Annotated in this window: 57 protein-coding genes (2 of these 57 running past the window's edge); 30 read left to right on the top strand and 27 right to left on the bottom strand. The window is 35.9% G+C overall.

Annotated elements, in window-relative coordinates; translation table 11 throughout:
- Positions 1-125, top strand: the 3' end of a protein-coding gene (gene prs / locus DK858_RS12000; RefSeq protein WP_036912921.1) for a ribose-phosphate diphosphokinase. The gene continues 823 nt to the left of window position 1, outside the view; only the last 125 of its 948 coding nucleotides appear in the window; the start codon falls outside the window, past its left edge; the stop codon is at positions 123-125.
- A 236-nt stretch (positions 126-361) separates the two neighbouring features.
- Here prs and ychH read toward each other — a convergent pair whose 3' ends face one another.
- Positions 362-640: a stress-induced protein YchH gene (ychH, locus tag DK858_RS12005; protein WP_109397611.1), complete on the bottom strand. Its 279-nt coding sequence runs from the start codon at positions 638-640 to the stop codon at positions 362-364.
- 345 nt (positions 641-985) lie between these two features.
- Between ychH and pth the strand changes: the two genes are divergently transcribed.
- The 4 genes from pth (at position 986) to alsS (ending at position 5,941) form a co-directional block, all read left to right on the top strand.
- Entirely contained in the window at positions 986-1,570 is a 585-nt protein-coding gene (gene pth / locus DK858_RS12010) for an aminoacyl-tRNA hydrolase (RefSeq protein ID WP_109397612.1), read from the top strand.
- A 182-nt stretch (positions 1,571-1,752) separates the two neighbouring features.
- Positions 1,753-2,844 carry a redox-regulated ATPase YchF gene (gene ychF / locus DK858_RS12015; protein WP_109397613.1) on the top strand — a complete coding sequence of 364 codons (1,092 nt, stop codon included), beginning with the start codon at positions 1,753-1,755 and terminating at the stop codon, positions 2,842-2,844.
- Positions 2,845-3,366: 522 nt separating this feature from the next.
- On the top strand, positions 3,367-4,194 hold the full coding sequence (gene budA, locus DK858_RS12020) for an acetolactate decarboxylase (RefSeq protein ID WP_109397614.1): 828 nt from the start codon (positions 3,367-3,369) through the stop codon (positions 4,192-4,194).
- A gap of 67 nt (positions 4,195-4,261) precedes the next feature.
- Positions 4,262-5,941, top strand: a complete 1,680-nt coding sequence (gene alsS, locus DK858_RS12025) for an acetolactate synthase AlsS (protein WP_109397615.1) — start codon at positions 4,262-4,264, stop codon at positions 5,939-5,941.
- A 237-nt stretch (positions 5,942-6,178) separates the two neighbouring features.
- Here alsS and DK858_RS12030 read toward each other — a convergent pair whose 3' ends face one another.
- A complete protein-coding gene (locus tag DK858_RS12030; RefSeq protein ID WP_109397616.1) occupies positions 6,179-7,243 on the bottom strand; it encodes a hypothetical protein in 1,065 nt (354 codons plus the stop codon).
- Between the two features lie 547 nt (positions 7,244-7,790).
- Between DK858_RS12030 and DK858_RS12035 the strand changes: the two genes are divergently transcribed.
- From DK858_RS12035 to lhgO, 10 genes are all read left to right on the top strand, one after another.
- The gene (locus DK858_RS12035; RefSeq protein ID WP_109397617.1) at positions 7,791-8,216 is read left to right on the top strand and encodes a PPC domain-containing DNA-binding protein; all 426 of its coding nucleotides are present in this window, start codon (positions 7,791-7,793) and stop codon (positions 8,214-8,216) included.
- Positions 8,217-8,295: 79 nt separating this feature from the next.
- Positions 8,296-8,877 carry an ECF transporter S component gene (locus tag DK858_RS12040; protein WP_099075517.1) on the top strand — a complete coding sequence of 194 codons (582 nt, stop codon included), beginning with the start codon at positions 8,296-8,298 and terminating at the stop codon, positions 8,875-8,877.
- 2 nt (positions 8,878-8,879) lie between these two features.
- Complete coding sequence (locus DK858_RS12045; RefSeq protein WP_194294843.1) at positions 8,880-9,584, top strand: energy-coupling factor transporter transmembrane component T; 705 nt, start codon at positions 8,880-8,882, stop codon at positions 9,582-9,584.
- Positions 9,575-10,417, top strand: coding sequence for an energy-coupling factor ABC transporter ATP-binding protein (locus DK858_RS12050; RefSeq protein ID WP_109397618.1), 843 nt, complete (start codon positions 9,575-9,577; stop codon positions 10,415-10,417). Before DK858_RS12045 ends, DK858_RS12050 begins: the two co-directional genes overlap by 10 nt.
- Entirely contained in the window at positions 10,404-11,225 is an 822-nt protein-coding gene (locus DK858_RS12055; RefSeq protein WP_109397619.1) for an energy-coupling factor ABC transporter ATP-binding protein, read from the top strand. Before DK858_RS12050 ends, DK858_RS12055 begins: the two co-directional genes overlap by 14 nt.
- 68 nt (positions 11,226-11,293) lie before the next feature.
- Positions 11,294-11,806 carry a DedA family protein gene (locus tag DK858_RS12060; protein WP_109397620.1) on the top strand — a complete coding sequence of 171 codons (513 nt, stop codon included), beginning with the start codon at positions 11,294-11,296 and terminating at the stop codon, positions 11,804-11,806.
- A 389-nt stretch (positions 11,807-12,195) separates the two neighbouring features.
- Positions 12,196-13,230: a TAXI family TRAP transporter solute-binding subunit gene (locus DK858_RS12065; protein ID WP_109397621.1), complete on the top strand. Its 1,035-nt coding sequence runs from the start codon at positions 12,196-12,198 to the stop codon at positions 13,228-13,230.
- A gap of 12 nt (positions 13,231-13,242) precedes the next feature.
- Positions 13,243-15,210, top strand: coding sequence for a TRAP transporter permease (locus DK858_RS12070; protein ID WP_109397622.1), 1,968 nt, complete (start codon positions 13,243-13,245; stop codon positions 15,208-15,210).
- Positions 15,211-15,924: a FadR/GntR family transcriptional regulator gene (locus DK858_RS12075; protein WP_109397623.1), complete on the top strand. Its 714-nt coding sequence runs from the start codon at positions 15,211-15,213 to the stop codon at positions 15,922-15,924. It abuts the gene before it with no gap.
- Positions 15,925-15,939: 15 nt separating this feature from the next.
- Positions 15,940-17,142 (top strand): L-2-hydroxyglutarate oxidase, encoded by a 1,203-nt coding sequence (gene lhgO, locus DK858_RS12080; RefSeq protein ID WP_109397624.1) that lies wholly within the window; start codon positions 15,940-15,942, stop codon positions 17,140-17,142.
- 63 nt (positions 17,143-17,205) lie between these two features.
- Here lhgO and DK858_RS12085 read toward each other — a convergent pair whose 3' ends face one another.
- Positions 17,206-18,084: a LysR substrate-binding domain-containing protein gene (locus tag DK858_RS12085; RefSeq protein ID WP_109397704.1), complete on the bottom strand. Its 879-nt coding sequence runs from the start codon at positions 18,082-18,084 to the stop codon at positions 17,206-17,208.
- A 171-nt stretch (positions 18,085-18,255) separates the two neighbouring features.
- Here DK858_RS12085 and bla point away from each other — a divergent pair, with 171 nt between their 5' ends.
- Positions 18,256-19,152 carry a class A beta-lactamase gene (bla, locus tag DK858_RS12090; RefSeq protein WP_109397625.1) on the top strand — a complete coding sequence of 299 codons (897 nt, stop codon included), beginning with the start codon at positions 18,256-18,258 and terminating at the stop codon, positions 19,150-19,152.
- A gap of 200 nt (positions 19,153-19,352) precedes the next feature.
- Here the strand turns inward: bla and DK858_RS12095 are convergent, their stop codons facing one another.
- Complete coding sequence (locus tag DK858_RS12095; RefSeq protein WP_023582027.1) at positions 19,353-19,817, bottom strand: Lrp/AsnC family transcriptional regulator; 465 nt, start codon at positions 19,815-19,817, stop codon at positions 19,353-19,355.
- Positions 19,818-19,978: 161 nt separating this feature from the next.
- Here DK858_RS12095 and DK858_RS12100 point away from each other — a divergent pair, with 161 nt between their 5' ends.
- Positions 19,979-20,590 (top strand): LysE family translocator, encoded by a 612-nt coding sequence (locus tag DK858_RS12100; RefSeq protein WP_072064053.1) that lies wholly within the window; start codon positions 19,979-19,981, stop codon positions 20,588-20,590.
- Positions 20,591-20,646: 56 nt separating this feature from the next.
- Here DK858_RS12100 and DK858_RS12105 read toward each other — a convergent pair whose 3' ends face one another.
- Together DK858_RS12105 and DK858_RS12110 are read right to left on the bottom strand one after the other, a co-directional pair.
- Positions 20,647-21,216 (bottom strand): HutD/Ves family protein, encoded by a 570-nt coding sequence (locus DK858_RS12105; RefSeq protein ID WP_109397626.1) that lies wholly within the window; start codon positions 21,214-21,216, stop codon positions 20,647-20,649.
- A 114-nt stretch (positions 21,217-21,330) separates the two neighbouring features.
- Positions 21,331-22,746 (bottom strand): aminotransferase-like domain-containing protein, encoded by a 1,416-nt coding sequence (locus DK858_RS12110; RefSeq protein ID WP_109397627.1) that lies wholly within the window; start codon positions 22,744-22,746, stop codon positions 21,331-21,333.
- Between the two features lie 137 nt (positions 22,747-22,883).
- On the opposite strand from DK858_RS12110, the gene DK858_RS12115 reads away from it, so the two are divergent.
- From DK858_RS12115 to DK858_RS12135, 5 genes are all read left to right on the top strand, one after another.
- Positions 22,884-24,218: a cytochrome ubiquinol oxidase subunit I gene (locus tag DK858_RS12115; protein ID WP_109397628.1), complete on the top strand. Its 1,335-nt coding sequence runs from the start codon at positions 22,884-22,886 to the stop codon at positions 24,216-24,218.
- Positions 24,208-25,215, top strand: coding sequence for a cytochrome d ubiquinol oxidase subunit II (cydB, locus tag DK858_RS12120; protein WP_109397629.1), 1,008 nt, complete (start codon positions 24,208-24,210; stop codon positions 25,213-25,215). The genes DK858_RS12115 and cydB overlap by 11 nt, the downstream gene beginning before the upstream one ends.
- The gene (locus tag DK858_RS12125) at positions 25,196-25,357 is read left to right on the top strand and encodes a DUF2474 domain-containing protein (RefSeq protein ID WP_109397630.1); all 162 of its coding nucleotides are present in this window, start codon (positions 25,196-25,198) and stop codon (positions 25,355-25,357) included. Before cydB ends, DK858_RS12125 begins: the two co-directional genes overlap by 20 nt.
- 664 nt (positions 25,358-26,021) lie before the next feature.
- A complete protein-coding gene (locus DK858_RS12130; protein ID WP_006536506.1) occupies positions 26,022-26,405 on the top strand; it encodes a DUF805 domain-containing protein in 384 nt (127 codons plus the stop codon).
- A gap of 368 nt (positions 26,406-26,773) precedes the next feature.
- A complete protein-coding gene (locus DK858_RS12135; protein ID WP_109397631.1) occupies positions 26,774-27,637 on the top strand; it encodes a siderophore-interacting protein in 864 nt (287 codons plus the stop codon).
- Between the two features lie 88 nt (positions 27,638-27,725).
- Here the strand turns inward: DK858_RS12135 and DK858_RS12140 are convergent, their stop codons facing one another.
- The 6 genes from DK858_RS12140 to phoH form a co-directional block, all read right to left on the bottom strand.
- Entirely contained in the window at positions 27,726-28,433 is a 708-nt protein-coding gene (locus DK858_RS12140; RefSeq protein ID WP_109397632.1) for a fimbrial biogenesis chaperone, read from the bottom strand.
- A gap of 12 nt (positions 28,434-28,445) precedes the next feature.
- Complete coding sequence (locus tag DK858_RS12145; protein WP_109397633.1) at positions 28,446-29,525, bottom strand: fimbrial protein; 1,080 nt, start codon at positions 29,523-29,525, stop codon at positions 28,446-28,448.
- A gap of 11 nt (positions 29,526-29,536) precedes the next feature.
- The gene (locus tag DK858_RS12150) at positions 29,537-32,047 is read right to left on the bottom strand and encodes a fimbria/pilus outer membrane usher protein (RefSeq protein WP_228407303.1); all 2,511 of its coding nucleotides are present in this window, start codon (positions 32,045-32,047) and stop codon (positions 29,537-29,539) included.
- A gap of 13 nt (positions 32,048-32,060) precedes the next feature.
- Positions 32,061-32,753: a fimbrial biogenesis chaperone gene (locus DK858_RS12155; protein ID WP_109397635.1), complete on the bottom strand. Its 693-nt coding sequence runs from the start codon at positions 32,751-32,753 to the stop codon at positions 32,061-32,063.
- 45 nt (positions 32,754-32,798) lie between these two features.
- On the bottom strand, positions 32,799-33,389 hold the full coding sequence (locus DK858_RS12160) for a fimbrial protein (RefSeq protein WP_072064062.1): 591 nt from the start codon (positions 33,387-33,389) through the stop codon (positions 32,799-32,801).
- A gap of 455 nt (positions 33,390-33,844) precedes the next feature.
- Positions 33,845-34,630: a phosphate starvation-inducible protein PhoH gene (gene phoH, locus DK858_RS12165; RefSeq protein ID WP_109397636.1), complete on the bottom strand. Its 786-nt coding sequence runs from the start codon at positions 34,628-34,630 to the stop codon at positions 33,845-33,847.
- 344 nt (positions 34,631-34,974) lie between these two features.
- On the opposite strand from phoH, the gene DK858_RS12170 reads away from it, so the two are divergent.
- On the top strand, positions 34,975-35,418 hold the full coding sequence (locus tag DK858_RS12170; protein ID WP_109397637.1) for a methyltransferase family protein: 444 nt from the start codon (positions 34,975-34,977) through the stop codon (positions 35,416-35,418).
- A gap of 5 nt (positions 35,419-35,423) precedes the next feature.
- Here the strand turns inward: DK858_RS12170 and DK858_RS12175 are convergent, their stop codons facing one another.
- Positions 35,424-36,407 carry an endonuclease gene (locus tag DK858_RS12175; protein WP_109397638.1) on the bottom strand — a complete coding sequence of 328 codons (984 nt, stop codon included), beginning with the start codon at positions 36,405-36,407 and terminating at the stop codon, positions 35,424-35,426.
- Positions 36,408-36,660: 253 nt separating this feature from the next.
- On the opposite strand from DK858_RS12175, the gene DK858_RS12180 reads away from it, so the two are divergent.
- A complete protein-coding gene (locus tag DK858_RS12180) occupies positions 36,661-36,843 on the top strand; it encodes a hypothetical protein (protein WP_036912881.1) in 183 nt (60 codons plus the stop codon).
- 4 nt (positions 36,844-36,847) lie between these two features.
- On the opposite strand, the gene DK858_RS12185 is transcribed toward DK858_RS12180, so the two are convergent.
- From DK858_RS12185 to DK858_RS12210, 6 genes are all read right to left on the bottom strand, one after another.
- Complete coding sequence (locus DK858_RS12185; protein ID WP_109397639.1) at positions 36,848-37,321, bottom strand: threonine/serine exporter; 474 nt, start codon at positions 37,319-37,321, stop codon at positions 36,848-36,850.
- The gene (locus DK858_RS12190) at positions 37,312-38,115 is read right to left on the bottom strand and encodes a threonine/serine exporter family protein (protein WP_109397640.1); all 804 of its coding nucleotides are present in this window, start codon (positions 38,113-38,115) and stop codon (positions 37,312-37,314) included. The genes DK858_RS12185 and DK858_RS12190 overlap by 10 nt, the downstream gene beginning before the upstream one ends.
- A gap of 384 nt (positions 38,116-38,499) precedes the next feature.
- Positions 38,500-38,937 (bottom strand): universal stress protein, encoded by a 438-nt coding sequence (locus tag DK858_RS12195; protein ID WP_109397641.1) that lies wholly within the window; start codon positions 38,935-38,937, stop codon positions 38,500-38,502.
- A 66-nt stretch (positions 38,938-39,003) separates the two neighbouring features.
- Complete coding sequence (locus tag DK858_RS12200; protein ID WP_072064066.1) at positions 39,004-39,342, bottom strand: hypothetical protein; 339 nt, start codon at positions 39,340-39,342, stop codon at positions 39,004-39,006.
- 119 nt (positions 39,343-39,461) lie between these two features.
- The gene (locus tag DK858_RS12205; protein ID WP_036912874.1) at positions 39,462-39,890 is read right to left on the bottom strand and encodes a universal stress protein; all 429 of its coding nucleotides are present in this window, start codon (positions 39,888-39,890) and stop codon (positions 39,462-39,464) included.
- Positions 39,891-40,032: 142 nt separating this feature from the next.
- A complete protein-coding gene (locus DK858_RS12210; RefSeq protein WP_109397642.1) occupies positions 40,033-40,917 on the bottom strand; it encodes an NAD(P)H-hydrate dehydratase in 885 nt (294 codons plus the stop codon).
- Between the two features lie 261 nt (positions 40,918-41,178).
- Between DK858_RS12210 and DK858_RS12215 the strand changes: the two genes are divergently transcribed.
- From DK858_RS12215 to DK858_RS12230, 4 genes are all read left to right on the top strand, one after another.
- On the top strand, positions 41,179-41,400 hold the full coding sequence (locus DK858_RS12215; protein WP_006536484.1) for a DUF2594 family protein: 222 nt from the start codon (positions 41,179-41,181) through the stop codon (positions 41,398-41,400).
- A 737-nt stretch (positions 41,401-42,137) separates the two neighbouring features.
- Positions 42,138-42,500 carry a hypothetical protein gene (locus DK858_RS12220; RefSeq protein ID WP_109397643.1) on the top strand — a complete coding sequence of 121 codons (363 nt, stop codon included), beginning with the start codon at positions 42,138-42,140 and terminating at the stop codon, positions 42,498-42,500.
- A 406-nt stretch (positions 42,501-42,906) separates the two neighbouring features.
- Complete coding sequence (gene hemB, locus DK858_RS12225; RefSeq protein ID WP_036912871.1) at positions 42,907-43,884, top strand: porphobilinogen synthase; 978 nt, start codon at positions 42,907-42,909, stop codon at positions 43,882-43,884.
- A gap of 205 nt (positions 43,885-44,089) precedes the next feature.
- On the top strand, positions 44,090-44,554 hold the full coding sequence (locus DK858_RS12230) for an HIT family protein (RefSeq protein WP_036912868.1): 465 nt from the start codon (positions 44,090-44,092) through the stop codon (positions 44,552-44,554).
- A 145-nt stretch (positions 44,555-44,699) separates the two neighbouring features.
- On the opposite strand, the gene DK858_RS12235 is transcribed toward DK858_RS12230, so the two are convergent.
- The 5 genes from DK858_RS12235 to betI form a co-directional block, all read right to left on the bottom strand.
- The gene (locus DK858_RS12235) at positions 44,700-45,977 is read right to left on the bottom strand and encodes a cytosine deaminase (RefSeq protein ID WP_109397644.1); all 1,278 of its coding nucleotides are present in this window, start codon (positions 45,975-45,977) and stop codon (positions 44,700-44,702) included.
- Positions 45,967-47,217: a cytosine permease gene (gene codB, locus DK858_RS12240; RefSeq protein WP_109397645.1), complete on the bottom strand. Its 1,251-nt coding sequence runs from the start codon at positions 47,215-47,217 to the stop codon at positions 45,967-45,969. The genes DK858_RS12235 and codB overlap by 11 nt, the downstream gene beginning before the upstream one ends.
- Positions 47,218-47,590: 373 nt before the next feature.
- Positions 47,591-49,261 carry a choline dehydrogenase gene (gene betA / locus DK858_RS12245; RefSeq protein WP_109397646.1) on the bottom strand — a complete coding sequence of 557 codons (1,671 nt, stop codon included), beginning with the start codon at positions 49,259-49,261 and terminating at the stop codon, positions 47,591-47,593.
- Between the two features lie 39 nt (positions 49,262-49,300).
- On the bottom strand, positions 49,301-50,776 hold the full coding sequence (gene betB / locus DK858_RS12250; protein WP_109397647.1) for a betaine-aldehyde dehydrogenase: 1,476 nt from the start codon (positions 50,774-50,776) through the stop codon (positions 49,301-49,303).
- A 35-nt stretch (positions 50,777-50,811) separates the two neighbouring features.
- Positions 50,812-51,402 carry a transcriptional regulator BetI gene (betI, locus tag DK858_RS12255; protein WP_109397648.1) on the bottom strand — a complete coding sequence of 197 codons (591 nt, stop codon included), beginning with the start codon at positions 51,400-51,402 and terminating at the stop codon, positions 50,812-50,814.
- A 208-nt stretch (positions 51,403-51,610) separates the two neighbouring features.
- On the opposite strand from betI, the gene DK858_RS12260 reads away from it, so the two are divergent.
- Both DK858_RS12260 and DK858_RS12265 read left to right on the top strand, forming a co-directional pair.
- Entirely contained in the window at positions 51,611-53,647 is a 2,037-nt protein-coding gene (locus tag DK858_RS12260; RefSeq protein WP_109397649.1) for a choline transporter, read from the top strand.
- A 215-nt stretch (positions 53,648-53,862) separates the two neighbouring features.
- Positions 53,863-55,020 (top strand): pyridoxal phosphate-dependent aminotransferase, encoded by a 1,158-nt coding sequence (locus tag DK858_RS12265; protein ID WP_109397650.1) that lies wholly within the window; start codon positions 53,863-53,865, stop codon positions 55,018-55,020.
- Positions 55,021-55,083: 63 nt separating this feature from the next.
- Here DK858_RS12265 and DK858_RS12270 read toward each other — a convergent pair whose 3' ends face one another.
- The 3 genes in view from DK858_RS12270 to DK858_RS12280 are tightly spaced (at most 19 nt apart) and all read right to left on the bottom strand, a layout consistent with a single transcriptional unit that may run on beyond the window.
- The gene (locus DK858_RS12270; protein WP_109397651.1) at positions 55,084-55,641 is read right to left on the bottom strand and encodes a fimbrial protein; all 558 of its coding nucleotides are present in this window, start codon (positions 55,639-55,641) and stop codon (positions 55,084-55,086) included.
- Positions 55,642-55,660: 19 nt separating this feature from the next.
- Positions 55,661-56,656 (bottom strand): fimbrial protein, encoded by a 996-nt coding sequence (locus DK858_RS12275; RefSeq protein WP_109397652.1) that lies wholly within the window; start codon positions 56,654-56,656, stop codon positions 55,661-55,663.
- Between the two features lie 17 nt (positions 56,657-56,673).
- A protein-coding gene (locus DK858_RS12280; protein WP_109397653.1) for a fimbrial biogenesis usher protein crosses the window boundary here: on the bottom strand, positions 56,674-57,671 show its final stretch. The gene runs 1,594 nt beyond the window's last position; only the last 998 of its 2,592 coding nucleotides appear in the window; the start codon falls outside the window, past its right edge; it ends in the stop codon at positions 56,674-56,676.

Genomic DNA, 57,671 nt, shown 5'->3' on the forward strand with positions numbered 1-57,671 from the left:
TTCCGTTATCAGCAGAAATCAAAGCATTAAATAAAGTCCGCTCATTGACTCTTTCTGGCATGTTGGCTGAAGCAATTCGCCGTATTAGCAATGAAGAGTCAATCTCTGCAATGTTTGAACATTAATTTGTTATAACATTCATTGTAATTTGAGATAACTAAACCCGCTATAGCATTTGTTATGGCGGGTTTTTTTGTTGTTTTTTCTAAATTAAAAATTTTAGGCAACAAAAAACCCGTTATCATTAAACGGGTCTATAGATGTGTATTACAATGCGTAATGACAACTATTATTCACTCAACATCAGTTTTAGCTTCATTGTTTTTTTTATCTATTCTGATATTTATTTGTGATAATAACATTATGGATAACGATGATTGTCATGACGACGATAACGCTCATCATGGTTACGTAACCACCAATATCTTTCTGCTATTGTTTCTCTACCACCGATACGGGCACCTGCTAACCAAACTAAAGCACCAATAAAGATCCCCATCAAAGAGATATCTGATAAAAATTCAGGCAATCCTAATGGGAAAATATGAGTAAGAAGTGTATAACCTAGACTACCGAGCATAACAATCATCCCAATAGCCATACATAAATTACCAACTGCAAATGCATGTTTATATTTCATGTTGCACCTCCAAGCGCATCGTCAGACGATTCAACAACAAAATACATCGAATAACCTTTTGTTCTTTGTAGTTATTATAGCCATAAATACTAAGAAGTTATTGTCGAAGGGATCACATCGCCTCGAAATTTATTGATAATTCTTAACAAAAAATGTGTTTTTTTATTTCAAAAGAAGAAAATAGAACCAAATTTGTCAATTTCGCTCTTTTTGTTAAATCAAAGAAGTGACATTCCCTTTGATTATCATTTCAAAAAAACATTCTATGTAATCTATTTTGTGCTTCTGAGCTTAGACAGGTAAACTATGACCTTTCTTTTAAGACGATAACAGTGAAAGGCTATTGTGAGTAAAATTAAACTTATCGTCGGGTTAGCAAACCCCGGTGCAGATTATGCCCAGACTCGCCATAATGCGGGAGCTTGGTATGTTGATTTATTGGCTCAACGTCATCAACAATCTCTAAAAGAAGAGAGTAAATTCTTTGGTTATACCGCGCGCATTAATTTGAATGGTAATGATGTTCGATTATTAGTGCCTACAACTTTTATGAACTTAAGTGGTAAAGCGGTACAAGCAATGGCAAATTTCTATCGTATTGAGCTTGATGAAATTTTAGTTGCACATGATGAACTCGATTTACCACCCGGTGTTGTCAAAATGAAGTTAGGTGGTGGCAATGGCGGCCATAATGGATTAAAAGATATTCAAAATAAGTTTGCTAATAATCCTAACTTCTATCGTTTGCGCATTGGTATTGGTCACCCTGGTGATAAAAATAAAGTAGTGGGTTTTGTATTAGGCAAACCGCCGATAAGTGAACAAAAATTAATTGATGACGCTATTGATGAAGCACTTTCATGCACAGATATTTTAATGCGTGATGGTTATGAGAAAGCAATAAACCGATTACATAGCTTTAAAGCGTAATCATTATATTGATAGATTGAGTAATTTTACTTTTCAGAGGGTAAAACCTCTCTTCTTTTGTGCGAATACTCCCTGATGATTTAATCAATCGGGGATTTGCTCTATAATAGCGCCAAATTTTTTTAACAGCACACAACAGGAATACTCCCTTCTGTTGTGTTTATGTGACAAGGTGAACGTTTATGGGATTTAAATGTGGTATCGTCGGTCTGCCTAACGTAGGAAAATCTACACTGTTTAATGCCTTAACTAAGGCAGGTATTGAGGCAGCCAACTTCCCATTCTGTACTATCGAACCAAACACAGGTGTTGTTCCAATGCCTGATCCTCGCTTAGATAAACTGGCTGAAATCGTTAAACCACAGCGTATTTTACCTACCACAATGGAATTTGTTGATATTGCAGGTTTAGTAAAAGGTGCTTCTAAAGGCGAAGGTTTAGGCAACCAATTCCTAACTAATATTCGTGAAACTGAAGCCATTGGCCATGTGGTTCGTTGTTTTGAAAACGACAATATCATTCACGTTGCGGGCAAAGTTGATCCTGCTGAAGATATCGAAACTATCAATACTGAACTTGCCCTTTCTGACTTAGATACCTGTGAACGCGCAATGCATCGTAACCAGAAAAAAGCCAAAGGTGGCGATAAAGTTGCTAAAGCAGAAATGGAAGTGTTAGAAAAATGCTTACCGCATTTAGAAAATGCGGGTATGTTACGTGCTTTAGATTTAACGGAAGAAGAAAAAGCGACTATTCGTTATTTAAGCTTCTTAACGTTAAAACCAACAATGTATATTGCAAACGTTAATGAAGATGGTTTTGAAAACAATCCCTATCTTGAAACTGTTCGCAAAATTGCCGAAGCAGAAGGCTCTGTGGTTGTTCCTGTTTGTGCCGCAATTGAAGCTGATATTGCTGAGTTAGAAGATGCTGAACGTGAAGAGTTTATGCAAGATTTAGGCATTGAAGAGCCTGGCTTAAACCGTGTTATTCGCGCGGGTTACTCATTACTGAACTTACAAACTTACTTCACTGCTGGCGTTAAAGAAGTACGTGCATGGACAATCCCTGTAGGTGCAACAGCGCCGCAAGCCGCAGGTAAAATCCACACTGACTTTGAAAAAGGCTTTATCCGTGCCCAAACCATCGCCTATAACGATTTTATCACTTACGGTGGTGAACAAGGGGCGAAAGAAGCAGGAAAAATGCGTGCAGAAGGTAAAGAGTATATCGTTCAAGACGGCGATGTAATGAACTTCTTATTTAATGTGTAATAGCTATTTATACTAAACATCATATCTAAACCCACGAATAATTCGTGGGTTTTTTATCGATATTTCAATTTAATTTAAATGTTATCATTAAAAACTTTCCTTCCATTAACTAATAATTACAAATAGAAACTACAATATACTCACTATTACATTCACGTCTTTTCCTGAACCTATTCGCATACACTTTCATCACCCAAAGCGAATATTTTAGATATCAAAAGATAATTTATCTTATCTTTCTAGTAACCCACCTATAAAACTATTAATCTAACTCTTTTTAGCTAGAACTTTCACCTATCATATTTCTAACTCTATCTTATTAATAAAACCCCACTGATTAATATCTTTAAAAAATAATTAATTATAAAAATTAAGTTATATTTAATTTACGGAATCATAACTATCACTTCTTATTTAATTACAATAAAAAACATTTGAAATATTTATGAATAAGGCTAATACTTAATTCATAATCAGTTAATGATTATTGTTTATTAAATAAAGGAAAGGAATGGCTTTACCATGAATAATAATTTTCAATCTAATGTGCGAGATAATAGTGATATAAAAAATAATAAAAATAATTATTGTCAATGTGGACAAGAAATAATTACAAACTTAAATAATTATATTAATAAACATCCTGAATGTACTGTTTATCAAAACTCATTAATGAGCAGTTTGATTGCAGGTGTTTATGATAGTGATATCACAATTGCTGAATTATTAAAGCATGGTGATTTTGGTTTAGGCACATTTGAACAACTTGATGGCGAACTCGTTGCATTCGACAATAATGTTTTTCAATTACGCTCTGATGGTAGTGCTCGTGAAGCTTTGCATTCTCAAAAATCTCCTTTCGCTGTAATGACATTTTTTAATTGTGATATTGAACATCACTTTTCTTATGGCGCATCACAAAAAGAGATACACAATATCATTAATCAGTATGTTCCTTCTGATAATTTATTTTGTGCGATCAAAATTGAAGGCGAATTTGAGCTAGTCAAAACACGTACCGTTCCCCGTCAAGCCCCCCCCTATCTTCCAATGTTAGAGGCTATTGAAAATCAACCTATTTTTACATTTCACAATGAGACTGGAATTATTGCTGGATTTCGCTCACCACAATTTACTCAAGGAATAAATGTTGCAGGATTTCATGAACATTATATTAATCAACAACGCCAAGGTGGTGGTCACGTCCTTGATTATTATTTAAAACAAGGCATCTTACAAATCGGTGTTATTTCCCGCCTTACTATTGATTTACCCAGTCATTCAACTTTCCTCCAAGCGAACTTAATGCCAGATAATCTTCGCCAGGCAATAGAGCAAGCCGAAAATTAATTTAAAAGCCGCTTCATTTTATTCTCAATCTAATTTTTTATTCACTTGCAAAATTAAAGAAGGTTATATGAATACTCCTCATTGGAAATGTGGTGCAGATTTAGTTGTCAAACAATTAGAACAACATGGCATTAAACAAGTATTTGGTATTCCGGGCGCAAAAATAGATCGTGTATTTGATTCTCTTGTTGATTCAACTATTGAAACAGTGGTGGTTCGTCATGAAGCTAACGCTGCCTTTATGGCAGCCGCAGTTGGACGTTTAACAGGCAAAGCGGGAGTCGCTATCGCAACATCAGGACCAGGATGTTCTAATCTTGCGACAGGCATCGCCACTGCCACATCAGAAGGCGATCCATTAGTTGCATTGGGAGGAGCAGTAAAGTCCTCAGATAGATTAAAACTAGTTCATCAAAGCATGGATACCGTTACCATGTTTAATCCTATCACTAAATTCTGTGCAGAAATTGATTCTTCAAAATCTATTTCTGAAACCATGGCTAATGCCTTTCGCCATGCAGAATCAGGAAGACCCGGTTCAGCTTTTTTAACATTTCCAATGGATATTTTAAATAATGAAGTTGATAGCCCAATATTAGTACCAAAATCAAAATCTAATATGGGAGGCGCTAATAATGATGCTATCCAAGAAGCCGTTAAATTACTGCTGAATGCGAAAAGTCCCGTTATTTTATTAGGACTACAAGTTAGTTACCCTGAAAATGCATTAGCATTACAAGCACTACTCGATATTTGCCCGCTCCCGATTGTAGGCACTTATCAATCAGCAGGTGCGATCGCTCAACGCCATTTTCCTTTATTTGCTGGCCGTATTGGCTTATTTAATAATCAACCGGGTGATGAGTTATTATCTCATGCCGATTTAGTGATTACTTTAGGTTATAGCCCTATAGAATATGAACCGTCATTATGGAATCACAATAATGCCAATATTATTCATATAGACGAGATCCCTGCTGAAATTGATTTAGCTTACTGTCCTGATTTAGAATTAACAGGTAATATCAAATTAACAATAAATAATTTAACTCAGTATTTTGCTAAACAATCTACATCACAAATTACACTCTCAAATAATACTCGTCAGATTTTAGAGAAAATTCGTCACCAAAGAGAAATTTTGCAACAAAATAGTTATTTTCGACATGGTTCCCCTATTCATCCTTTAACCATCATCCATGAGATGCAAAATATTATTGATAACGATGTAACACTCTGTATTGATATGGGAAGTTTTCATATATGGCTTGCACGCTATCTTTATAGCTTTAGAGCAAGACAAATGTTAATTTCTAATGGACAACAAACTATGGGAGTTGCATTACCTTGGGGAATTGGTGCTTCTTTTGTTCGGCCTTCTGATAAAATTATTTCTGTTTCTGGTGATGGTGGCTTTATGCAATCGTCCATGGAATTAGAAACGGCGGTTCGTTTAAATACAAATATCTTACATATTATCTGGGTAGATAACGCTTATAATATGGTAGAAATGCAAGAGCAAGAAAAATATGGTCGTTGTTCTGGCGTAAAATTTGGTGCAATTGATTTTAAACGTTATGCTGAATCCTTTGGAGCTAAAGGGTTTTCTGTTGAATGTGCCTCTCAATTACGTACCGTCTTACATGAAGCAATAACTGTTAATGGTCCTGCTGTTCTTGCTATTCCCGTCGATTACTGTGATAACGCTAAATTAATGAAACATATAGATTATAATTTGATTATTTAGCATGATACGGAATTAATCACTAAGAAGCCCCCAATAAGAATTAAATAAAAAATCAAAACACAAAGCCACTACAAATGAGCTTTGTGTTTTTTTAACGAAAACTTCTCATATTTGGCTTCCTGCCATATTCTAAATTTAAAAATATTTCTTATTTAAATCGTGTCCAATATATTGTTATATGTCGATTAAACATTATATCTACCTCTAAGTTTAATAACAGTAATAACTTATCTAACTTTACTTTGTGTGAAGTGCATTATAACTATCTTTAAACATCTCAAAGTCTTTATTAAATAAGTTATAATAATTAGTTTGTTCAATAAGTTTTCTTTCACCTTTGATATAAAGAGAAAATTTATTCCAACTTGTATGCATCAATCTCTCATCAGAAAATAACATATTTACTAGGTCTTCATGGCTAATAACTATCGTTTTATCACCACTTACAATAATATAATTGATATTTTTCTTATCGCTCCAGTCAACTTTTTTATTATTCCCAAAATTTTCTTTTTTAACAAAGCCTTTTATTTTTTCTATTTCAAGATACTTATTATATAAGGACCTTCCTTTTTCCTGAATCGCTAAGTCATTATGATAAACAGACAATGCCATCAATTTAATGAAACAATCATTTTTTCCCATCATGTATTCTTTGAGATTTTCATTATCAAGCTCACTGATTAGATCTAAAATAAAGGATAAAGTACCAGAAGAGAGCTTATTAGAATACATGTCAAGCCCATCCCTTAAATGCTTAATATCTAATAACTTTTTAGCAAAACCTTTAATATCCCTATCTTCTAAATGATATTTCTTAGATATTATATTATCGATTATTGAGTCAATAGGAAATGATTCTAATTTCATCTCACCACTATTATTTATTGACTCTATAATCTGCTTTACAAGTTGTATTTTTATTTCTTTGTATTTATCACTTATTGTATTTATTTTATTTAATGGATTACCACTTAACTTTTCGTTTAAGAGATAATCATTTTCAGTTTTATTAAAAGATTTAGCTTTAGAATTAAGCTCGACACCATCGAGATTGTCATTTATAAAATTAACATTACTTAGATTAGAAACTAAAAAATCAAACTTAATATCTTTTAACTCTCTATTTTTAAAACCTTTATTTCTATTACTCAATGTAATTTCCTTGTTTTTTATTTCACAATTTAATAAATCACGTGGAAAAGAAGTATTATTTAAAGATAGATCGTTATGTGTCAAATCAGGCGCAGATAATGCTCTATTAGATAAATGTGATTTTAAATTTTGCAATACGTTAATCATGATGTTCCTCTATGAGATTATATCAAAGTAGATAAAATAGTTTTAATCTGTTTTACATTGATGTCATAAACACTATAAAAATAATTAATCAAATACGCTATAATAAAAAGAGCAACATTAAGATTTAAAAATATTATAAGATCATTGTTGTTTATAGCTACCACACTAACCATCAACTTATCAACAGCACAGGCAGCAAACCCGTCTTGACAAAATTCCGTACAATACAATAGTAAACATGAAATGTTGGAAATCACACCTAGCCAAATTTGATATATATGCCAATGAAGCTGCAGGTACCACCCTATATTACAGAAAGATCGTCGTCTTCAAATAGTTGGAATGCTACAGCTTTAGTCAGTAGTACTGGTAACGATTATAGAGAGCAATATTGCAAAATCGACTTTAAAAATAAATTAGGTTGTATCACCTTCTCTATCTTATAAACAGAATAAATTGTATTTACACTTATCTCGCCTAATAATAACAACCTTTAGAATTAGCTAACTTCACTAATTCAGTGTAATTAATCATAAGGTAAATCATCATGTCTCAAACACAACTTCCCTCTTCTCATGTCCGCTTTATTGCGGTTCGCCTTATTCCAGGTGAAGATGTGATTGTGGCATTACGACAGATAATCGCCGATAATCAACTACAATCGTCTTACATTGCAGGTTGTGTAGGTAGCCTAACTGATGTTGCATTGCGCTTTGCTGGACGCGAAGAAAATCGCTATCTTACGGGTAAATTTGAAATTGTTTCACTGATTGGCACATTAGATGCTATAGGCGAACATCTTCATTTAGCCGTATCAGATGAAAATGGAATTATGTGTGGTGGACATATGATGCCAGGTTGTACAGTGCGCACGACGCTAGAGCTCGTTATTGGTGAGTTAGAGCAAGTGACTTTTAGCCGTCAGCCTTGTGAATACTCTGGTTATGAAGAGTTGGTCATCACACCGCGTTAATCGTCTTTTTTACAGAGAACCTTATTAACGCAAAATAATAAAACCAATAATAACTATCCTTTGTAAAGGTTTTTAAACTATGTCTACAACGCCTCAAATTTCGAGCCGCACTCTTGTGCTCATTGTCGTTTCTATTGCAATAAATATGATCGGTGGTCAAATCACCTCAATGGTCAAACTTCCTATCTTTTTAGACTCTATCGGTACACTTATTTGTGCCTTATTAGGTGGTCCATGGGTTGCATTATTTACTGGATTATTAACCAACCTATTATGGGGATTAATTAGTGGTCCAATGGCGGCTGCATTTGCACCTGTTGCTATGATGATAGGATTAAGTGCAGGTTTATTAGCGCGTGCGGGAGGTTTTCGTTCATTAATTCGCGTTATTGGCTCAGGTATTATTATTACTTTAGCGTTAATGATTGTCGCCGTTCCAATTCGTACTTATTTATTTGGTGGAGCCACAGGCAGTGGTGCAGATTTCTTTGTCGCTTATTTTCATGCGGTTGGTGAAGGGCTGATTGAATCCGTTGCAATCACTGTATTAGGTGCCAATCTCGCCGATAAAATATTATCAGCGATTATTGCTTGGTTATTAGTACGTCAATTACCGCAAAGGACACAACGTAATTTTCCTGCAATGGCTAAGGTTCGTTAATAATGCATCCCTTTACCTCACTGGTACTATGGCTTTGGCTAAGTGCCAGTGTGCTTTTCTTATCACTAAGCTTACCACTGCTGATTATCAGCAGTGGTACTTTTATTGGCTTATTACTTTGGAAAGCCTCTCGCTGGCGTTGGCGTCTTATTGCATGGCTGATGATCCCCATGGCGATAGGCTTATGGTTAGTTCATAGTGGTTGGCTTGCTTATTGGTTAACAGGTGGCATTTTAGATACCAGTAAACAAACTATGGCAATAACGCTATGGCTAAGATTATTAGCAATAATAAGTGGTGCTCAATTGTGGTTACAATACACTTCAACCGAACAATTTATTAGAGCCTTATTTGCTAGCCGTCTACCTATGAGCCTTTCCTATTTATTTGCGGGTCCTTTGTTACTTGTAGAACAGCTACGCCAACAATTGCACAATATAAGAGAAGCACAGTTAGCACGTGGTGTACCTCTTGATGGTTCATTTTGGCAACGCCTAATAACATTACCAGCCATTATCCTACCACTGATTAGCCATGTATTAAGTGATTTGACTATTCGTAGTGCTGCATTAGATATGCGAGGATTTCGTATTATTGCAAAACGTACCACGCTTTCTCCTCCTGTCGATACACCACTACAAGAGATGCTACGCTATTTTATTTTACTGCTTATCTTTGTTGAAGGAGCTATTTGGCTATGGTATTAAATCTTCAACAATTTAGTTTTACCCCCAAAGGCGATGAAAAACCTATTCTTGGCCCTATTGATCTACAACTAAAACAAGGGGAATGGCTTGTTGTTTTGGGAGGAAATGGCAGTGGAAAAAGCCTTCTTGCCCAACTATTAGCAGGTTGGTATCCCGATTTATTAACAGGCTCAGTGCAAGGCTTAGGTATTGTGCAAAACATTGCTCTAGATAAGAGTCGGTTAGTATCACTGGCTCCAGGAAGACAACTTGTTCAACAATCCCCTCAATTACAACTTTCAGGTTGTGCTTTTACAGTAGAACAAGAGATTGCTTTTGGCCCTGAAAATTTAGGGTTAAGTGATAATGAAGTTCGATTTCGCGTAAAAGAAGCAATGATATTAACACAATGTGACAACCTTCGTTTTCGTCACCCTTCTACTCTTTCAGGCGGAGAAGCTCAGCGTGTTGTAATTGCAAGCGCCCTTGCTATGCACCCTAAATTATTATTACTTGATGAAGCTTTTAGTCGTTTAACACCTAATGCAACACAACAATTACAACAACGCATTAAACAGTATGCACAAGAGCACAAATGTAGTGTGATTATTTTTGAACGTAATTTATTACCAGCAATAACACTTAGTGAACAATTTTTATTATTAGAAGCAGGAAAAACAAAAGTAGCAGGCGCCTTAGAAGATATATTTCCTTTTTTATTTACAACAATTAATGCACCTGATGCTTGGCTAGCTTTAAATTGGTTAATTGAAAATCATCATTGGAATAAAAATATTGTAAATAACGATAAAGCTTTACTTAAGGCTTTTAAGGAATTTTATGTTACAGCTTGATAAAGTAACTTATCGTTGGAGTGAAGATGTTCCACCCTGTATTTCTCAATTATCTTTAACGTTAAATCAAGGGGAATGGATAACACTCGTTGGTGATAATGGTGCGGGTAAATCAACCTTATTACGTTTAATTGCAGGATTGTTAACACCGAATGAAGGTGAAGTAACTCTCAACCATCAGTCATTATCTCAAATGAAAGCAGAGCAACGAGCTCAATATATTGGTGTATTATTCCAAGAGCCTGAACGACAAATATTTCATAATACAGTAGAAAAAGAAGTCTCTTTTGGCCTAAAACGACGCAAGTTTTCTAAAGAAGAGATTAAAAAACGTTTAGATGAAACATTGATGCTTTGCGGTTTAAGTGATGTTGCTGATGTTCATCCTTTAGATTTACACGCAGGTCAACGCAGAATGGTTGCTGTTGCAAGTTTGAGTATTTTATCTCCTCAAATATTACTGCTTGATGAACCGACTCGTGATTTCGATGCATATTGGCTAACGTGTTTTGAGAACTGGCTTCAAGTGCAAAAAACATTAGGCACATCTGTTCTTGCTATTAGCCATGATCTTGATTTTACAGCACGTCATTTTCAGCGGGTTATCCATTTATCTTCAGGAAAACTGATTGCTGATGGCGCCCCTGAAAGCGTATTAATGAGTTCAACTCTGCAATCTCTTTCAGATATACCTGCACCTACGCTATACTCATTAAGCCAAAAGTTAAAATTACCGATGAAAAACTCTCCCATTGAATGGGCTAAAATGCTAGTTGAAATGAATAAAAATCGTAAAATTAACTCATAATACTCTTAAGGTTTATTTATCTATTATTAGCCTTCCTTGTTGTTTATTTTGTTGCTGGAGATAATAAAATGGAACTTATTCACTCCCTATTAAATTCACTGGGTCATTTATCTCCTATTACACTTTTTCTTTCCATAATATTAATCACAGCTGGAAAATCGACTATTGGTATTTCTTCATTTTTACCTCCTGCATCTTTAATGTTGATCTTTATTTTTAGTGCTTGCTTACCTCTTTATTCGCCTGTTTTTCTTTGGTTAGCAAGCAGTTGTGGCGCACTTTTAGGCTCAATTATTAGCTATGAATTAGGTCGTTCTATTTATCGATTTCCTCGACTTAGAGCATGGGTTAAGCGTTATCAGACAAAAATTAATCGTGTTCAGCAACTATTGAAAAATAAAACTCACTACATCTTATTTATTTCTCGATTCCTTGCAGTATTTCGTTATTTAACTCCTTTTAGTGCCGGCTTACTAAAACTACCCACATACACTATTTATATTACCAGTGCTATTTCTGCATTAATTTGGTCAGCGATGTTTGTGCTGATTGCGACAGGTGTACTTTCCATTGTGCTATAAGTTCTGCAATTATTGCTAAACGTTACTTATTTTCTTAACACTAAAATAGCCTATTTTTCTCCTTTCTTTATCAGATGATTTAACAATTTTCTGATCCCTCTATTTTTTCATTTTATTTTTTATTATCGATAAATAGGCTATTTTTTAGCTCATTTTATCGTTTCGCTAGCAAGTTATTGATATTTTCTTTTGTGTTTTATGACTATCACCATAATTATGATTAAAAATTGCATAATTACTATATTGATCACAAAATGTTATTTTTTTGTTTTGATTTAATTAATCAACCTCACAATTTCTTAACGTTCCTTATTTCTATAAAAGTTGTCATGTTGTATACAAGTTGGTGTGAAACATTCACCTGCGTTTTTATGTACAGGAACAACATCATGAGAATAAGAAAAACAAAGCTTGCCATCGGTATTGTTGCTGTTATTGCTGTTGTCTCATTAGCAGTAATCGGCAAAAAAGAGAATGCGAATAAACAATTTCTCTCTGTAGCAACCGCTTCAACAGGAGGAACGTATTATCCGATGGGAGTAGGTTTAGCAAACGTATGGAGTACACATCTTAAGGATAGAGGTGTTCAAGTTACAGGACAATCTTCTGCAGGCTCAATAGAAAATATCTATTTAATGCAGAAAAATGAAGCTCAACTTTCAATACTGCAAAGCCTTTTAGCCGTAGAGGCTTATGAAGGCGTGCGTAATTTTGAAGGCAAACCAGAAAAAGATCTGCGTTCAATTTCTATGTTATGGCCGAATGTTGAACACTTTGTTTTAATGGATAACAAAGTAAAAACTGGTACGTTAGACGATATTCGCGCAACTAGCTTTTCTGTAGGCCCTCAAGCCAGTGGTACTGAACAATCCACGATTATTATTCTTCAAGGCGTTAATTTAACTAAAAAAGATATCACACCTGAATATCTAGGGTATGGCGATACCGTTTCGGCCATGCGAGATGGTCGCCTTGATGGTGGTGCATTACCTGCTGGGGTGCCCGCTTCTGCGGTAACTGATATGTACGCAAGTGGTGTCAGTGCAAAATTACTCGAAGTCACAGATAAGCAGCTTGATGATATCAATCATGTAGCGAATTCATGGTTTCGTTTTGAAATCCCCGCCAATACCTACCCTCGTCAAACTGAAATGGTCAATACGATTGCTCAACCTAATATCTTAATGACCACAACCAACATTGATGATGCTCTGGTTTATGAGTTAACAAAAACCATGTTTGAGAACCTTCCTGAGGTTCATCAAGTCCATAGTGCAGCCAAGTACATCACCACAGAAAATGCATTAAAAGGTGTTTCTGTACCATTACATTTAGGGGCTTACCGCTACTACAAAGAAATCGGATTAGAGATCCCTGATTACCTTATTCCACCAGAAGCTCAAACGCAGACTAATAATAAATAACAGGAGTGAGTTATGACTAACAATGACCACCTAACTCCGGTAGAGCCACCTGCATTAGATAAAGAAGCAAGCTCCGGCAATCGCCAACTTGCAGGTATTTACCTGAAAATTACCACGACTCTTGCAATATTAATTTCGCTTTACGCTATTTATTCCAACGCATTATCAAATACTCAAGAATTTTACCGTAATACTATTTTTCTTAGCGGTATTTTAATTTTAGGCTTTATTTTATTTCCATTCTCTAAGCGTTTTTCAACGCCTAAATTTAATGGATGGGATTATCTTTTTATTGCTTTAACACTAATCAGTTATGGATATTTTTTCTTTAATTACGTTGATCTTCACGTTGTAAGAAAAAGTATTCCAAATACTACCGATTACGTCATGGCTATATTAGGAATTATTGTACTGTTTGAAGCAGCAAGAAGAACTACTGGATATTTCATTCCAGGACTTGCAACTTTCGCCATTATCTATGCTTTATTTGGCCAGTATTTTATGGGTATTTTCGGTCATGCAGGGTTCTCTGTAGAAAGATTGTTATATCGTTTATTTATGACCAGTGAAGGCATTTTTGGGATCACCCTTTCAACTGCCTCAACAGCGATTGTTGTCTTTATTCTTTTTGGCTCGTTCTTAAGTGTCAGTGGTGCAACAGCACTGTTTAATGACTTAGCACTTGCTCTTGCGGGACGTCGCCGTGGTGGCCCTGCTCAAGTCGCGGTTATTTCATCCGCTTTAACTGGTTCATTAAGTGGTAGTGCTGTTGCCAACGTTGCAACAACAGGTACTTTTACCATTCCTTTAATGAAGAACATTGGATTGACACCTCGTTTTGCTGGTGCCGTAGAAGCGACGGCATCAACAGGCGGTATGATAATGCCACCTATTATGGGGGCTGCTGCATTTATTATGGCAGGGTTTTTAGGTATTTCTTATACCACCATTGTTATTGCAGCGATTATTCCAGCATTGCTGTATTACGCAGCCTTAATTATGGCAATTGATATCGAAGCCAAAAAACAAGGATTAAAAGGTTTAAGTAAAGAGAATATTCCACAAGTTAAAGCCGTATTGAAAGCACGAGGTCTATTATTACTACCTTTAATTATTGTTATTGGCACCTTATTAGTGGGGAAAACACCTATTTATGCTGGCTTTTTAGGTATTCTGACCATTATAGTGGCAAGTTGGATAACGCCTGATAAATCAGTCCGAATGACCTTAACTAAAGTTGCTGATGCTTTAGCTGAAGCAGCTCGAGGCTCTGTTCAAGTAACGGTTGCTTGTGCTGCTATTGGCGTCATTATCTGCGTTGTTACAATGACAGGTATTGGTGCAACATTAGCCTTTAATATTGTCTCAATGACAGATAACACCTTATGGATGATCTTATTAGTCGTTATGCTGGTGTGTATTGTATTAAGTATGGGCTTGCCTTCGACAGCGTTATATATTGTCGTAGCCGTTACAGTGTCACCTATCTTAATTAAGGCGGGTGTAATGCCTTTAGCCGCTCACTTCTTTGTTTTCTGGTTTGGTGCTTTATCCAATATTACCCCACCAGTGGCATTAGCAAGTTATACTGCAGCGAGTATTGCAAGAGCTGATCCAATGCAAACCTCATGGGATGCGGTTCGTTTAGCACTTCCAGGTTTTATTATTCCGTTTATTTTAGTCTATAACCCTGCTTTACTGATGCAAGGCGATAATTTAGGTGTACTTTCCATTGGATTAATGGTTATTAGTGCATTAATCGGAATTTATGCACTCAGTATCGCAACGGCAAACTTCTGGATGATTAAAACAACGTGGTTTGAGCGTATTGCATTTGCAGCCGCGGCAATTCTAATGATTAAACCGGGCTTATATACCGACCTTTTAGGTGTCGCCTTGATCCTATTAACCGGTGCATTCCATTTATTACGGTCTAAAAAACAGTTAACCAATATGGGGCATGTATCTGGAGAAAACTAGATGATACAAAAGATCTCACGCCAAAAAGCGTCGCATCAAATTCTTGAGCAGATAAAGCAAAATATTAGCAACGGAACTTACCCTATTGGTGAAAAGTTACCTTCTGAAAATGTACTTGCTGACGCCTTTGGCGTCAGTCGAGTCCCTATCAGAGAAGCATTAGGTGTCTTAGAAGCGAGTGGAATTATTACCTCTCGTCAAGGTGGAGGGCGACGAGTTATAGACCATTCTATCTTGAGTAAATATGAACCTATTGTAATGGAAATTGCACGTCCTCAAGAGATAGATTCTTTGCTTGAAATGCGTGAGGTCATTGAACATGAAGCGGCTGCTATTGCCGCTTTACGTCGGACACCAGAAGAATTACTTACTATTGAAAACGCGCATCAAGCCTTTATTTTAGCAACCAAAAAAAATAAAAACATTGGTCATGAAGAAGATTATCAATTTCATCGTTCTATTATGGTCGCTTCCCATAATCCTTTTTTTGTTCGGATCTTAGATAACATGCATGAACTTTATCTTGGGGTATTAATGTATTCATTAAGCCAAAATAAAGGTCGAGAAATAGAAACAGAACGTGTTATTGCAGAACATGAGGCAATTGTTGAATCAATACGCCAACAAGATCACGATGAAACAAGCCATAGAATGCGTCTTCATTTAACCAATGTACGTGGCAAATTAAAGCGTTTACAACAAAAAATCAGTTAACTCACTCTTTGTAAAATGGATAATATTATGACTTATGACGTTATTATCATCGGTGCAGGATTAGTCGGATTAGGCGTTGCCAGTGCATTACAAGAAAGCCAACCTGAACTTAAATTACTGGTGATTGATAAAGAATCAGGCCCTGCTGTTCACCAAAGTGGGCATAACAGTAATGTTGTTCATTCAGGAATTTATTACACGCCAGGAAGCCTTAAAGCAAGGTTAGCAAAACAAGGCAATATTACGACATATGCGTTTTGCCAACAACATAATCTCTATTATGACCGTTGTGGCAAAGTTATTGTTGCTACCAATGAAGCAGAGTTAAAAGCATTAGAAAATATCTATCAACGTGGCATCGAAAATGGGCTTGAAGTGATCAAAATGACGGAAGCTGAGCTTAAAGTCAGAGAGCCTTATGTCAATGGTATTGCAGCTCTATTAGTTCCGGATGCAGGTATTGTAAATTACCCTGAAATTGCGGCGAAACATGTTGAAATTATTCAATCACGAGGTGGAAAATTTGCGTTTGGACAAGCGGTTACAGCCATTAATGAAACCGATGATACTGTCACCATCACAACATCCAATAATCAATTTACAAGCAAATGGTTGATTAACTGCGCCGGCTTATTTAGCGATCGTATTGCTAAAATGGCAGGCTATGACACAGGTATGAAAATAGTCCCATTCCGTGGTGAATACTTTATGCTTAATAGTAATAAAAACTACTTAGTAAACCATCTTATCTACCCTGTACCTAACCCTGATTTTCCCTTCTTAGGTGTACATTTTACGCGCATGTATAACGGACATCGCGATGTGGGGCCTAATGCGGTATTGGCATTTAAACGTGAAGGCTATAAAAAAAGCGATATTAATTTAAAAGATCTTGCTGAAGTGCTCACTTATAAAGGATTTTGGAAAATTGCTGGAAATTATTTAGGTGAAGGAATGGCAGAGCTTCGTCGCTCATATTCACGAAAACTATTTACGGCAAATGCACAAAAACTCATTCCTGATTTACGTGAAGCAGATATTCATCCAGGCCCTGCGGGTGTTCGAGCACAAGCGTTAACTCGTGAAGGGAAATTAGTAGATGATTTCCACTTTGTAAAAGGCAAACGCTCACTACACGTTTGTAATGCCCCATCACCTGCTGCAACGGCGTCTATTGAAATAGGCCGAGAAATAGTAAAAGAGCATTTTTCTTTATAATTGAAAGAAGATACTGCGAGTAAAAATAATAAATAGCACTGAAACTCATCAGTGCTTTTTATATCACTCACAACACTCTTTTAGCGCTTCATTTATTAGCCACTGCTGAAATATTTCCATTGATGCAGTCATTGGCTTTGACTTTAAATATGTTAGCCAATATTTTCCTAATTCAACTTCTATTTTAAAGGGCTGTACTAACTGTCCATTCTTAATTTCTCTTGAAAACATTTTTGCTGGAGCTAATGCAACTCCCCCTTCATAAATTGCACTTTCAATCATTAAACGTGAAGAGTCAAAAATAGAACCCGTTATTTTTATCGGTGATATTTCTGCTTTTTCAAACCATTTTAACCACTCATCTTCTCGATATGAGCGATATAAATTTTCATTTATTAAGTCAGTCGGATGTTGTAAACGCTTCGCTGTATCTGATGAACATAACACCGTCAATGGTGCAGGAAATAGTGCCTTATTATGTGTCAATGGCCATAACCCCTCACCAAATCGAATAGCAAAATCCAATCCTTCGGTAGCTAAATTAACCACATTATTATTGGTTCTCAAATTTACTTCTATTCTTGGATAGAGTTGCCTGAATTCAGTCAATCTGGATAACAACCATCCCACAGCGAATGTGCCGACAGCCGCAATGGAAACCACATCTCGATATTCACCGCGTTCAAATTGTTTAAATACACGCTCAATATCACTAAAAGCTGTTGTTAATACAGAAAATAAGATCTGCGCGTCATCCGTCATTTCTAAGCCTCGAGGTAACCGCTTAAAAAGAGTAACACCAAGTCGATCTTCTAACATCCTCACTTGTTGGCTAACAGCCCCTTGAGTGACATACAGCTCTAATGCCGCTTTGGTAAAATTAAGATGTCTTGCTGAAGCTTCAAATGCACGTAATGCATTTAGGGGGAGATGAGTTCGCATAGTACGCTTAGTCATTAGATTTTCTATAAGCTAAGGTGATTTATTATCGATTGTCAATAAATCAATTAAATAGGATATTGCACCGTATAAATAAACGGCTCTATATCTACGCAATAACTGTCTATTTATATTGATATTTTCTTCATTAAATTAATATGAGCAACAATAACTATGTTTAAAAAAACATTTCGCCAAACTGCTGCGATCGCAGTTTCATTAATATCTCTATTGGCATCCCCCACTCTATGGGCTAACACCAATAATACAATTGAAGCGCAATTAAGTGAGCTTGAAAAATACAGTCAAGGTCGTTTAGGGGTGGCTTTAATCAACACGGAAGATAACTCACAAATAACATACCGTGGTGAAGAACGTTTTGCGATGGCAAGTACAAGTAAAGTTATGGCTGTTGCGGCTGTTTTAAAAGAGAGTGAAAAACAAGCGGGATTATTAGATAAGAACATTACGATTAAAAAATCTGACTTAGTTGCTTACAGTCCTATTACAGAAAAGCATTTAGTAACAGGAATGTCTTTAGCTCAATTAAGTGCGGCTACATTGCAATATAGCGATAATACAGCCATGAATAAAATATTAGATTATTTAGGTGGTCCAACCAAAGTCACTCAATTTGCACGTTCAATTAATGATGTAACTTATCGTCTAGATCGTAAAGAGCCTGAATTAAATACAGCAATTCATGGTGATCCTCGTGATACGACGTCTCCAATTGCCATGGCTAAAAGCCTTCAGGCATTGACATTAGGTGACGCATTAGGCCTATCTCAACGTCAACAACTTGTTACTTGGTTAAAGGGTAATACAACAGGTGATCACAGTATTAAAGCGGGTTTACCAAAACATTGGATTGTTGGCGATAAAACCGGCAGTGGTGATTATGGTACGACTAACGATATTGCCGTTATTTGGCCAGAAAACCATGCACCATTAATTTTAGTCGTTTATTTTACACAACAAGAAAAAGATGCAAAAAACCGTAAAGATATTATTGCTAAAGCTGCTGAAATTGTCACAAAAGAGTTTGCCAATTCATCTCAATCAAAATAAATTTCTTTATTGATAATCTAAATAAGAAATTAAATATAATAATAAAGCTATTTATTAGCTCCATTATTAAAGCGGGATAATTTAACTTATCGTTACAAAAAAGTAGTTATAAAAAAGCCTCCGTTAAATTAACTAGAGGCTTTCTCTACTAACATATTATGTGATGATTAAAAATCAACTAAACCTAGATGATTAGAAAATTAAAGTGGTAAAGCAAAACTCACTTTTACCGTTTCCATTGGTACTTCTGTTTTTATACTTTGGATGCTTGGAATTTGCGTTAAATAATCGGCATGAAAACGACGATATGTTGCTAAATCTTTCGTCACTATTCGAATAAGAGCATCGCATTCACCCGCCATTAAATGGCACTCAACCACTTCAGGTAATACCTTGATAGCCTTTACAAATTCTTCAATAGTTTCAGCATCTTGTGCTCTAAACCAAATTCTTGCAAATAAAGATAATCCCGCATCAACCTTACTACCATCTAATACAGCAACATAACGAGTGATCACACCCGATTCTTCGAGTAAACGCACACGACGAAGACAAGGAGAAGGTGAGAGTCCAACCTCTTTTGCCAGCTCAATGTTCTGGATTTTGCCATCACGCTGAAGCACCTGCAAAATATGTTTATCTATTTTATCTAATTTTATTGACATCAAAGATTAACCTTAATTCTATTTGTGGAATTTTATTGCCAATTAATTCTTTTTGTTAGCAACAAAGCAACCCGATTTTTTCGAAAACATCATATAATCTTTCCGCTAAATTTCACAGCAAAAACGATCTTCCTCTTAAACTATCTCTGTCAGGTGAAAAGATGGAATTTAACACTTTATTATTATTTGCACTGACTGTTCTACCGCTGATATGTACACCTGGGCCCGATATTCTTTTTATCTCCTCCCAAGGACTATCCGGGGGTATGAAATCAGCATGGATTGCCAACACTGGCGTTATATCAGGCTATTTAACTCATGCATTATTGAGCGCATTAGGGCTTGCCGCCTTAGTATCAGCATCCCCCATTTTATTTCATTTACTTAAATGGGTTGGTGTGTTTTATATCAGTTATCTTGCAGTCAAAATGTTGATATCCGCCTGCAAAAAAGGCCAATTAGCTCTCGATGCCTCAAAAACCTCACACTTATTTCGTAAAGGTTTTTTAACTAGTTTTCTTAATCCTAAAGGGCTATTAGTTTATTTGGCTATTTTACCAAACTTTATTGATCATCATAATGATATCGCAACACAATCATTGCTGTTATCTGGGATATTTATCACGACTTGTTTAATTATTTATGGTCTACTCGGCACCTTTTTTGCTTATATTGGCTTAAAAGGCGGTTTAAGTGAAAAACGTCGTCGCTATAACGATGGTATTGCAGGTGGATTACTCACTTTTGCGGCAATTAATTTGGCTTTAAATTAGCCTTAATCCTAAGCACTATTTATTATTCTAGTCAGTATTTGACCACAAGAATGCCTCTATTTAAGTGGTCGAATATCTGACCATAATAATTGGCAATTTGCGGTTAACGGCTTTATTTCACCTTCTCGAATATCAGGTAGCCACCAAGCCCCCTGTCCTTTCGATAAACTTTGGCAAGTCGCGCCTAGTAAAGTCCATTCACCTTGAGTGACATAAATTAACCCTGCATGAGAGCTAGGCAAAATAAGCGGTTGTGTTACTAAGGTCGTCTCTGCTTTCCAGCATGTTCGTCGCACCATAATATTTAGGCACTTTACGCCGCCTTTAATAAGCTCAGATTTAACATAGATATCACCTGAAAAATCAAAAGGCTGATAAGCATCTGTAACAGAATGACTAAGAAAATCTGGACTAATTAAATTGATACCATTACCTTCTAACAACACTATTTGCCGTTCAATGTCAGGAAACTGTCCTAATGAGCTATTTTCTTCGATAGAGGTTAAACACGCTCGCCATGAAAAATCATTATTAACTGGCCAGCACACAATTTCTTGCGTTGTGCCTTTTTGATTATTCCATGATATAAACGGTAACTCTTGTTGATCAAAACAACGTAGCTTCATTGTATCCTCCTGCAATATCTGGCTATCAGTCTGATAATGAGGTTAAGGATTAATCATTGGAGATTACCGCCAATAAATCAATAGTTAACTTTTAAAAGTGTGCACTGACGTCAGCTATTTACGTCGTAATTTCTTGCACCCTTCACCAATTATTTCCATTCCTTTTTCAGTACGACTATTCCATTGAAAAGAAGAGTTTAAACGAAATGCATGATCAAATTGGGAGCTAGTGGAAAACATTGAACCGGGAGCAATACTGACTCCTCTTTCTAATGCAAAGTGATAGAGTTTATTCGCATCAAATGTTGATTCAAACTCTAACCAAAGAAAGTATCCTCCTGATGGAATATTCACTTTTACATCTTCTGGTAAATATGTTTGTATTGCCTGTAACATGCGATAACGTCTTTGTTCTAATAATAATCTTAATCGGCGAAGATGCGTATCATAACCACCTTGTGACAAATAATCGGCAATAGCTTGTTGTGTTGGCATACTCGCAGATACTGTACTCATCATTTGCAACTGCTGTATTTTTGTTGCGTGTTTTCCAGCTGCAACCCAACCCACACGAAATCCCGGCGCAAGACATTTAGAAAAAGAAGCGCAATGTAAAACGCTATTTGTTTTATCAAAACCTTTTACTGGCATAGGTGCTTTCTGGCTGTTATAGAGTTCACCATAAACATCATCTTCGATTAGCGTTATCTGTTTCTTCGTTAATATGTCCACCAGCCTTATTTTATTTTCATCAGGCATTGTTCCACCTAACGGATTTTGACAATGGCTCATCAACCAACAGGCTTTAATTTCGTATTGCTCAACCACTTTTTCGAGTTCATCTAAACAAATTCCTGTTACTGGATCTGTTCTAATGGCAATCGCTTTTAATCGTAAACGCTCTATTGCTTGTAATGCACCATAAAATGCAGGTGATTCAATCACAACCCAATCACCCGGTTCAGTAACAGCTTGCAAGCTAAAACTTAGTGATTCCATTGCACCAGCCGTAATGACAATTTCATCTGGAGAGACATGAATGCCTTGTAATGCATAGCGTTGTGCAATGTTACGGCGTAACTTTTCATTTCCCGGAGGTAGATTAATCACTGAACTTTGGGGCGCTAAATGTCTTGCAGCAGAAGCTAACGCCCTACTTAATTTAGGCTGAATAAATAAGCTGGGATCGGGGAAAGCGGAACCAAAAGGAATAATAGCAGGATCTTTACACGCTTGAAGTACATTGAAAATAGAGGTGCTTATTTCAACATTTTCACTCATATGTAACCCTTTGCTAGCTGTCACTTGACCAAAGCGGTTGTTACGATGTGCAACGTAATAACCTGATTGTGGTCGCGCAGCTATCCATCCTTGGCTTTCTAATAGCTGATACGATTGTAAAACCGTCATTAAACTTAAACCTGACTGTTTCACCGTATCCCGCAATGAAGGTAAACGGTCGCCAGATTGCCAAATATTATCTTCAATTTGTTGGCGTATTTGCGCTGCAAGCTGTTCATATCGAGTCATATAAAACTGTTTACCTCAAAACTGTTATAGTCATTTTTAAACTTATTGTCACTATTATAGCTTACTGTCATATGGTCTACTAATCCACACGATTTACCTGCAATTTACATTTTTATATCAATAAAACGAGGTTTTTTATGCTTGGATTAAGTGCCTTTGATTTGGCGCGTATCCAGTTTGCGTTCACCGTTTCTTTCCATATTATCTTCCCCGCAATTACTATCGGACTGGCTAGTTTTTTAGCTGTATTGGAAGGTTTATGGTTAAAAACGCGCAATAAGGATTATTTAGCGCTATTTCATTTTTGGTCAAAAATATTCGCAGTTAACTTTGCGATGGGCGTTGTATCTGGTTTAGTCATGGCCTATCAATTTGGAACCAACTGGAGTTTTTTCTCTGATTTTGCGGGCTCAATTACAGGCCCTCTACTCACTTATGAAGTGCTTACCGCTTTCTTTTTAGAAGCCGGTTTCTTAGGTGTGATGTTGTTTGGCTGGAATAAAGTTGGTGAAAAACTTCATTTTTTTGCAACCTGTATGGTGGCATTAGGTACATTAATGTCTACGTTTTGGATCTTGGCTTCAAATAGCTGGATGCAAACACCACAAGGATTTGAAATTATAAATAACCAAGTTGTTCCAATAGATTGGATAGCTGTTATTTTCAATCCATCGTTCCCTTATCGCCTTGCTCATATGGGGGTCGCAGCTTTCCTTGCTTCCGCCTTCTTTATTGCTGCATCTGCCTCATGGCATCTACTCAAAGGCCATAAAACATCAGCCATGAAAAAGATGCTTTCAATGTCTTTATGGATGATTTTAATTTTAGCGCCTATTCAAGCTCTCATTGGCGATGTCCATGGGTTAAATACGTTAAAACATCAACCCGCGAAAATAGCCGCGATTGAAGGTCATTGGGAAAATAAACGAGGAGAAGCAACACCATTAATTCTCTTTGGTATACCTGATATGGATGCCGAAGAAACAAAATATAAGATAGAAATTCCTTATCTTGGTAGCATGATCTTAACTCATAGCTTAGACAAACAAGTTCCAGCATTAAAAGAGTTTCCTAAAGAAGATCGACCTAACTCACTTATCGTTTTCTGGTCTTTCCGCATTATGGTTGGCCTTGGCATATTAATGATTTTCATCGGTGTTTGGGGAACTTGGCTACGATATAAAAAGAAACTTTATGAATCTAAAACTTTCTTACGCTTAACGTTTTTAATGGCGCCTTCAGGACTTATCGCTATTCTTGCCGGTTGGTTTACAACAGAAGTAGGACGTCAACCTTGGGTTGTTTATGGCATACAACGGACAAGAGATGCCGTATCTGCACATGGTGAAATGCATATGAGTATAAGCTTGCTGATCTTCTTGGTCGTTTATAGCTCTGTATTCGGTATTGGATATGCCTATATGTTAAAACTGATCCGCAAAGGTACACCGGAGGTTCATCATGGGAATTGATTTACCAGTTATTTGGTTCATCATTATCGTATTTAGTACGCTAATGTATATCGTGATGGATGGTTTCGATCTTGGCATCGGTATGCTTTATCCATTTATTAAAAGTGACCAAGATCGTGACTTAATGATGAATACCGTTGCCCCTGTATGGGATGGTAACGAAACATGGTTAGTTCTAGGCGGTGCAGCTTTATTTGGCGCCTTCCCATTAGCTTATGCAGTTATTCTTGATGCTTTAGCAATGCCTTTAACATTAATGCTTGTTGCACTAATTTTCCGTGGTGTCGCTTTTGAATTTCGTTTTAAAGCTGATAACAATCATAAAGGGTTTTGGGATAAATCATTTATCTTTGGCTCTATCTTAGCCACCTTTATGCAAGGTGTTGTTGTTGGTAGCGTTGTTCAAGGTTTACCGGTTATTAACCGCGCCTTTGCGGGTAGCTATTTTGATTGGTTATCTCCTTTTCCACTCTTTTGTGGGTTTGGGCTAATTATTGCCTATTCATTATTAGGATGTGGCTGGCTGATTATGAAAACTGAAGGCCATCTACAACAAAATCTATATAAGGTTGCTTCCTCTCTTACTCTCATGATGCTTGCCGTTATTGCAACCGTCAGTGTATGGACACCATTAGCACAACCTTCAATTGCAGAACGTTGGTTCACATTACCAAACCTGTTCTTCTTTTTACCCGTTCCTGTTTTAGTGTTGTACAGTACTTGGTTAATTTTGCGTTCAGTGAAAAAACAAGGACATTACCTGCCTTTTTTTGGTGCGCTAGCTTTAATTTTCTTGGGTTTTTCCGGGTTAGGGATAAGCATTTGGCCTAACATTATTCCACCTGCAATTAGTTTTGTAGACGCATCGGCTCCACCAGAAAGCCAAGGATTTATGCTAGTTGGTGCACTGTTTATCATTCCTATTATTCTCGTTTACACATTCTGGAGTTATTACGTTTTCAGAGGAAAAACAAATTATGAAGAAGGTTATCACTGATCCACAAATACAAAGTAAACCCTCATTATTAAAAAAATGGGGATGGTTAATTACTATTTGGTTTTGTAGTGTTTTAGCCTTATTCGCTGTTTCTTCCTTCTTTCGGTTTTTAATGACGTTAGCCGGAATGAAAGTCAAGTAAAGGTAAAGTATATACAGCAAGATAATTAACACCGAATACGATAAACTATAAAATAAAAGTAAAGAAAGGGCTGGAGTTATCTTCAGCCCTTTTATCTTTATTTAAGATAGTGAACGACTCTTTAATGTCATTAAAACTTAACCTATTCTTATTAAATACTCTTTTAGTAACTAATTTTATATAAATTGCTTTGTTATAAACATAAAACACAAAAGCAAATATTTTTATTTATCCATAATTAACTAAATTTAAATCAAACTCCTTGATAAAATCACTTTAAATACATCATTTTTGATTAATAATAAGAGATAAAATCTTTTTTATGTGTTTATTTCGATAAATAAAGATATAAACAATCCTGTAAAAAACTATCTCCTCTAGAAATAAGCTGGAATGAATGTTGAATTAAGTTTCCAAAGTAATTATGATATCGCCGCCTAGCAGGTTCATATCTGTATTATTTTATAAAGACACACCAAATGTGTCATTTAGATATGCCATATGATTAATTCAAGAATTAAATCCACTCCCTATTAAAAAGGATGGATAATGGATGATGTCTGTTCAAAATACATATTTTGATAATTTAGATTTATCTTAATTGCTAAGAAAGATCACTTACACTAGGCTTACTCATTGTTGCTACTAAATTAAGGATGAAATCATGAATTGGTATTTGGAAGTCATTAAAAATAATTATGCTAACTTTTCAGGACGTGCTCGCAGAAAAGAATATTGGATGTTTACTCTAGTAAATACCATTATTATTACCATCCTATATGCTATTGTGATTTCATCAATAGACATGAATACGGGTGAAATGAGTGGATTAGGTTCAATTGTTGGTATCATTTTAGGTATTTACTCTTTAGCTATTATTATCCCTAGCCTTGCAGTGACTATTCGTCGCTTCCACGACCAAGATAAATCAGGTTGGATGTTCTTACTTGCATTTATTCCTGCTGTTGGTGGATTAATTGTTTTCGTCTTTATGTGCCTTGAAGGTACTAAAGGTGACAACAGATTCGGCCCAGATCCTAAAGCTTAATCTATTACTGAATGAATATGACAATACAGTGAGTGTAACTAGATCAAGTATACTCACTGTATTAATTGATTTTCCTACCATTATTACAACTATCTGAAAACATCCTTGCTTTAAAGAAAATAACACCAGCCCATCTAATCCCACATTGTATTTTCGTATTTTTATTGATCTCTGACTTTTTTAACTAAAGCCCCAACGTTACCCAATCATACTTATCATATTGATTATTATGTTTTTATTTTTAATTTGAACCTAATCACACTATATAAATAAAAAATACACATTCCTTTACTAAATAGACATTAATACTGATAATGACTATCATTATTAATTGAAAATGATAATATCTACGTCAATAAAAAAATTAAATGAGTCAGGTAAAAAAAGTGAGTAACCCAAAAATATCTCAAGAAAAAAATATTTATAAACCCGCTCCTCCTCGCCTAGTTCAAGTAAAGCGTATTACTGATGTTACACCAGGAATGCGTTGTATCACCTTTACGAGTGATGATTTAGATACTTATCCCGCAGATACTGCGGGGGCACATTTAAAAATATTCCTACCTTTAGAAGGCCAAGTTAAACCAACAGTGCCAGGCTTTTCTGAGAAAGGCCCTACATGGCCTGAAGGTGAACCAAGATCGATTGTACGTACTTACAGTGTTCGTGCTATTCGACCTGAACAAAAAGAGTTAGATATTGAATTTGCAATACATGACGATGCTGGCCCTGCTATTCATTTTGCACTAAATGCTAAGCAAGGAGACTATATTGGGATCACTAATCCGGGTGGACCTGATCCTTTATTAGCGCCAGCATCACATTACTACATGGCAGCTGATCCAAGTTCTTTACCTGCTTTAATGGCTTTGATAGAAACCATGCAACCTAATGTTCAAGGGAAAGTCATTATACGAGTAGAGGACGAAGCGCATCGCCAAGAAATTAAACGTCCTAATGGCTTAGAGATAATCTGGTTAATCGGCTCTGTTGAAGAACAAACTCAAAACTTGATTAATGAATTTACGTCGTGGAAATTACCAACTGAAGATGTGGCATTTTGGATTGCTGGTGAAGACAAAATCATTCGTGCATTAAGACGTCATATTCGCCGTGATAACGGTTTCGATCGTAGCTTAATTTATGCTATTCCTTATTGGCGTTTTGGTTATGACGAAGAAGGCTATCACGCTGAACGTCACCATGTGATGGATAACGAAGACGTAAGCTAAGTGATAAATTAAAGACTAAGCGTTGGCTGTACGGGCTGCATATTAACTCCTTCAGTAATATGCAGTCTTTTTTATTATAAAAATATAACTAATGTATATTCTTCTTATCTTGCTGATAATTTCCATCATCATCTATATAGATAACTGTAATAACTTGGTTAGTATCAATTCGCCCTTTATATTCGACTTCCTGTTTTGAGAAAGGTGCTATCATGGTGGTCTGAATTAAAGATTGCTCTATATTCTCTTGTGTATACATTTTTGAAATCGTAAAAAAATAAGCTGAAGGATTATTAATCTCTAAATTCTGCTGTTTCTTTATAATCTCAATCTGTTTAAAAATAGTGCTACTCGTTAATTCGAGTTGTTTAGGGCGATAGAAAAGCTTAATGCGAGTTTGTAATGCTAATTGTAACGTATTTGCATTTTCGCTACTGTCAGGTTTAGGTGGAATATCAAGCACATTAAGATAAAAAATAGACTCTCTATCTTGAGGCAATTTATTTTCTAATTGTTGTATTTTTAATTGTGCTCCCCCATTAGCTGAAACTTTCATTATAGGAGGAATTACAATAAAAGGTGCTGTTGTCGTCTCAGGCGTTGATGAAATATCACCATCATCTATCCAAGATTGAACTAATGTTGGCTGTTCACTGTGATTAAAAATTTGCAATGATAGTGTTGATTTGTCCATGGGAAAAATTAGACGTGTACGCTCAAGTACCACACTTGCCTTTGCTATGGATGTTATAAGCATAAATAATAAAATAAAACTAACATTTATTATTTTTTTCATTAGATACACTCTTTAGTCATAAGACATCACTAATGTGGCAGTACTTGTTATTTTCCCTTGAGTAACTGAATTAATACTATAAGGATAATAATAAGCCCCCATATTTATCGAAAATGCAGAGGATAAGTTGTTACCTTGATTAACACTGAAAATACTGGTCGCACTGCCTTGAGAATTAATATTGTCAGAAAAAATAACGGGGCTATTGATATTATCGCTTTTTACTACACGCAATCCGATCCCCCCAGCACCTTGCGCTGTTGTATTAGTTAATATAGTTTTGTCTGTCGCCAATAAACTTTGGCTTGATAAAAACATCTTAATATTTCTAGACGCTTTTGAACCACTTAAAAAGTCTTGGCACGTAAAATTTAATGTAAAAGGCGTGTATCCTGCTTTATCTACCGTTTTTGCATCTTTTACACTGATTAATGGCAATGAAACAACTAAACCCGCATTAGAAAAATTACAGGTTGTCATGACAGGATTATAAGTAATTAGCATTGGTTGTAAAAAAATATCATTTTGATCAACTGGCCATTGCCACGTTAATAAGAATTGTACAAGTTTAATAACAATATTAAGTAACCACTGAACTAATCCAACATTCGATGCATCTGACGCTAAAATAACAGGATTAACAATAGCTGTACTTCCACTCACCTCTTTATAATTGGTCGAGGGTTTACTACTCAATAGCGTAAATTTTAAGGTGAAATTAGTATCTAAATCTGATGCAGGGTGTGTTCCCGCTGAAATATTCGTTACATTATCTTTTTCTAATGCTGTTAATGTAATAGAGACAAACTGTTTCCCACCATTAAAACCAATTGTTCCCGTTCGACCATCATTAAAAGGTGAGGCAATACCCACAGTATTAGGAAATAATACCCCTCTTGCATTACATTTAAAGGTACCCGGAAATATTGTTCTACTCGTTTTTGTTACAGTTGTTGAAGTTGCATTTAAATCTGTAGATAAATCAAAGTTAATATTGGGTGCCGTAATAGTTTCCTCAGGTTTACAATTAGCAATTGCCTGTTGGCTTATCGCACCTAATAAAATTATAAATATAAAAGCTGGTGATTTCATAGCGCTTTCCTTTATCGACAAATATTACTATTTTTATCCATCGTATTTATTAAATGCTCCACTACACATTCCATCTTTTCAGCTTTATTTAATTTTATAAAGAGTGAAGAAGGTAACTCATCACTTTTTAAATAAAGCACACTTGATTGTCCGACATAACCAATACTCTCTTTTTTACTATTTAAAACTTCTGTACCGAAAGGTAAACTTTCATTATTTTCTAAAGATGCTTTAATAATAAATGTCTTACGTTTATCCGTTGTTAATGTGAGGTAATTAACTGCGCCTAAATACGGAGCAACCTGAGTTGTATTTCCAACAAGCTCGGCATTTGAAGGCATTTCTGTATTTGTTAAAGTATAATTATTTGTACGATAAGGGATACTATTAGGCACTAATACTATCCCTTGATTATTAGTTAATGTGGCTTTATTTCCATTAACCATCATATTATTGGCCATAGGTGCTTCGATAAGAGTATAGGTATTCCCTGTATTACCTGAAAAAACAATATGATTAGGTACGGCAACAACTGTTCCTCGAGCACCTAATCCTCCCTGGCGATAATTATTTGCTTCCGTATAAGATGCCGATAATGTGCTATATGGATGACGATAACTGACATTTGCGCCGACTAAATTATTTCCACCTGTTTGATTTGAACCTGTTAAAGTATAATTAACTAGATCATCTTTACCTGCTGTTCCACTCATACTAATTGTAGATTGCTGGTAACGTGAATCAGCCGCATAAATTGAAGTATTAATATTGGCTCTTTTATCAAAAAATGAAATCGGCACACTAATATTAAAATAATAACGAGTCTCTTCTTTATTATCGTAATTTCTTAACTTTGAGACAGAAAGATTATATGCAATATCTTTATAATTATTTGAATAGCCTAACTGATACTCGCGATTACTCTCATCCGTATTCCAATAGTTTCGATGTGTCCCTGAAAGAAAAACAACACCACGCTGCCCACCCAAATATTGATTAAGATTTATAGTAAACGTATTTTTTGCTCTAGAACCTCGTAGTGCATCAAACGTTGATAAATCAAGATCAGATATTGCATTATTATTTTGTTGTTGAACAATATTATTTTGATAATCTTTCCAAGCTTTATAGTTATCATGGGCATAAATTGAATCTACAAAGCTATAATAATCACGAGTAGAATAACGATAAGCAGCCAATGTTAAATTGGTTAATGTTGCATCCATATATTTACTATAAGCGAGACGAAAGCTTTGTCCGGTTTTTTTACCCGACTGTAAATCTGCGCTTGCATGTGTTATATCTGCTGAGATTGCCCCAAATCTAAAATTCCAACCACTACCTATCAACGCAGAGTAATAATCTTCACTGGCAATGCCTCCAGCATAAAGTGTAACAAGGTTACTTAAGCCATAATGAAACTCACCTTGTGCAAATTTAGGTCGGTAATCAGTATTATTAATCCGTGACTCCCCCAATATCACGTTATAGCGATATACACCTTCTTTTAGCATGTCGGGCACGGCTGAAAATGGCACCGTAAATGACTCTCTTCTACCATCTGCTTCTTGAACAACCACTAATAGATCACCACCACCGGCTGTGGGTTGAATATCTCGAAAAGAAAACTCGCCCGGAGGTACATTTTCTTGAAAAACTAGATTTTCATTTTGATAAACACTAACTAATGCGTTTGTTTGTGCAACACCTCGAATAATAGGAGCAAAACCTTGACTTGAGTTAGGTAGCATTCCCATTTCTGTTGCCAACGATGCTCCTCTAAATGAAATGCTAGTAAAAAGTGTTGCTGGCGTATAAAAATCACCAATTGTTAATCCCGAAGTTATCTGACTAAACGCCTTATAAACATAGCGTGTATTGTTTTTCCATTGGCTGTTACCATGAGAATAATAAGAGTAGTTAGACTCATCTCTAAACTGCCACGCACCTAAATTAATACCTGAATGAATATTGGCAAAAAAATTTTCGTTATTACTTTTACTTCCTTTTTTTTCTTTATAGTTATAGTAATTTAAATTATAAGACAAAATCAGGGCAGAAATACCTTGTTGCCAATAACTCGGATCAACATACCCAACTTCTGATTTTTTCACCGAAATTTGGGGAGCATTAATATCAAGTCTTAATTTGTTTATATCTAATACCGATGTTACCCCTTTTGCCAATTCATTTGATAATATTGTCTTTTGTTGCGCCAGTTTTTGTTTTGCGGATAAAGATAAATTTAAGCCCAATTTATTTACATCTACTGGCTCAAAACTAATCTCTGCATGTTCACCCGTTACATTTATTTCAAATTGCCCTTTCCATTCTTGATTAACATAAACATCAACAAGTTGTTTTCCTTCAGGAATTTTATCGTCAATATAAAATCGTGAAATATCTCCATTCTTTGAATTCCCAACAAGCAAAGAGGTATCAAATCCCTCTGCGTACAGATTCTGAGTGTAATGTTGTATTCCTAAAAAAATAAGGATTGAGAGATATCTTGGATTATTCACGATGTTATCTCGATTAGAGTTTAATATTCTGTGATTTATAAACACCAAAATCATCAACATAAATAACAACAACGGAATTACTTTTTAATGTATTAATTAATGGTAACTCACGAGAAGATAACGGTGGGATCATTTCAGAATCAACAAGCGTAATACGAGGTGTTTCTTGTGTAGAAATAGATGCTATTGTGAAATGATACTGTGAGTTATTTTTTACTAGAACTTTATTACCATTTAATTGGTAAGTGATTTTTTCATTAACAGTCTCTGGGTTATCAGTAAGTCCTTTAGGGCGATAAAAAACTTTAATTCTTGTTTTCATTGCTAATTGAAGATAACTCTTTCCTTTTAATGCTTCCACATTTTCTGGAATATCTAATACATTTAAATAATATACTTTTTCAAGATTTTCCGATGGTATCTTATCGGAATTTTTTATTCTTAATGTTTGCCCTTGCCTTCCTGCAATTTTTACAATCGGCGGATATAAATAAAAAGGAGAATTCGCATCTTCAGGCGTTGAATTTATATTTCCATCATCTATCCAACTTTGTACCAAAGAAGCTAAATCACCATTATTTGTCAATTCGATATTAACACTATCAACACCTTCATAGTAAAGAACGCGGGTACCATTAATAATAATGTTTGCTAATACAGCCGAAGGTAATATCAAGATAATTAAAAGTAATATTAATTTTTTCATTATAAGCACCCAAAAAAGCCAGACCCATGAGTCTGGCTTTTTATATTATAAATAAGATACTGTATAAATAACGTTAGAGTGTACGGGTCCTGTTTTAGCTGCGGTTGCATTTGTTTTATAGTAACTGGCAATTAAGCGTAGAGTATCTGAATCTGGCGCCGTTTTATCGCCTTTAATACCTGTATCAAAAGTTGCATTTAGAGGTATAGCAACTGTTGGCGCAGCAGGTGTTGATAAACTAAAGCCAACATTCTTTGCAACTAATGGATCATTTTCATTTGCAGTATCATTAACTAAATATAATCCACTTGTTGAAATAGTATTTGCAGATGAGAAATGTATCTTTAAATTACTGCCACTTGGTGTAGATGCTGGAGCGCAATCAGAGAATGTCAAAGCAAACTCTTTTTGATTTTTGGCAATAACAGTATTTGCTGTTGTTCCTGCATCCGTTACGGTAATAGGATCTAATAGAATAGAAAAGTCCGCACTATTTCCTCCATTAATAGTACAAGTGGTATCACTAATAGCACCAGAGAAAGAAATTATTCCCCCAGCGCTATTTGTTGCAGCAAATGCCGACGACGACAATATAGCCACTGATAATAATGACAGTGGGAGTTTATTTTTAAACATATATAACTCCAGAATAGATAAATATTTAATTAGCAAAAATAAGATTCTATTATTGCCATCATTAACTAAAGGTGTGAAAGGATACCCTAGTCAATTTGATATTAGCCATACTTTAAAAACTCAACAAATAAAAATTTTTATTTTTTAAAAATTGTGATTTAAGTCAAATATAATTAACAACCACTCTTTACTTACATATAAAAAATTGAATTTTCATTTCATCACTCAATTAATATATTATAAACTCAAAAAACAATAAATATAAAAACAATAACAGTTAATTTATTAATGATAAATCGGAAAAAGATACTAGAAAAACATCATTGGAATTATTTATTTGAATTAATTATTCCTTCATTAATAAAAAATAGATAAAAACAAAATCTAAAAATAATGATAAAGGCCACATATTAATGTGGCCTTTATCGCTCTATATAAAAACTCTTCTGTTCTATTTAATTATTATAAGCAGCTAATACATGCTGGCATAATGTAGAGCGTACACAATCTTCTTGCATAAATTTAATCACCCCCACTCGATTATTCGCCTCAAATCGAATAAGTGCATCCGCTAATCCAGAAGATACGCTAGCAGGTAAATCACACTGTGTAATATCACCATTAACCACAACAGTGACATTTTCGCCCATTCTGGTTAGAAATAACTTCATTTGATTTACCGTAACATTCTGTGCTTCATCTAAAATAACAAATGCATTTTCAAAAGTACGACCTCGCATATAAGCAAAAGGCGCAATTTCGACTTTACCGATTTCAGGCCGTAGACAATATTGTAAAAATGACGCACCTAAACGTTTAACTAATACGTCGTAAACAGGACGAAAATAGGGTGCAAACTTTTCAGCAATATCACCAGGTAAGAAGCCGAGATCTTCATCAGCCTGCAACACAGGTCGAGTAACAATGATACGTTCTATTTCTTTATTAATTAAAGCATCAGCAGCCATTGCAGCACTAAGGAACGTTTTACCGCAGCCGGCTTCCCCTGTGGCAAAAATAAGATTCTGATGTTTTATTGCATTCATATATTGGCGTTGCACTTCATTGCGAGGAGATAACACACGTTCATCACGTTTTTCTCTCGCCATACCAATAGTATCAATATCTCCAAATCCCGGTAAAACCATAACATTATCTCGGTATGCCCCATTACGTTGTTCTTTACGTGAAGTGCGTTTATTTTCTCGGCGTAAACGTGTTGCTGCTTTTTGTCTACTCATAGTGGTATTTACCCTTGTTAGTCTTCAAAAAGTCATCGACATCTCTGTTTGTATTTCATTCACTTACCGATGAGTCCCCTTCAGACTCTGTTTAGTCGCGGAAAACAAAAAAACCGGTCACAATCCTGAACATTAAACATCAATGAACGGTTGTTGCCGGTTTTCTGTGAGTAATGAGATATTTCCATTGCTTCTGTCATTCATATTCCCCATCATGGAGTTAGAGTGAAAATTAGCGAAGCTTTATGACAGTATAATGACAAAAGAAAAATATTTTCAACACTGAGATGATTTATAACCAGATGGACTTAACAAAAAAATAAGTGTTATTTTAGGGGGAGTAAATGAATTTCTTGCGATTACCTTTTATTTATTGGTTACTACTTAACCTAATTCCATTTATTGGTTTTGAACTTCACTCTGGCTCTATCAAAATGGGCTTCTTTTTTTACCTTGGTTTGCTTACCATTACGACTTCTGGAATTTGGCTTTTTTACTGCCTCTCATTTTTTATTAAACAAAAAACGTCTCCTAATCCCAATCACACACCTCGACAATTAGTGACAAGTGGCCCATATAAAATAAGTCGCAATCCTATGTATCTCGGTTTTTTAGATATTAGTATTGGGTTGTTTTTTATTTTTGGTAATTGGGGATTTTTGGGGGCTGCAATTGCGTTTTATTTTATTACTGATCGCTATACGATAGTACGTGAAGAGAAAATTTTAAGTGAGTTATTTCCACAAGCGTGGCAACAATATTGTCGCCACGTTCGTCGTTGGATGTAGTACGATTAGGGCTGTTTACAGTTATTAGCTAAACGGTAACCGGCCTTAATAGCTTCACTCTCTGTTTTAAACAAAACCGCATTTTTATCTGACATTGTTTTATAACCAGAGCAATGTGCAAAATGGTAGATCTTGCTATTTACATTACCTTTAATATCTTGAGATTGTGATGTATCTACGGGTTTAACTGTTTCAGTTTTAGCTTTAGTGGTCTGCGTACTATTTGTTGCAGCTAATCCGATACCACTATTTTTATGCCCTAACTGCCATTTCATTTCACCTGTTACAAAGGGATTATGATATCCAACAATATGAGCAATACGATTATCACGCTCTTTTTCCCATGCTGTTGGTGGATAAGCTTTATCCCAAGCCATTAATAACTGTTGTTGCTGACGAGACATAGAAAGGTTATAGCGATCATGTAAGTAGAAATACACCCTTGCTACTTGGCCTTTAACTTCATTACGAGGTTCAAAAGTTCGTGAAGCAAAATCAACGCGACTACGGCATTGACCATATTGGTAAGGCGCTTGTACAGGTAATTGGCCAAAACTAAAATTGCTACGGTCACCATTAACTTCACCAATAGATGGTGCTAAATTGTGTAAATCAGCTTCAATTTTGCCAAATATAGGATCATTTTTCACACAATTAGTTCTGCCTCCATTTTGCCAACATTGACGTTGATGCCCAAAAACCCATGCAGGTACAATGTGCTCCCACTCTATACGTTCCGCTCTTGTTTGCTGGGTTCTGACTTTATAGCCACAACTGGCTAAATCAACACGCCCTCCAGATTTACCTACCCATTTCCAATCACAACCACAATAAATAGTACCTTGTGACTTTTGATTTTGATCATAATAAATACGTTCTTTTGCTATCTCTTTCGCTTTTGTAAAATTTTCAGGTGCCTGTGCTTGAATATTTAGCGTAATAAAAAACAAACCCAACACAACCGCGGTATAGTGTAATATTTTTCTCAAAGTGGTATCTGCCTTACTCTTTGTTTTATTAAACCCAATAAGAATTATCTTTAATAACCAACTGATAATCTTATTTTTATTTCGCCTAATCTTACCTTTTTTTTATTTATTTTTGGCAATCTTTCTAGCTATTTTTTATAGAAAAAATAAAACAATAAGCGTGAATGGTGATAGAAAAAGCCGTTATTCTCGACATTAACGTAAAAGGGATTTGCTATGGTTTAATCCATCAATGATTTGGAGAAGCTTAAAAATGAATGAGAATATGCTGAATTTGATGGATGAATTAGTCGAAATAACAAAAAAGCATGCGAATAACGAAGATGTTAAAGCACATGCCAGTCTAGAATCTGAAAATAAATTACGAATTCAAATTATTATTTCCGATAAAAATGAATTGGATATTACATTAAACTCTCTGCAACACGCGATGTAAGTCATTATACACTCGGACGCTTGCGATATAACCATAATCCCGGCAAAGATAGCCCGATAGAAAGCGCACCGACAATAAATGAAGCTTTAAGGAAATTCGTAACTAAAGCTTCAAAAATTTCTGCGCTATAACCAATTTGCGTTAACTTCACCACCGAGATCATCGCTATATATGCATTTATTCCGGGAAACATCGGAATAATAGCTGCAACAGTAAAGACTTTAGGATGTGCAAGCCACCAGCGTGACCACTGGATACCAATGCATCCCACTAAAATAGCAGCACAAAAACTTGCCCACTCAATATTCATACCACTCATTACTAATAGAGTACGAGAGCCATGGCCTATTGCTCCCAATAGTGCGCAATATTTTAATGCTCTTATAGGCACATTAAACACCATCGCAAAACCCACAGCAGGAATAGCTGCTAAAATCATATCTTCAATCAAGGTAAGAATTATCGTTATTATGCCCAATCTCTTAATCCCCATACTGCCATGGCTAAAATAACCCCTAAACAGGTTGCCAATGTTAACATTGTTGCCATTGCCCAACGCGCTAAACCAGTATTAACGTGCCCTTTAAACATATCAGCAACAGCATTAATTAAAGGAAATCCGGGAACTAATAATAAGACGCTAGCAGCCATTGAAATAGTCGCCGTAGCTTGAAAATAAGAGAGTTTTAATAATAGACCTGAGACTGAAGTCGCCACAAATGCCGTAATACAGAAATTAATTAATGGATTCATTTGGCGATGTGTTAATACTTGGCGGACAAACATACCAAAGCCACCACCAATAGTCGAAACTAAAAAGCCATCCCAATTACCACCATTTAGTTTAGAGAAACAACCACACGATAAGGCAACCATAAAAATAATCGCCCAACGTGGATAACGTAATGGTTTTATATGCTCAAATCGTTTTCTTGCTTCATGAATATCTGCAAGATGATGTTCAACCAAAATAACAATATGCTGAACTTCTGTCACAACATGCATATTAATGCCACGGTCGGCTATCTTTCGTGTTGATGTTTGACAATGCCCGTTAACAATCGTGGTTAATACAACCGCATTAGCAGAAATTGCACTTTCGACTTGATGTACACCTAAAGCTAAACCTAGGCGAGTAGAAAGCTGTTCAACCAGCATACTTTCTGCACCATGTTGCAATAGCAACAACGCAGTTTGAATACATAACTTGGTAATTTCACGCTGTTTATCTTGTGAAATGGCAGTGCACTCTGCCATTATCTCATTATCCATACTATGCCTTAGTTTTAATCAAAACGAGCTATTACTACTATAAAATTTATCGTATAGCTCGCTCCTCGTTCTATCATCTTTCAATTCTATTATGAACAAATAAAATATTTTAGGCAGTAAGCAGATCAATTTTATAGATGGATGGATATAAATATTGACATAAGAAGCACGGTATCATGATAAATTACGCTCTCTTATTTTTAGCTTGCTCAATCAAATGGCTATCACTGGTTTAATAAAAAACACGCATACAAGTGCTTTATAAACTAATTTAAGCAATTACATTCACAAATCAATTTAAAATGACAAGGCTTGAACCAAAAAATAAAAACCCCTAAATAGAGATCTAGGGGTTGCATACTATTTTCTAATTTTATACAAATGTTAGCGAACGACTAACACGGATTGCTTAGCATAAGCGACAATACCTGATGCATTTGATCCCAATAGGTGTGTTGAAATACTTGGGCGACGAGAGCCTATTACAATCAAATCAGCATGAATTTTTTCAGCAAGCTCTAAAACCTTATCTCTAGCAGAACCAAATACAGCTGAAAATTCAACTTGTTCATTTGGCAAATCAATACTATCAGCTAATTCTTGCAGTTGTTCTTGTACACGCTCAAGTGCTTTATTTGCAAAAGAACTGAGCATGTCATAATGGTAACTATAACTAATAGAGAAACGTGAAATATCAGGAATAGCATGGAAAAGATGCAGTTTCGCACCTTCTAATTTGGCAATATAAACAGCGTGTTGTAAGGCTTTAGTCGTTAACTCATCTTCTGAAATATCAACAGGTACTAGAATTGTCTTGTACATAGCAACTCCTCATTATCAGATTATTGTCTGTTTATTATTGTAGCGTTAAACCCAAAGCTTGCTTATTTAATCTTCCTCAAGATGCCATTTATGCAATTGTCGATGAATAAAAGGTGTCACTACAAGCCCAATTGATAAAATAAAAACACACTGAAGAAATAAACCATAGATTGCAATAAAAAAGCGTCCTGTTGGGGTTGCAGGTGCTGGCTCTACAGGTTGACCACTTAACATAGAGATTGCATTTAATGAAGATTCCATAAAGGTATGTCCTTCAATTAAATAAAATCCTAATACGCCTGGTAATAATCCTAAAAAAAAGAAAATAGAGCCTATTACATAATAGCGTAAGATGCGTAGAATAAAATGATCGAGCCTTAAAAGTTCTTCGGTAAATTTTTCCATTCTTATCCACTTTCTAGACTGTTTATTCAATAAACTGCTGATTAAATAAATAAGATAAGCTACGCAGAAAAAACTAAAAAATATGCTATGAGGGATGCTCATAGCATATTAGTAATATATTAACGAACAACTAACACTGAAATTTCAGCATAGCGAACAACGCCCGCAGCTGTAGAGCCTAATAAATGAGTGCTAATATTAGGTCTACGTGAGCCAATCACAATTAAGTCTGCTTGAATATCTTTTGCTGTGACTAGAATTTCATCTCGAGGTGAGCCAAAAGTAACCGTATAAGCGACCTTTTCAGCAGGCAAATCTACCGAATCTACCAACATTTGCATATCATTTTCTGCTTTTACTGTTGCTTTATCTTTAATTTCTGGATAACCCAATGAATAAGCATTAATGATTGCTGAAGAGATAGGAAGAACATGAATTAAATGTAAATTAGCTCCTGTTTCTTTTGCTAAATACACAGCATGTCGTACCGCTTTACTGGTTAACTCTTCTTCCACAATATCAATAGGCACTAAAATCGTTTTATACATAATAACTCCTCTCAACTCTCCATTTGCCTTAATCCTATCGCAATAACCCAAAGATTACTGTGAGTGAATTAACTAAAAACAACCTAATCTTAATATAAACCTACTTTAATTATTAATATGTTAAGCTAAAAAATAAAAGTGATTATTCAAAATAGTTTGCATTATGTTGCTGTGTTAACGACCATATTTGATTGCGAATATTGCGGATCGTATCAATCAATTCTGATGCAGTTAACCCTATTGGACCAATACCTTTTTTAACTAAGATATCCGCCGACATTCCATGTATCCAAACTGCACTTCTTACCGCATCAGACATTGTCATTCCTTGTGCTAAAAAACTGCCCATCACGCCTGTTAGCACATCACCACTCCCTGCTGTTGATAATCCACTATTACCGGTTGTATTAATTGTGATTTCACCTTTCGGAGAAGTCACGACGGTATTTTGACCTTTAATAATTGCCCAACAATGATAAATCTTCGCAATTTCTTTTGCCGCTTCTTCTCTATTGTTTTGAATATCATTGGGGGTGCAATTAAGCAAAATAGAGGCTTCTTTAGGATGTGGCGTTAATACACAGTGCTGATTAAGTGAGAGTTTTGATTTAAATTTAGCCATTAACACTAATGCATCTGCATCAAACACATAGGGTCTATTTTCATTACGTTGTGCTAAAGCTATTGATAAGATCTTTTCAGAATTTGCAGATAATCCCAATCCACAACCAATCGCCCAAGCAGAAATGTCTTGCTGATTTATCAATTCTTGTGCTGTTTTAAGCATAAGCTCTGGTGCACTATCAATAAAAGGGATAGGAAGTTGTGGCTGAGCAAAACCGAGAAATACTTTTCCACACCCTGCTTTTAATGCACTTTTACCTGCCAACACAATAGCACCACTCATTCCTTCTGCACTACCTACAATACCTAATGTGCCAAATGTCCCTTTATGTGTATCGCCTGATTTGCGCTGATAAAGTGCGGGATAATGAGTGATTGCCTGTAATAATTGTTCTTCATTCATATTATTCCCCTCCTTTTTTCTGCATTTTTTCTTATTTCTTGCAATGATTGCTTTGCCACATTCTGTTTGTATTAACGTTCAAAGTATAGCGTGATTTCAACAAATAAATGGGTTCGCTGGCTATTTTGCCTCTTTATCATGCTAACTATTTCAATATGATAAAATGCTTTCATTATCACTATTCATACCTTGCTGAGACTTTGCTATTCTAATGATCTCGCTTGATATGATTTATAAATTGAAGACAAAGGAACGTAAATAATGAACGAGAAGTTTAAAACACAAGCAGATGTGGAAACATTAGCAGAAGAAGTGGCTTGCTTAAAAACACTAGTCACCTATATGTTAAAAGCATTAGGTCAAGCAGATGCTGGACGTGTTATTTTAAATATTGAACGTGCAATTGCAGAAGTTGATGACGAAAAACAAGCAGAGACATTCCGTAATACGATTAGCCAAATTAAAACAGCCTATCGTCAATAATACGCTTATTTCCTAATTGAGTATTTGCACATATTTTTATTCTGTTTTCTAAACTTTTTGTGCTGCACAAATAAACAAAAATGGTTTTAAAATTTCCTATATACTCAATCTCGAAATAAACCATTCTTTATTCATTTAGCTACCCCTCTATCCCTATAGAGGGGATTTTTTTCTCTTTTATCCCTTTCAATTTGTCTATTCAAATTATTTTCATACTATCAAAATGATAATGAATTTTTTCGTTTTTTTATCTAATCACTTCTATCAAAATTTCTTTTGTTTAATATTCTTAATGTTATTTAGATTAAATAGTAGAATTAGAAGCTTTGTTATTATTACCTATTCAAACATAGATTAATCTATTAAATACAATACATTAAAATTATGTTAATGCTCCGTGATGATCACTTACCTCTTGTTTGTTCTAATTTTTATATTTAAAACGTACATTTAGTTACTCTTAATACAAATAAAAACTAGTCGTATAAAATGTAAATAAAGATAAATCCTAATATTATTATATTTTGTGTTATTTTATTTATTGTGAATTGTAAAATTTTATTAAGTCAAAATTTGCTAGCTTATTGTCCCTAAACACAATTATAGTAAAAATAGCTAAAATCAATAGGATTAAAAATATTAACTATTTATATTTTTACACTTATTCTGATTTATCGTCACTACTGTTTATATGTTACACTTAATGAGTACGTACTAAAAATAAACATGAGGCTAAAATGAAACCACTTCTCTTATCTCTGCTATTATTACCTGCTGTTGCTTTTGCAAATCCAACAAAAATGGCTGATGATTACTGCGATACCTTTAAAGATATCTCAATTAAAGCTTATGATACAAAAGAACCAGCAGAGAAAATTGCTAAAGATGCAATGGCCTCTCTGAATGCAAAGAAATTTGATTTTGCAAAACTGGAAGCAACTGAAGCGCAATTCACAGAAGGTGCTATTGAGGTTGTTAATTCTTTACGTGAAGCTAAATCTGAAATTGGCTCTCGGGCAGAATTCCAAGACGGGTTAACTCAAATTGTTGCTGCTTGTAAAATTCAAATGGTCGCGGCATTAGAAGAGCCAAAAAAATAATCTTCTCATTAAAAAATGAGTAGCAATCAATTTAAAGAGTAGAAATTATCCTGCTCTTTTTTATTTCGCCTTCTTTATCACTTATTCGTTTTCCCTTTTCTTTTGCTTTTTTCTCTTTCTCTATAAATGACTTTCTATACCGTGACTGCTCCCCGCCCTGTCGGGCGAGGCTTCCCACTTCTTAGACCGCAACCGTCTGTCTAAATAATTCAAGATATAGCGAGTCAACAAATGAACGAATCGCTAGGGGCATACATAATTATGTGACGAGTGTGAGTGAATACAATCAACAACGCTTCAGCTTGAAGTATAACGAGTATCAATTATGCAGTATCTATCTATCGATATTAAGGTTTATAATACCTCGGTAAATACTTGTTAGTACTGGCCATAAAAAGGAGATATTGTGAGCAACGAACAATCCATCCAGCGTTTAAGAAGACTACGCCAGTCCGAAAACCTGCGTGCGCTCTTTCAAGAAACAACACTAACTAAAAATGATCTCGCTCTCCCTATATTTGTAGAAGAAGGGCTTGATGATTACCAACCGATAAAAAGCATGCCAGGTGTCGTTCGTATTCCTGAAAAACGTCTTGCTTATGAAATTGAACGCATTGCAAAAGCAGGCATCAAAACTGTCATGACTTTTGGGGTATCGCATCATCTTGATGAAACCGGAAGTGATGCTTGGAAAAGTGATGGCTTAGTTTCTCGCATGTCTCGTATTTGCAAAGATGCAGTACCAGAAATGATTGTCATGTCTGATACCTGTTTTTGTGAATACACATCACATGGTCACTGTGGTGTTTTACATGGTGAACATGTTGATAATGACGAAACCATCCATAATTTAGGTCTCCAAGCTGTTGCAGCTGCACAAGCTGGTGCTGATTTTATCGCGCCATCAGCTGCAATGGACGGTCAAGTCGCTGCTATTCGTGCCGCACTTGATAAAGCAGGGTTTAGCGATACAGGAATTGTTTCTTATTCGACTAAATTTGCCTCCGCCTTATATGGCCCTTTCCGTGATGCAGCAGGCTCTCGCTTAATTGGTGATCGTAAAACTTATCAAATGAATCCAATGAACCGCCGTGAAGCGATCCGTGAATCATTAATTGATGAGCAAGAAGGCGCTGATATGCTGATGGTAAAACCAGCGGGCGCTTATTTAGATATTATTCGCGATGTGCGTGAACGTACTTTATTGCCTTTAGCCGCTTATCAAATCAGCGGTGAATATGCGCAAATTAAATTTGCAGCATTAGCGGGTGCAATTGATGAAGATCGTGTGGTAATGGAAACTTTAGGTTCAATTAAACGTGCTGGGGCAGATTTGATCCTGTCATATTTTGCGCTTGATTTAGCGGAAAGAAACCTACTGTAATTCACCAACTATTACAAACCCTTAGTAAGTTAAGTGACTCGCTAAGGGTTTTCTTTTGTAATATTCTCTTTCTTCTGCCTTGATTCTTATCATTTTGATTCTCTTGTCATTATTTAGTTTAATTTTGAAATAAATTACACATAGGGCTATCTTTTCAACATTAATTTTGCTGAGATATCAGCTCATTTTTGGCTATGAGGTTACTATGGATAATTGTATTTTCTGTCAAATCGTTGCTGGAAAGGCACCTTGCCATAAAATTTGGGAAGACGAACACCACCTTGCATTTCTGTCTATATTTCCAAATACCAAAGGCTTTACTGTTGTTATTCCTAAAAAACACTATCCAAGTTACGCTTTTGATCTTAGTGATGAAGCCTTAGCTTTATTAGTGATTGCCACAAAAAAAGTGGCGAAAATCTTAGATAAAACATTCCCTGATGTTTCCCGTTCAGGCATGTTTTTTGAAGGATTTGGGGTTGATCATGTTCATAGTAAACTGAGTCCAATGCACGGCACTGGTGATATGACAAAATGGGCGCCCATTGAAAACAAACAGAAAATTTTCTTTGATACATATCCGGGTTATCTTTCATCTCACGATTTTGAACGAGCCAGTGATGAAGAGCTTGCACAATTAGCGGCACTGATCAGAAAAAACAACCAATAGTAAAAATCTAATCGGCTCTTCTTATATCTCATTTTCAGATATAAAAAACACCCCAAAGTTGGTGTCCAACTTTTGGGGTGCAGTTCAAAATAACGAATAAGCCATTAGTAAACTTATTCGCTACGCCAAAATAAAACTTATCAGATTATTTATAATTAACCAGTGTTGGTTTATCTAACATAATTTCTGTTTTTGCGGGTTCTGTTTGTGCAATGACTTTACCTTGACGAACGGAATAACGTACCGGTACTTGGCGACGTAAAGCATCAAAACCATTATCTGCGGGTAGAATAATAAAGTTTGCACTGTTTCCTACTTCAACACCATAATCCGTTAAAGCGAGTGTTTTAGCACTGTTGTGGCTAATTAACTGTAATCCGTTATCAATTTGGCCATACCCCATTAATTGGCACACATGCAACCCCATATGTAAAACTTGGAGCATATTTGCTGTACCTAGTGGATACCAAGGATCAAAAACGTCATCATGACCAAAGCAGACATTAATATTACTTTCTAGCATCTCTTTTACGCGAGTAATACCACGACGCTTTGGATAGGTATCAAAACGTCCCTGCAAGTGAATATTAACTAAAGGATTCGCCACGAAGTTAATACCAGACATTCTTAATAAGCGGAATAAACGTGAAGTATAAGCCCCATTATAAGAATGCATTGCGGTTGTATGACTTGCAGTTACCCTTGAGCCCATATTTTCTTTATGTGCTAAAGCAGCAACAGTTTCAACAAAACGAGATTGCTCATCATCAATTTCATCACAATGAACATCAATTAAACGATCATATTTTTGTGCTAATGCAAAGGTTTTATGCAGTGATTCAACACCATATTCACGCGTAAATTCAAAGTGTGGAATAGCACCGACAACATCAGCACCTAATTTTAATGCTTCTTCTAATAAAGCTTCACCATTAGGGTATGACAAAATGCCTTCTTGTGGAAAAGCAACGATTTGTAAATCAACCCAAGGTTTAATTTCTTCTTTTACTTCCAGCATTGCTTTTAATGCTGTCAGCGATGCATCCGAAACATCAACATGTGTTCTAACATGTTGAATACCGTTAGCTATTTGCCATTGAAGTGTTTGCCATGCACGTTGTTTAACATCGTCATGCGTTAACAACGCTTTTCTTTCAGCCCAACGCTCAATACCTTCAAATAATGTTCCTGATTGATTCCAATTCGGCTGTCCTGCTGTTTGTGTTGTATCTAAATGAATATGAGGTTCAACAAAAGGAGCGTGAACTAATCCACCTTGCGCATCTAATGCTTCTGGATGAAAATTATTTTCAGGTTGTGGCTCTATCGTTTCAATTTTGTTGTTTTTAAGCGTAATGCGCCATAAACCTTCTTTACCAACGAGACGAGCATGATTAATTTGTTCGATATTCTTACCCAGCATGACTTATCTCCGCTTGTCGAGCTGCACGACGATTTAATATTGGATTTAACACCGCGTAGCTAATTGCACCACCTAATACCGCATTAACAGGTACGATACCCGGTAACCAGTGCCCTGCCATAATACCAATTGCAACTGCCAGCAACGCAATCCAGTTAACTGATTGCATCTTATCAACAGTGAAAGAGTTATAACGCGCTTTATTCATCAGATAATCTGCAATAATAACCCCGCCGACAGGTGGAATTGCTGCAGATAAAAAGGTTAACCAACCTACAAAGTTATTATAGAGCCATAATGCACACAGTGTACCGACAATGCCATTTATCACGGAAAGTTTCTTACTTGATAAGCCCGTAATATTGGCAAAACCTAATCCAGAGGCGTATAACGCGTTATCATTGGTTGTCCAAATATTTAAGCCAAGTACAACAATCGCCGGAAGTAATAATCCTTGCGCAATCATCACATCTGAAATATCTGCCATCCCCAGAGAAGCCGCACCTGCAGCACCAAAGACAAACATCAATGTATTACCTAAGAAGAAAGCAATAATTGCGACAATCACTGCAACTTTAGGGTTTCGTCCAAAGCGGACAAAGTCAGCCGTGAGCGTTCCCGCACTGATAAACGAACCAACAACCATCGCCAACGCTAAATTGAAATCTAATGGCTGAGCAGGTTTAACAGCCATTAATGTTGAAAGCCCACCCATATCATGTATGGCAAGATAAACAGAGTAACTTCCAAGGATAGCGATAGCAGGAACAGCTACGATAGAGAGAACGGTGAGAGCGGATATGCCGAAGAATACAGTGATGGTCATTAAAATGCCGGAAATGGCGATAAGGAGATTAATATCAATACCTGTGGCTTTTCCTACTGGAATAGCAAACATTGCCACACCCACACCAAACCAACCAACCTGAGTACCACCGAGTAAAAATGAGGGAAGCCAAGAACCTTTAATACCGAAAGAGTAACGCGCGAGGAGATGAGTAGTAAGACCTGTTTTTGAACCAATAAAACCAAGAAATGCGGTGTAGATACCAAGAAGAAGATTACCAATTAGAACTGCGAGGAAGAAATCATTAAAGGAAAGACCAGTACCAAGAGCGCCGCCAGTCCACATACTGGCTGAAAAAAACGTTAATCCCAACATCACAAAGGTTAACGCCAATCCACCCTTTCTTGCGGATATGGGCACCGGGCCCTGACTATAATTGTTGTCCTGAGACACTTTAACCCCCTATTAATTTCACCAGGCCAAAAAAATCTGACGAATTCTATCTGTATAAAAATATTATGCAAACGTTTTCGTTGTCTGTTTATTATAATTAATGGAATGCTTCAATTATGGAGAGTTGATATTCGTCACAAAAATGGCAGAACAATCGTTGTTTTACTTGAAGTTATCTCGTTATTTCGGATACGACTTATAAAGTAATTTTATTTAGAAATATTTATGATAGAAATTAATCATGTTTCCTCTCTCGCAAACCTCAATTTACATAAATATTTCTTATTTAAATTGAAAGCGATAAAAAGGAATTATTGATAAAAGTACAAAAGAGGAACTTTCATCCCTCTTTTGCATATTGTAAATAATTCGCTTAATTTCGTCTTCTCACCGGAGTATTATCTGCAACATAGTATTTAGCCTGACTTTTTGGTAAAGGTTTAATCCCTCTCACCTTATCCGCTATCTTTTCTGCGATCATAATGGTCGTTGCATTCAAATTGCCCGTGATGATTAAAGGCATAATCGACGCATCAATAACTCTTACGTTTTCGATACCATGCACTCGCCCTTCGCTATCAACAACAGCCATTTCATCTGTGCCCATTTTACAAGTACCACAAGGATGAAATGCGGTTTCTGCTCGTTCTCTAACAAAGGTATCAAGCTCTTCATCACTTTGGATATGTTTACCCGGACTAATTTCTTCACCACGGTAAGCATCTAATGCCGGTTGTGCCATAATTTCTCGTGTGATCCGAATTGCGGCTCGAAACTCTTCCCAATCTTGTTCTGTTGACATGTAATTAAACAAAATACTGGGATGTTGATGAGGATCTGTAGATGTTAATTTTACACGTCCTCTACTTGGGGAACGCATTGAACCTACATGCGCTTGGAAACCATGAACCTCTACTGCATTGGTTCCATTATAATTAATGGCAACGGGCAGAAAATGGAACTGAATATTAGGCCACGCAAACTTTTCACTAGAGCGAATAAAACCGCCCGCTTCAAATTGATTACTTGCCCCGATCCCTGTTCCTTGGAATAGCCATTGCGCACCAATTTTAGGCTGGTTATACCATTTTAAAGCAGGATAAAGTGAAACGGGTTGTTTACATTCATACTGCAAATACATTTCTAAATGATCTTGAAGATTTTCCCCAACACCAGGTAATACATGTACGGGGGAGATATTAAATTCATTTAATACTGCCTCAGGTCCGACCCCAGAACGTTGTAATATTTGAGGCGAAGCAATTGCACCCGCGCAAAGTAATATTTCTCGCTTGGCTTTCGCATGGTGAGGTGTGGTATTTTCTCCCGAAAAATAGCGAACCCCAATGGCTTTTTTACCTTCAAATTCAATAACATCTGTTGTAGCATGTGTCTCTATCGTTAAGTTTTTGCGTGCTTTAGCTTGATCAAGATAGCCTCTTGCTGTGCTTGCTCGGCGGCCTTTAGGTGTGACGGTTCTATCCATCGGACCAAAACCTTCTTGCTGATAGCCGTTAAGATCGGCGGTTTGGGGATATCCTGCTTGTACACCAGCCTCAACCATCGCATGAAATAGAATATTATTGCCTTGTTTTGGTGTTGTGACACTCACAGGCCCTTTATCACCATGATAATCATTAGCACCAATATCACGCGTTTCCGCTTTACGAAAATAAGGCAAACAACTTAAGTAGTCCCACTCTTCAAGACCGGGTAATTTAGCCCAACCATCAAAATCCATAGCATTACCACGAATGTAACACATACCATTAATTAACGATGAACCACCCAGCCCTTTACCACGACCACACTCCATGCGTCGGTTATTCATATAAGGTTCAGGCTCAGTTTCATAAGCCCAGTTATATCGCCTACCTTGTAACGGATACGCTAATGCTGCTGGCATTTGTGTACGAAAATCGAACCTGTAGTCCGGACCTCCAGCTTCAAGGAGCAGCACAGTAACTTCAGGATCTTCTGTCAAGCGGGTTGCAAGAACGTTACCGGCTGAACCAGCACCGATAATAATGTAGTCATAGACCATTGTTATCTCCTCTGTTTCAGTCATTAAAAAAAGAATGGATTAAAAAACGGATGAAAACTCCCCAAGTTCGATTTGAATAGATTTTATTTGCGTATAATTCTGTAATGTGACAAGTCCGTTTTCACGCCCTACTCCAGAATGTTTATAACCCCCAACTGGCATTTCTGCTGGAGACTCACCCCATGTGTTAACCCAACAAATTCCAGCCTCTAATTGATGAATAACACGGTGAGCAGTTGTAAGATCGTTAGTAACAAGGCCTGCGGCTAAACCATATATGCTATTATTAGCACGTATAATCACTTCATCTTCGGTTTGGTAACTCAGAATACTCATCACTGGGCCAAATATTTCGTCTTGCGTAATTTTCATATCATCCGTGCAATCAGTGAAAACAGTCGGCTCAACATAAGCACCTTGCGCAAAATCACCGTCTAACAAGCGATGCCCCCCACAAAGTAATCTTGCTCCTTGTCTTTTTCCTAACTCAATATAATTTAAGACCTTTTCAAGATGAGAAAAGCTGACTAATGGCCCAAAATTAGTGTCCATTTCAAGAGGAGAACCGACTCGAATGCGGGAGACACGCTCAGTGATTTTGGCTTCAAATGCTTTTTTTAATTTTTCTGGTACAAATACACGCGTTCCATTAGTACATACTTGGCCTGAACTATAGAAATTAGCCATCATTGCAATATCCGCAGCGGTATCTAAATCGGCATCATCAAAAATAATTAAAGGTGACTTTCCACCGAGTTCCATTGTCACTTCTTTTAAACTCGATGCAGAGGCATTTGCCATCACTTTCTTGCCTGTTTCAATTCCACCAGTAAAAGAAACTTTAGCAATGTCAGGATGTTGCGTTAACCATTGCCCCACATTAGCTTTTCCTGTAACGACGTTAAAAACCCCTTTAGGTAATCCTGCCTCAGTGTATATTTCGGCCAATTTTAATGCCGTAAGTGAAGTCATTTCACTTGGTTTAAAGATCATGGCATTACCCGCAGCAAGTGCAGGCGCAGATTTCCATAATGCTATTTGAATGGGATAATTCCATGCACCAATACCAGCAACTACACCTAAAGGCTCACGGCGAGTATAAGCAAAAGCGGTTTCTCTAAGAGGGATTTGCGTTCCTTCAAGTGCGGGAATAAGACCTGCGTAGTACTCTAAAACATCAGCACCTGTCACAATATCGACATAACGTGTTTCAGAGAGTGGCTTACCTGTGTCTAAGGTTTCTAAATGAGCTAATTCATCATTACGTTCGCGTAAAATATCAACAGCACGTCTCAAAACTCGTGCTCGTTCCATCGCCGTCATCGCACACCAAATTTGTTGCCCTTGCTTTGCACTTTCGACTGCCCAATTGATATCTTCTTCACTTGCAGATTGTAAATGTGCAATCACATCGCCATTAGCTGGATTGATCGCATCAAATTGCTCACACTCCGGCTCTGCACAATCGACATATCCACCATGAATATAGAGTTTATGTAAGGGTGGGTTTGACATATTTTCTCCTTATTATTCGTATGTTAAGTCTTTATTTAACTCCGATTTTTCAGTTGCATATCGATATATTCATTCGTAATAGTTTTGGCTTCCTCCAAAGAGAAAGGCACATTGCTCAGTGCACTTCGTAGCCATAAACCATCAATTAATGCAGCTAAACCTTTTGCAGCCAAACGAGCTTGATCTTTGGTAAGAACACGCCCAAACTCGTAACTTAGGTTGGAATAAAGCCTTTTATCATTAACCTTTTGTAAACGATTCAAATTAGGCTGATGCATACTACTCGCCCAAAACGCTAGCCATGTTTTCATTGCAGCTTCACTGGTTTGAGTCGTATCAAAGTTACCTTCAACAATGGCTTGAATGCGTTGCTTTGGTGTTGCATCACTTAACATTCTTAAACGTATCGCTACTGCAAAACCGAGTTGGTACTGAATATGACGCATCGCTGCTTCCAGTAATCCATTTTTATCACGAAAGTAGTGGCTAATAATGCCGTTAGAAACACCGGCTTTTCGAGCTATCAATGCGATGCTCGCCTCTTGCATTCCAACCTCATTAATGACTGCTAACGTCGCTTGGATTAATTGCTGTTTACGTATCGACTGCATTCCTATCTTCGGCATGTTTTTAGACCTAAAAAATACATTGAACACAGTTATTAAACGTTTTTTTAATTGAACATTCAATCAATATTAACTATTGTTTATCACAATTAATTTACAATTTGATTTGGGAGGATATTGTGAAAAATTGAATCTTTGCAACTAATTCAATTAGTTAACAAAGAATGCAACTTTTAACTTTTAGATAAATAAATTTTTGGAATTTCTGATGACAACTCTTAACAGCACAAAAAAACCACAGAAAGATAAGCTAAACTCTGTCGTTTTTTTCGCTTCCGCAACGCTAATTTTAGCATTTTCTTTTTTCACTATTTTGATGACAGAAACAGCAAATACCTGGATTGTGGCAACACTAGGATGGGTATCAAAAACCTTTGGTTGGTACTATTTATTGGCGGCCACGTTATACATTGTTTTTGTTATTTTTGTTGCCACATCTCGTTTTGGAAATATCAAATTAGGGCCTGAACAATCGAAACCTGAATTTAGTGTTTTAAGTTGGTCTGCAATGTTATTTGCGGCCGGTATTGGGATTGATTTGATGTTTTTCTCTGTAGCAGAGCCGATTACACAATATATGTTACCGCCAACCGGCGAAGGTGAAACAATAGAAGCAGCCCGTCAGTCGATGGTGTGGACTTTATTCCACTATGGCCTGACGGGCTGGTCTATGTATGCGTTAATTGGTATTGCACTAGGCTATTTTAGCTATCGTTATAATTTACCTTTAACTATACGTTCTGCACTTTATCCTATTTTTGGAAATCGTATTTATGGTCCAATTGGTCATACTGTCGATATTGCTGCTGTTTTAGGAACTATTTTTGGTATTGCAACAACACTAGGAATTGGTGTTGTACAGCTTAATTATGGCTTAAAAGTTCTTTTTGACTTGCCCCAAGGATTAGGTGTTCAAGGCGGATTAATTCTGTTATCGGTTATTATGGCCGTTATTTCAGCAACATCAGGTGTTAACAAAGGGATCAGAATTTTATCGGAACTTAACGTATTGCTCGCACTAGGGCTTATTTTATTTATCTTATTTGCTGGTGATACTGAGTTTTTATTAAATGCATTGGTATTGAATGTCGGTGATTATACTAATCGCTTTTTGGGGATGACACTAAATAGCTTTGCATTTGATAAACCAACTGATTGGATGAATAGCTGGACACTCTTTTTCTGGGCTTGGTGGGTTGCATGGTCCCCTTTTGTTGGTCTATTTTTGGCTCGGATTTCAAGAGGACGAACAATCAGACAGTTTGTTATAGGTACATTGATTATTCCTTTTGTTTTTACACTACTATGGTTATCAATTTTTGGTAATAGTGCTTTATATGAAGTGATCCATGGCAATAAAGAATTAGCACAAACTGTATTAGAAGCCCCTGAAAAAGGGTTCTATTCACTATTAGAACTCTATCCTGGTTTCGGTTTAACGGCTTCTGTCGCCACCATTACAGGGCTATTATTTTATGTCACCTCTGCCGATTCTGGTTCATTAGTATTAGGTAATTTTACCTCTCAATTAAGTCATGTTAATAACGATGCACCTAACTGGCTTCGTATTTTCTGGTCTATTGCCATTGGGTTATTAACATTGGGTATGCTCATGGCTGATGGTATTTCTGCCTTACAAAACACGACTATAATAATGGGATTGCCCTTTAGTTTTGTTATTTTCTTTATAATGGCGGGACTTTATAAATCATTAAAAGTAGAAGATTTTCGACGTGTTAGTTCACTCAATACCAATGCCCCCGCGCCACTTTATGGCAATACGACTATGAATTGGAAACAACGTTTAGGGCGAGTTATGAACTTTCCGGGAACGACATATACACAACGTATGCTAGATTTAACTTGTATGCCAGCAATGCAAGATGTGGCTAAAGAACTTTTATTGCGCGGGGCTAAAGTTGAATTCAATTACTACCCAATTGAAGATAATGAACGCTTACATCATTTAGAACTTGTCGTCGATCTTGCGCAAGAGCAGAACTTTATTTATCAAATTTGGCCACAAAAATACTCAGTACCTGCATTTACCTATCGTGCTCGTCGAGGTAAATCAGATTATTACCGTTTAGAAACATATTTATGGGAAGGTACACAAGGTAATGATTTAATGGATTACACCAAAGAGCAAATTATTACAGATATTTTAGACCAATATGAAAAACACCTGAATTTTATTCATCTTAGTCGTGAAGCACCCGGCGCGACATTAACTTTTCCTGAATAAAAGCTATAAATAGCCATTAATATCTAAGGGAAATCTAATAAACGATTTCCCTTTTTTATTATATTGAACCGTGTTAGACAATGTTTTCCAAAGATCCACACTAAGAAAGATGAATATTTAATTATTTTTATTACATAAATATTTACTTTGGTTTTCTTTTTAGTAATCTATGTGAACTAATAAAACATAGAATAATTTACTTGGGAAAACATCACATGAATCGTCGGTCATTTTTAACATCATCCAGCCTAGTGATTGGGGGGCTTTCGTTAAGTTCCTTTGTTAGCTCTGCTTATGCCAATGAAGCACTGAAAAATAAATTGGCATTTAATGCAGAAAATCCGTTACTACTTAATTTCAATGAAAACTCATTAGGTATGTCGCCTAACGCCCAAAAAGCGATTATTGCTGCTTTACCCAATGCATTTAGATATCCAGATGATGCACGTAGCGAATTAATTAGTGAATTAGGCAAAGAGTTTAAACTTTCAGATAAACATATTACCTTGGGAAATGGCTCATCTGAGACAATTCAAGCAGCCGTTCAATTTGTGGCAAACAAAGCACAAAAAGAAGGTAAAGCAGTTCAACTTATTGTTCCTGATCCGACATTTAACTATGCCGAGCTTTATGCAGAACCCTTAGGTGTAAAAATCGTTAAAGTACCCGTTGATAAAACGCTAGCTTTCGATTTAGCAACTATGCAGAAAAAAGCACAAGAGTTTGATGGTATTAGTATGGTCTATTTGTGCAATCCAAATAACCCAACGGCGATGTTAACCCCTAGTGCAGAACTATCGAATTGGGTGAAATCAGCAAAAGAGAATGTCTTTTTTATTATTGATGAAGCTTATGCCGAGTTTGTTTCTACCCCTGCATTTGTCAGTGCAATTACCCTAGTGGCTGAGGGTTATAAAAACCTGATTGTGACTCGTACCTTCTCTAAAATTTATGCTTTAGCTGGGCTACGTGTCGGTTATGGTGTTGCTGTACCTGAGGTTATTGCGGATGTTGATGTGTTTGTTTCTATTGATAATACCAACACTGCAGGTGCAGTTGCCGCATTAGCCTCACTAAAAGATAAAGCTTATGTGGAATATAGTCGTAAATCGATTGATGTTTCACGTCAGATAGTCGTTGATACCTTAAAAGATCTCAATATTGAATACGCACCTTCTCATGCAAACTTTATATTCCATAAAGTTAAAGGCGATGTAAAAACCTATCAAAATAGAATGAAAGACGCGAATATTATGGTTGGCCGTGAATTTCCACCCGCTTTGGGCTGGAGCCGTTTAACTTTAGGTACACCCGAAGAGATGAGCTATTTTGTCGCAACATTAAAAGAATTTCGGGTTAAAGGTTGGATTTGATTTTATTCAAATTCACTCATAATAGTTTATGTATAAAGGGAACTAAAACGTTCCCTTTATAATTTAAAGATATTCTAAAGAAAATAAAACTTCGCCATTTGCACTGCCACTAACAACGGCTGCCCCTGTTGATGCATATTGCGCATAAAAATCAAGAGCAATATTATTGATTGTTCCTACTGGATAAATAACACTACTTTTACCTGGTAATACCTTATTTTTATTTTTATCTAAAATTGCGATCCCAACATTTTTTGCAGAGTCATTTTCTGACAATTTAAATAGTGTATTATCTTGATTATCAGTATCCCCTTTAAAGGTCACTTTCACTCCCGTCGTAAATACACTACAATCCGTTAAGTTAAGTGTAAACTTTATCGGTTCTGTTGTTTTGTTTTGCTGAAAATCTTTCGTTCCCCACACACCTAAATCTACAAATTTATTCATTGATTCAGGGCTTACTCTGCATGTATTTGCAACAATATTTGCTTTTATAACGATATTGGTATTTGCCAATTCAGCTTTTGCGTCTTGAACTCGAAATATTGAACACCCTATCAATAAAAATAGTATCCATAATAAAGAGCGCATTATTCTGTTACTATAAAATAACTCATTCATGATGTGAGCCTATATAAATTTAAGGAAAATCGACTCTTAAGAAACCACTAGATGTCACAGAACCTTCTGCTGGTGTTTTTCCATCAATACTGACAGGATACACATTAATAGTAACATTAGAGTCAGAATTTCCATTTAGTTTAAAAGGAATAAAACTAGATAAATCATTAGGGGTTAATTCCGCACCATTAGCGTTCGCAATAATAAATCCAACACTTTTATTATTAGAAACAATTGCATTGCCTCGTACAGAATCGGCTTGTAAACGCATTGTCAAATCTGCACTAGCCTCTATATTGTCACATTGAATATTTAAATTACGCGAAATTGTATTTACTCCTTCCGCTCTTTTCCCCGCTTCTTTAAAACTTGATGCAGGAATATTATCAAAATCAATATTTAATACTTGACCAGAATTAATCACACAAGATTGTGGTACAGATATCGAAAGATTTAAAAATAACTTAGTGATCACAGCTTGTTTTGTTGCGCAATTTTGTGGTTGGCAGAATCCAAATTCACCAACAAATATATTATTTACATAAGTACCTGAAATAATCGCTTTATCTATTTTTATTCGTGTCTGATATTTTCGTGTAGAAACGACCCCTTCTTCACCTTCAGTATAAGAACGAGGACCACAAGTAGAACTTAAAGTTGGTACATTATAAGGAACATAAATTGTTCTACAATTATTTGTCATCCTTAAAGCTACAGATATATAGTCATCTATTCTTGAATATACCCAATCATTATTACTGGTGTTAGCTGTAGGAATATTACCATTAGAATATGTTGCCCAGGTTTGTCCTTGACCTGCATTCCACCTTAATGTTGTTCTATTTGTTAAATTAATATCAGAAGCATCTTTAGTGACCCCTACTTTATTTTCATTCTTTGTTAACTGTCCGCTGAGTGTTGAAATTTCATTAGCATTACAACCACTGATACAGTTAACAGCAATAGCACTATTTGAAGCAATGGCCATTATCATAAATAATAATATTCTCATCATAAAAACCCATTAAGTTGTTATTTATCAGATTGACAAGTAGAAGATATAAAATAAATTCCTTTCTCTTTAGATGATGTCTCGCTAATCTCATAATTAAATAAACATTGTTGATCTTCTGCCTGCCCCCATTTGGCTTTTAACTTACCTACAGGCGCTAATCCAGAAATAAATACTCGACCATCATCACCCACTATGCCACTCACAGAACGTTCCTCATCAATAACAATCGCACCAAATGGGATCACTGAACCATTCTGTTTTGATAAAGTAACCATTGCTCTGTAACCAATATTTGTCTTAAATTCAGCTTGAACCAGTGCACCTTTTGTAGGAACAACATTTAGAATTGAATTCTCTAATTCAACATTCTCACCTAATGAATTTATATCCAAAGAAACACGATTATTCTTATAAATAGATGCATAAGGTAGAACAGCATATCCTTTATTATTAGTTAATATGCCATTAGCATTCTCAACTCTAATATTATTAGCATCATTTGCTTTAATAAGAATATTTGTATCACCTAAAGGTTGGCTTAAAGTAATTCCACCAGAATGTGCAACAACACCACCATTTAAATTATAATTTAATTCATGCCAATCGTTATTATAATTATATCCGCTCCCTAGATTAGCATACTTCCCTTTATAGTTAGCATAAACCATCCCAGAATAACCACCACCGTTATGAGCATACCCTTGTTGGATATTATAATTTAAATTATTATCCTCAAGTAGTGTTCCTGTTAATCCAGCTTGTTGAACCCATACATTGTCATTACTTCTGTTCATAGAATAAACGGCATACATACTATTTCGACTAGAGTTTAAATCATTAACTCTATTTCGATTAAAAAGATCATTAATAGGAATAGAAATATTAAATGCAATATTTTTATTATCTCCATTCATACCTGGCGATTTAGATTTAGAAAAATTCAAGCTATAATTAATTTGCTTTATATTTCCATTATAACCAATCTGCCATAATTGTTCTGTTTCCGTTGTTCGCC

This window comes from Proteus faecis, from assembly GCF_003144395.1.
Classification (GTDB): Bacteria; Pseudomonadota; Gammaproteobacteria; order Enterobacterales; family Enterobacteriaceae; genus Proteus; species Proteus faecis.

Bases quoted from the DNA above. Each gene is read 5' to 3' on its own strand.
- ychH (WP_109397611.1), bottom strand. From the start codon at position 640: ATGAAATATAAACATGCATTTGCAGTTGGTAATTTATGTATGGCTATT.
- ychF (WP_109397613.1), top strand. From the start codon at position 1,753: ATGGGATTTAAATGTGGTATCGTCGGTCTGCCTAACGTAGGAAAATCT.
- budA (WP_109397614.1), top strand. From the start codon at position 3,367: ATGAATAATAATTTTCAATCTAATGTGCGAGATAATAGTGATATAAAA.
- alsS (WP_109397615.1), top strand. From the start codon at position 4,262: ATGAATACTCCTCATTGGAAATGTGGTGCAGATTTAGTTGTCAAACAA.
- DK858_RS12030 (WP_109397616.1), bottom strand. From the start codon at position 7,243: ATGATTAACGTATTGCAAAATTTAAAATCACATTTATCTAATAGAGCA.
- DK858_RS12035 (WP_109397617.1), top strand. From the start codon at position 7,791: ATGTCTCAAACACAACTTCCCTCTTCTCATGTCCGCTTTATTGCGGTT.
- DK858_RS12040 (WP_099075517.1), top strand. From the start codon at position 8,296: ATGTCTACAACGCCTCAAATTTCGAGCCGCACTCTTGTGCTCATTGTC.
- DK858_RS12045 (WP_194294843.1), top strand. From the start codon at position 8,880: ATGCATCCCTTTACCTCACTGGTACTATGGCTTTGGCTAAGTGCCAGT.
- DK858_RS12050 (WP_109397618.1), top strand. From the start codon at position 9,575: ATGGTATTAAATCTTCAACAATTTAGTTTTACCCCCAAAGGCGATGAA.
- DK858_RS12055 (WP_109397619.1), top strand. From the start codon at position 10,404: ATGTTACAGCTTGATAAAGTAACTTATCGTTGGAGTGAAGATGTTCCA.
- DK858_RS12060 (WP_109397620.1), top strand. From the start codon at position 11,294: ATGGAACTTATTCACTCCCTATTAAATTCACTGGGTCATTTATCTCCT.
- DK858_RS12065 (WP_109397621.1), top strand. From the start codon at position 12,196: ATGAGAATAAGAAAAACAAAGCTTGCCATCGGTATTGTTGCTGTTATT.
- DK858_RS12070 (WP_109397622.1), top strand. From the start codon at position 13,243: ATGACTAACAATGACCACCTAACTCCGGTAGAGCCACCTGCATTAGAT.
- DK858_RS12075 (WP_109397623.1), top strand. From the start codon at position 15,211: ATGATACAAAAGATCTCACGCCAAAAAGCGTCGCATCAAATTCTTGAG.
- lhgO (WP_109397624.1), top strand. From the start codon at position 15,940: ATGGATAATATTATGACTTATGACGTTATTATCATCGGTGCAGGATTA.
- DK858_RS12085 (WP_109397704.1), bottom strand. From the start codon at position 18,084: ATGCGAACTCATCTCCCCCTAAATGCATTACGTGCATTTGAAGCTTCA.
- bla (WP_109397625.1), top strand. From the start codon at position 18,256: ATGTTTAAAAAAACATTTCGCCAAACTGCTGCGATCGCAGTTTCATTA.
- DK858_RS12095 (WP_023582027.1), bottom strand. From the start codon at position 19,817: ATGTCAATAAAATTAGATAAAATAGATAAACATATTTTGCAGGTGCTT.
- DK858_RS12100 (WP_072064053.1), top strand. From the start codon at position 19,979: ATGGAATTTAACACTTTATTATTATTTGCACTGACTGTTCTACCGCTG.
- DK858_RS12105 (WP_109397626.1), bottom strand. From the start codon at position 21,216: ATGAAGCTACGTTGTTTTGATCAACAAGAGTTACCGTTTATATCATGG.
- DK858_RS12110 (WP_109397627.1), bottom strand. From the start codon at position 22,746: ATGACTCGATATGAACAGCTTGCAGCGCAAATACGCCAACAAATTGAA.
- DK858_RS12115 (WP_109397628.1), top strand. From the start codon at position 22,884: ATGCTTGGATTAAGTGCCTTTGATTTGGCGCGTATCCAGTTTGCGTTC.
- cydB (WP_109397629.1), top strand. From the start codon at position 24,208: ATGGGAATTGATTTACCAGTTATTTGGTTCATCATTATCGTATTTAGT.
- DK858_RS12125 (WP_109397630.1), top strand. From the start codon at position 25,196: ATGAAGAAGGTTATCACTGATCCACAAATACAAAGTAAACCCTCATTA.
- DK858_RS12130 (WP_006536506.1), top strand. From the start codon at position 26,022: ATGAATTGGTATTTGGAAGTCATTAAAAATAATTATGCTAACTTTTCA.
- DK858_RS12135 (WP_109397631.1), top strand. From the start codon at position 26,774: ATGAGTCAGGTAAAAAAAGTGAGTAACCCAAAAATATCTCAAGAAAAA.
- DK858_RS12140 (WP_109397632.1), bottom strand. From the start codon at position 28,433: ATGAAAAAAATAATAAATGTTAGTTTTATTTTATTATTTATGCTTATA.
- DK858_RS12145 (WP_109397633.1), bottom strand. From the start codon at position 29,525: ATGAAATCACCAGCTTTTATATTTATAATTTTATTAGGTGCGATAAGC.
- DK858_RS12155 (WP_109397635.1), bottom strand. From the start codon at position 32,753: ATGAAAAAATTAATATTACTTTTAATTATCTTGATATTACCTTCGGCT.
- DK858_RS12160 (WP_072064062.1), bottom strand. From the start codon at position 33,389: ATGTTTAAAAATAAACTCCCACTGTCATTATTATCAGTGGCTATATTG.
- phoH (WP_109397636.1), bottom strand. From the start codon at position 34,630: ATGAGTAGACAAAAAGCAGCAACACGTTTACGCCGAGAAAATAAACGC.
- DK858_RS12170 (WP_109397637.1), top strand. From the start codon at position 34,975: ATGAATTTCTTGCGATTACCTTTTATTTATTGGTTACTACTTAACCTA.
- DK858_RS12180 (WP_036912881.1), top strand. From the start codon at position 36,661: ATGAATGAGAATATGCTGAATTTGATGGATGAATTAGTCGAAATAACA.
- DK858_RS12190 (WP_109397640.1), bottom strand. From the start codon at position 38,115: ATGGATAATGAGATAATGGCAGAGTGCACTGCCATTTCACAAGATAAA.
- DK858_RS12195 (WP_109397641.1), bottom strand. From the start codon at position 38,937: ATGTACAAGACAATTCTAGTACCTGTTGATATTTCAGAAGATGAGTTA.
- DK858_RS12200 (WP_072064066.1), bottom strand. From the start codon at position 39,342: ATGGAAAAATTTACCGAAGAACTTTTAAGGCTCGATCATTTTATTCTA.
- DK858_RS12205 (WP_036912874.1), bottom strand. From the start codon at position 39,890: ATGTATAAAACGATTTTAGTGCCTATTGATATTGTGGAAGAAGAGTTA.
- DK858_RS12210 (WP_109397642.1), bottom strand. From the start codon at position 40,917: ATGAATGAAGAACAATTATTACAGGCAATCACTCATTATCCCGCACTT.
- DK858_RS12215 (WP_006536484.1), top strand. From the start codon at position 41,179: ATGAACGAGAAGTTTAAAACACAAGCAGATGTGGAAACATTAGCAGAA.
- DK858_RS12220 (WP_109397643.1), top strand. From the start codon at position 42,138: ATGAAACCACTTCTCTTATCTCTGCTATTATTACCTGCTGTTGCTTTT.
- DK858_RS12230 (WP_036912868.1), top strand. From the start codon at position 44,090: ATGGATAATTGTATTTTCTGTCAAATCGTTGCTGGAAAGGCACCTTGC.
- DK858_RS12235 (WP_109397644.1), bottom strand. From the start codon at position 45,977: ATGCTGGGTAAGAATATCGAACAAATTAATCATGCTCGTCTCGTTGGT.
- betA (WP_109397646.1), bottom strand. From the start codon at position 49,261: ATGGTCTATGACTACATTATTATCGGTGCTGGTTCAGCCGGTAACGTT.
- betB (WP_109397647.1), bottom strand. From the start codon at position 50,776: ATGTCAAACCCACCCTTACATAAACTCTATATTCATGGTGGATATGTC.
- betI (WP_109397648.1), bottom strand. From the start codon at position 51,402: ATGCCGAAGATAGGAATGCAGTCGATACGTAAACAGCAATTAATCCAA.
- DK858_RS12260 (WP_109397649.1), top strand. From the start codon at position 51,611: ATGACAACTCTTAACAGCACAAAAAAACCACAGAAAGATAAGCTAAAC.
- DK858_RS12265 (WP_109397650.1), top strand. From the start codon at position 53,863: ATGAATCGTCGGTCATTTTTAACATCATCCAGCCTAGTGATTGGGGGG.
- DK858_RS12270 (WP_109397651.1), bottom strand. From the start codon at position 55,641: ATGAATGAGTTATTTTATAGTAACAGAATAATGCGCTCTTTATTATGG.
- DK858_RS12275 (WP_109397652.1), bottom strand. From the start codon at position 56,656: ATGATGAGAATATTATTATTTATGATAATGGCCATTGCTTCAAATAGT.